Consider the following 55,925-nt stretch of genomic DNA (forward strand, 5'->3'; position numbering starts at 1 on the left):
CCGAACTCAGTAGTGAAACCGCTCAGCGCCGATGGTAGTGTGGGGTCTCCCCATGTGAGAGTAGGTCATCGTCAGGCATCTATACCCAACCCCGCACCTTACGGTGCGGGGTTTTTTATGCTCGCCATCTAGGATCTTGATCCTGCCCGCCCCCCGGCCCCGCCTGACGGCGTTGCCCGCCGCAGCCCGACTCCCGAACACGCCCACATAAAAAAAGCCTGCCACAGCGGCAGGCATGGGTGCAGTTATCCGCATGTAGCCTCAGCGCAGCTGGTAAAACTCGATCGGCGTGCCGTCCGGGTCGGCAAAGAAGGTGAAGCGCTGATGCGTCAGCTCATCGGTACGGATCACCTCGCATGTTACGCCGCGTGCTTCAAGTAGAATAAACACGGTCACGACCCTGTCCTTAACAAAGCTAATCTTCACTGATATCTCATTAATATTTTAATAGTTAAAAGCTGAAGAAAATATAAGCAGTATTTGATTTGTTCTTGGGCTAAGTCCAACTACTTTTACAATAGTTCATTATGAATTAACCCATTCGCAAGAAGGCACCACATGGTGACCATGCAAAACTGTACTAATAAAGTAGAGTCATCAAAGGGGAATGTTATATGAGTGATACTGCCCGGAACGGGCCCAAACTGCCTTCTCTTATTCTTGGTATCGTGTTGCTACTGCTAGGGCTTGCTCTGATAGTCGGGGGAGTGAAGTTGCTTACTGCCGGTGGTAGTTGGTACTACTTGATAGCGGGTATAGGCATTTTGCTGAGCGGGATTTTGCTGATTACTCTGCGTGGCGCGGCACTTTCGCTTTATGCCTTGGTATTATTTGGGACGACACTGTGGGCTCTTTGGGAGGTCGGGCTCGATTGGTGGCAGCTGGTACCGCGTGTCGCAGTGCTCTGCTTGATCGGTATTATCATGTTACTGCCTTGGTGGCGGCGCCCGCTGGATTCAAAGATTGGTAGCCTGGCGCTTAGTGGTGCTGTTGTGGTAGCCATCATCGTGGCGATTGCCAGCCAGTTTACGTCTCCTCACGCTATCCAAGGCCAGCTTGCTGATGAGAGTTCATCTGGTGCTAGCAATCCCGCCCAAGCTGCAGGCGATGATTGGCCCGCGTATGGCGGGACCAACGCAGGAACACACTATTCAACGCTTAAACAGATCACTCCGGGCAATGCTGATCAGTTGCAGGAAGTCTGGCGTTTTCGTACAGGCGATATGCCTGGACCTAATGATCCCCCCGAGTTGACCAATGAAAATACGCCGCTCAAGGTCAATGGCAAACTCTATGTCTGCACCCCGCATAGTCAGGTCATTGCCCTCGACCCGGACAGTGGCAAGGAACTTTGGCGCTTCGATCCCAAGCTAAGCACACAGAACGCCGATAGTTTCGAAGGTTGGGCTCACATGACTTGCCGCGGCGTGGCCTATCATGATGACTCTGCCTACGGTTCCGCATCCACTGCAAACAGCGGCTCGGATATGGCAAATATGTCTGCTGGCGAGATGGCTCCAGACGTCCAAGCACCACCTGTTGGCAATGCCTGTCAGCGTCGCATTTTCGTACCTACCGCTGATACCCGCTTGATCGCACTGAACGCCGATACCGGCGAAATGTGTGACGATTTCGGTGATCATGGCTCGGTCGATCTCAGCAATAATATTGGTTCTTTCGAAGCAGGGGGGTATTACTCCACTTCGCCACCTGCCGTAACTCGTGATTTAGTCATTATCGGTGGTCATGTCACTGATAATAGTTCCATCGATGAACCCTCTGGTGTGGTTCGCGCCTATGACGTCCATGACGGCCATCTAGTCTGGAACTGGGACAGTGGCAATCCTACCGAGACAGCGCCGATCGGCCCCGATGAAACCTATACCCGTAATTCACCGAACGTATGGGCACCAATCAGCGTCGATGAGTCGCTAGGCTTGGTCTACCTACCGATGGGCAATGCCACGCCTGATCAGTTTGGCGGCAACCGCAGCGAAAATGATGAGAAGTATAGTGCCGCACTAGTGGCACTGGATCTGGCTACGGGACAGGTCCGTTGGGATTATCAGTTTGTGCATCATGACTTGTGGGATATGGATACTCCCGCTCAGCCCGTATTGGTCGATCTGCAGACCGAGAACGGTACCGAGCCCGCAGTGATTCAGCCAACCAAGCAAGGCAGCCTCTATGTCCTTAACCGTGAAACTGGTGAGCCGATCGTTCCCATCAATGAAGTGCCGGCGCCTCAAGGCGCAGCTGAGGGAGATTGGGCAGCCGATACTCAGCCGCGCTCAGAACTGAACCTCCTACCGCTGCCGTTAACTGGCCGCGACATGTGGGGGGCAACGCCTGTCGATCAGATGATGTGTCGGATCAAATTCCATTCACTGCGCTATGAAGGACAATATACGCCCCCGTCTCAGCAAGGCTCTATTGTCTATCCCGGTAACGTCGGCGTTTTCAACTGGGGCGGCATTGCGGTCGATCCTGAACGCCAGGCTATCTTCACTGGTGCCAAGTATCTTGCTTTTGTCTCACGGCTAGTGCCGAGAGAAGAAGTACAAGAGGGTGAACAATCAGCGACTGAGCAAGGGTTGCAGCCTAACAAGGGGGCGCCTTACGCAGTGGAGCTTGGGCCATTGATGTCAGTGCTCAATGTGCCTTGTCAAGCACCTCCGTGGGGGGATGTTGCAGGCATCAACCTCAACGGTGCTGAAGTGGCATGGATGCATCGCAATGGCACGACGCGAGACAGCATGCCGCTATCGTTGCCGATTCCGCTAAAGGTTGGCGTACCAGCATTGGGCGGACCGCTGACAACGGGAGGCGGTGTTTCCTTTCTCAGTGGTACTCTGGATCAATATTTACGTGCTTATGATATCACCACGGGAGATGAACTCTGGAAAGGGCGATTACCCGCCGGTGGCCAATCTACACCGATGACCTATACCGGCAATGACGGACGTCAATATGTTCTGATCGTGGCCGGAGGGCACGGTACCTTTGGTGGTAAGATGGGCGATTATGTGATTGCCTACGCGCTGCCAGACTAGTCAGTCAGCAGGGGTTGCGTTTCATGATGAAGGTTACTGACGTTGTATATGTTTATTACCGCGTCAGTAACCTTTAATTGTTGGGCATTCTTTCATGTTTGGTAGTTTTTAGGAGTACAGTTCCAAGCTTGTCCCATGGCATGCATTTAGCTACCTAAATATAACTAGAAATGTTTTTCAAACATGTGTCACTCTTCTAGAATTTTTCCGGAAGGACTTGGGGCGGCAATAACAGAGAAGAAAGTTATTTTGATGATACGGGGCGACTCACCCAAAGCAGCAACTTGATTCTGTAATGTTCAGTTTTTGACTATTCTGTTCGCTTGCCTCGCGTAATATCCCCTCACCGCTACATCTGCATACTTATTGGCTCTCATTATCTCATTCTGATTATCAGTCATAGCGTATGGTGTTATGGGAACTATGTGCTGCTACAGAACATCTTTTTATGATACGAGAAGATGTGGGAAAGAGGTTAGAATATTGACGAACGCAGCGGTCCGAAGCTTTTAAGCTGATCTCGAAATGAACAGAAGCGGGATTTAAATAAAATGTAAGACAGTAGCTGTATGCTCGGTACTCTCCGAAGAGAAAACATATTTAGAGGTTCACATATGTCTTACTTAGAAGAAGTATTCTTGAGCTGGCTATGGAAGTTCTTTGATGAATCTCTAGATGAGGAAGATGAACTTTTACCATAGTGAAATTAGAATGCGCTAACTCCTGGCTGCGGTTAAATGCTTTGATAGTAGAATTCAAAGGCCAAAAATATTTTTAATAGAACTGTCCTCAGAACGGCCTGTACTTCATCTTGAAAAGATAAAGGATATATTACTATTACAATTCATCGGTAAAAAAGCGCTTATAGCCGACTCGATTGTCGTAAAAGGTTTTGACGTGGTTTTGACAAATTAAAAAAGCCGCTTGCGGTTGACCGTAAGCGGCTTTTTTAATTAATACTATCTGGTCGGGGCGACATGGTTCGAACCTGCGACCTCTATGCCCATTGCATTCATACGATATTTTTATAGAAGCTAGCAGGAACAAAAAACCTCATTAAATTCATGCTGTACAATAAGTTATATTCTTAAGGGCGGTGTTTCTTAACTCGATAGATAAAGAATATATAAGCTGTTGCGATTCATACAATAGATTCATATTTTTTAGAGTACCGCTACGCAAATGAAGCTAAGGATTAATTGAGATTAAAAGCCAAGTACCCTAGCGTGCAAAATAATTGCTTCAATGCTCTATAACTCTTTTTATCCTCGCCGAATTTTGGAGCTTGTTGATTAAGAAAGCCATAGCGATTTTATTTATATTTTGCCTATATACTGGCATACCATTTAATGGGTAGGCTTGAAAAGTTAGTAATGGGCAACCATGAATCGAGAAAAATATTATTTTATTGTAGACCTGAAACAGTGCTCAGCCGAGCAGAGAGCATTGTTAGTTGAGCCCGAGCAGCAGCTGCCCGCGTCTCCAAGGCCACAATCGTCGAACCGAAAAACTCTCTAAACAGATAGAAGATTCTCTACAGCTGCAAGCCGATGATCTCCCGCAGTGACACGAGGAGGTCGAAATCGATTGGATAATTCGTTTCGAATGTATGGAGTGCTCTGATAGCGAAGCTTGGATACATTCTGAACACCCGCTTTTCAATATATGCTGACATTTTCTATAGAAGAAGAGGTATGGTAAAAAGCTGGGCAGCCGCCGTGTGGGACTGCGCTGGCTAGTGAGAGATGCAAAAAGTCATGGCTGTATGCGATAACGCGTCGACTTTATTCCATAAGCTATCTTGCATACAGTCAATCAACCCATCTATGCGATAATGCGCCGGCTTCATTTCATGAGTTGTCTTGCATGAAGTGAACTGACCCCTTTACGTTTGATTTTTTGAAGGACTACAAGCTGCATGAAGCCAGCCATTGCTCCAGTCTCCTTTCGCCCAGATATACAAGGATTACGCGCCTGGGCGGTTATCGCCGTTTTACTCTTCCATTTCAACTTGCCTGGTGCCAGTTCTGGCTTCATTGGCGTAGATATATTTTTTGTTGTTTCCGGCTTTTTAATGGCCTCAATTATTGTGAAGGGCTTGGAAAAGAAAAACTTTTCCATTTGGCAATTCTATATATCGCGGATACGACGAATTGTTCCTGCGCTGATGGTGCTGTTGGTTGTATTGCTTGTACTTGGTTGGTTTTTGTTGCCGACGCCTGATTACAAAAGTTTGGGAGCTCAGTCGGCCTCTTCTTTAGGATTTTTATCCAACATCTACTACTGGCGTACGGCAAGTTATTTTGGTGCTACTGCTCATGAGAAGTGGCTTCTGCATACCTGGTCTTTAGGCATTGAATTTCAGTTTTATGTGCTTTTCCCTGTTTTTATGCTGCTGTTGTGGAAAATAAAACCAAAGATAAAAACACTTTTCTGGGGATTGGGTGGAGGCTTCGCTGTTTCCTTAGCGCTAAGTATTGTAGCGAGCAGCTGGCAGCCTACAGCAGCTTTTTATTTGTTACCCACTCGTGGCTGGGAATTGGCTGCTGGCGGATTAGCATTTTTAATTGGTCGCGAAGTACCTAGCTTGCAGCGTTTTGCTAAGCCGATGTTCTGGACTGGATTTACTTTATGGGTTGTCGCTGCTCTGTTTATCGACAACAGTCTTGCGTGGCCATCGGGCTGGGCGCTGTTTCCGGTAATGGGCACAGCTCTGATTATCATCGCGCAGCAAACCAACGTTAAACTCATGGTTAATCCCTTAGCTCAATGGCTGGGCAACCGTTCTTATTCTTTGTACTTATGGCACTGGCCACTGGTGGTCGCGCTGTATTTTACAGGTCTACACACTGATTGGCTGTGGATCACAGCTGCATTTGCATTGAGCTTGCTGTTTGGGGATTTGTCCTACCGCCTGATCGAAACTCCTACTCGAAAATACCTAACCGCTGCAAGTTTTGCCAAGCAGGGAAGTGTTTTCGCCGTAACGAGTTTAGTGATTGTTTTGAGTGCGGTAAGTGTAAATGTTTTTGATCTTAAATTCAGAGGTATGAATCAATCAGAAAAAGATCAATATTTAGTGCATTATTCGCGAGAAAAGTTTGTGCCATTAATTAGAGAAGATTATCTTGAACAGTGTAACTTTTTTGATGATATCTCTGGCACTGCAAAGAAGCATATTAATGCAAACTGCACGAGCAAAGAAGGTGATGGTGGTGTTTTCTTGTGGGGCGATAGCCACGCTCAAGCTCTATCATTTGGATTAAGGAAGTTACTTAAAGAAAACTATCAAAACACTCCATTTTATCAAGTTGCATCATCTGGTTGTCGCGCACATCTAACACCGGACACACAAACATCCGGTGAGTTTAAGATTTCATGTGACAGGTCAAATGCTTACGTCTTAGAAAAAATAAAAATGTTGCAACCGGACCTTGTTATTATTGCTCAACAAAATCGTCACGATAAAAATAATTTTGAAGATATTTCAAATAAACTCTTATCTTTTGGCGTGAAACAGGTCTTTGTAGTTGGACCAGTCCCAGAGTGGGAACCCACCCTACCTAAGATAATTGCCCGTAGGCATTGGCAGGACGATAATAAAATTGAGGATGTAAGTTTCGTAAAGTCATTGCGCGATATGGATCAGCAATTAGTTAAGAAATTTGATGACTCTAGAAATTTTAAATATTTTTCAGTAATGAGTGAGCTTTGTGATGGCTACAAATGCTTAGCTAAGCTCGATGAAGATCGAACCCCTCTGGTATTTGATTATGGACATTTAAGCCCTGCAGGTTCCAGCTATGTTGTTAAAAACGTTCTGGCCTTACCAATTGATCAGGTGCTTACAGATCAGGAGCATAAGCCAATAGCAGCGGCACATCTCGCACCTTAGCAGAAGCTCATGCCGGCAACTAGATGAACTACGTTGCCGGCCCCATCCCAGTATTGGTGGCCTCAAGACCGATATGAATGCTTGATTACCTTGTGTGGCGTCTCCCCTATGCCATATGGTGAACTCGGGATCGTGCTGCTTAAAACCTAATGGATAGAAATATCAGGGCCTACGTGTACAATCCTTTTGTTTGACAGCACAGACTAACCGGAAACAGGTGCTTGCAGCCTGAGGCTTTAGCAACTTCTAGCTCGCTATTTATAGGAAGATAGTTAGTGCCCAGTCACAGATAACATGGTCTCTGTACTTTAGTGTACCTATTACGTTATCGATCCGTTCGCGAGGCACTATTAGCGACTATCGATCATGATCTGTGACGTCTTTTGAAGCCCTTTTTTCAAACGTTGGACATACCGTGATGCGGAACAGTAGTGTGTCCCGCAGATGGATACCTGGTCAGAGGCAGTGGCTTAACGGAAGGAAGCTGATAAAAATGACCTGATTATTCCTATTTCGGTCGGATCATGTTGCAGCGATCGTGACTGACTGCGTGCTTTTTCGATGAAATCCGGTCTAAGTTTAATACGTCCGTTAGGTGATCGCAGATGGTGGGGTTCGCCTCAACGTCTGTATGATGCGAGACGGTAAATGTATTTGGTGCCGCCGTGTGTCATCTATATGTCGCCTGAAGTATAGAAAAACAAAAAACCGCCACTCGGCATGATCCATAAGTGGCGGTTTTTCTTAATCTTTCTGGTCGGAGCGACAGGATTCGAACCTGCGACCTCTGCAACCCCATTGCAGCGCGCTACCAAGCTGCGCCACGCTCCGTTATCAGGCTTGCCCTGAAGACGATGCGTATCCTACACAATTGTTCTTAAAAAAGAAAGCTTGTTCTTCTATTTTGCAGAAGACCATGCCAAGGCAAGGGTGTGTCTGGAACAAACTCACCCATTCGCGTTGAAAAATTCGAGTTCGATATCCTGCATCTCAAGATCCAAGCTGTCTGCTATCTGCTTTTTGAGGAGCGCATGACCACTTTGATCATCTCGGTAAGCAAAAGATATATCGAGATCATCTAATTGATGAGTCAAATCATTGCCGTGATCATCTTCGATGGCATTGATGCGAAAGGCAGTTGCGGTACTGCCCTTATTATTATTATAAGCGGAGGTAACATACTCTTGATAAACAATAAACAGAGGCATTTCACTTTCCTCTACCCGCTTGAATTCATTTGCTTCAATGGCCCACGCAAGACAGAATACTCTGGAGGTGCTAATAAGCTGTGCTGTCTCCGCTCCTCATCGAAACGCTATTGCTCTTGTGATGTTCAATACTTCGCCTTATTCAAGGCATGCTCATACTGGATCATTACTACTAATCGTTGAGAATCGGGTCACTCACCAGTAGTGACCCAAGCTACTAAATGCAAGCCATCAGCCTCATCTATTCTGCAGAGAAATTATGAACACCATGACGGTTGAGGCATTGGTTTACGAATGCTGGTGACGTGTCCAGCTTCTTGGCGATGTCATCGATGCTAAGTCCTTTCTTGACCATATCAGTACTGATCACAGCGCCTATTTCAGCCGCAGTGTCCTGAGAGGGATCTTCATCATGAGACTGTGTAGAAGAGGTCCCTTTATCAAAGACTTGCTGTGCTTTTTTAATCATTTCCGGCGTAATGTTATCGATGCTATCTAAGGACATGATATAGCCTCTCGCTGCTGGTTATACTCAACGTATGCCTTTTACCGTCAAATCACCAATTGATGTAATGAAATACCGCTATAGCGGTATTTAATGCCAAGTGTGAGGTATAGAGCACGATGAAACTATTGATAGGAATAGCCAAGGAACCGCCCTGACATTTTTGGCTGTTACAGAGATGAGGTTAGCAGTTATTCCGGTAGTCGGTAATCGATAGTCACTCAGGGTATTTCATTCGGTCTGGTTTGGAAAACCAACCATGTGCCACGTTATCTTATCGGGGTGCACGCTGGCTTGTGCAACGCAGAGGTTGCTTACTCTGACGGAAACCAATACAAACAAGACACTAACGAACGTCAAAAAAGTTCCAGCAGCGTAACTTGCCAAGCATTGCGATGGTATTCACCCAAAACAGCCAACGCTTGCGCGAACGAGTCTTGGCAAAAGGCTGTACATGACCGCTTGACGCACTGTCGTAGGATTCCCGTTTACAAGCGCTGAGCATCGAGCCGATGCTTGAAAATCTGGACTCGATTGGATTTATTGGCGGTTAAATCATTATTAAGGAGAGAATCGAATGCCATTGCTGGTGGGCATGTGTGTTCTGTTGACCTGTCAGCTCATAGGGGAGCTGATTGCCCGCGGCGCTTCATTGCCGATTCCGGGTCCTGTCATCGGTATGATGGTATTGCTTGTCGGACTGATGCTTCATGGACGCACCCCTGACGGTGTTCGCCTCACCTCAGAAGGCCTGCTGCGATATCTTGCCTTGCTATTTGTGCCTGCTGGGGTAGGCGTTATGACGCATTTCGAGCTGATTCGAGCCAATCTTTGGACTTTGATTATTACGCTTATTGTATCGACGGTCGTCACTCAGGCACTGACGGCATTATTACTGCGTCGGCTCAATCGTCACCGGCTTGAAGATCATGAGGCGGAATCGCAGCCATGACATTGCATGCGTTCGATCAGCTTTGGGTCTACCTTTCCGGTGCGCCATTACTCTATCTGCTGGTAACCCTATTAGCCTTCTGGCTGGCTACGGTGCTCAATAAACGGTTTGGTGGCACACCGTTTCTTCATCCCGTGTTAGTTGCCATCGTACTGATCATCTGCTTTTTGTTGATTACACATACCACATACGCAACCTATTTCGACGGTGCGCAGTTCATCCATTTTCTCTTGGGGCCGGCGACGGTAGCGTTGGCTGTCCCTCTCTACGATCATCTCGCCAGAGTGCGCTCTATGCTGATTCCACTTGGATTGGCGTGTGTCGGCGGTATTATCATTTCAGCGTTTATGACTTTAGGACTTGCCACGGCAATGGGTGCACCACATCAACTATTGGTGACGCTGGCGCCTAAGTCGGTAACGTCACCTATTGCAATGGGAATTGCTGACCAGCTCGGCGGCATACCGTCGCTGGCGGCAGGCTTAGTGCTGATTACTGGAGCCATTGGCGCAGCTACCGGTCCGGTAGTGTTCCGTCTTCTGAAGATCCGCGACCATACGGTGCAAGGCTTTACTATGGGGCTGTCGGCGCATGGCTTTGGTACGGCGCATTGTTTTAGCTCTATCAGTGCATTGGCAGGAGCTTTCGCTGGCCTTGCGATGGGATTGACCGGACTATTGACCGCCATTTTGCTGCCGCTGCTGGTCAAGCTGTTCGGTCTTTGACCGTCTGCCAGCTTGCCACGCTATAGAGAATCAGGCTTGCCCAGATAAAACAGAAGGTAACTAGTTCCACCGGCGTGAGCTTTTCATCAAATACCACGAGGGCAAAGATGAGCTGAAGCGTTGGGTTCAGATACATCAGAAAGCCGACCGTCATCAGCGTCAGGCGCCTGGTCGCGCCGGCAAAGGCTAGCAGCGGTAGAGCTGTAAGAATGCCGCTGGCAATCAACAATATGCTGGTAGGCCATTGCTGTCCGAAGTGTGATGAATCTTGAATGAAAAGCCAGCCAAAGCTGATAAGTGCCAATGGCATGAGCAACAGCGTCTCGACTAGTAACCCGGTCAAGCTATCGAGAGGAATTTGCTTACGAAACAGGCCATAGCAGCCAAAGCTACCTGCAAGGGCAAGTGATATCCAGGGTAACTCACCTAAGCGTATTAACTGAATCAATATGCCTGTAATGGCCAATAAAAGCGCAACACGCTGCAGACGGTTCATGCGCTCTTTAAGCACCAACATGCCCAGCGCCACGTTAACCAATGGCGTCATGAAATAGCCAAGGCTTGCTTGCAGTACTTCATGGTGTCCGACTGCCCAGATATAAAGCCACCAGTTAAACGCAATTAATAGCGCGCAGACGGCGGCCCTTGCCAACTGAGGGGGGCATGCCAGCGCTTTTATGACGGGTTGCCAGCGTCGTACTGCCGTCACAAGCAATAGCAGAAAGATGCAGGACCAGATAATACGGTGGGTCAGAATCTCGAAAGCAGGTGTAGTATCAAATAGCGAGAAGAAAAGGGGAAAACAACCCCACATACCATAGGCAAGCAGGCCAAAGCCTATCCCTTTAGTATGCTCTCGATCGGCAGGCAAACTAGATAATCGAGAGGATGGCATGATCTGATGTCGCTACTCGGTTAGTACAATTATCAATGATCAGCAAAGTGCTGTCCCCGTGCGTAATAGCTACGTTTATCGAGTGCTATAAAAAAGACTTCGACTTCGTTGAGTCCCGAATCTGAAAGCGCTTGTGTAATCGCTGCTGCGCAAGCATCCCGTACTGCATCGCCGCGCTCGAACCAAAGCACCTCAACAAAGGGAAAAGGCGGCGCTTCCTCTCCATCGAAGATGAAGGTCGAGGCGATGCATTCCAAGGTGAAATCATCTCGAGCGGTGGCTGTCACCTCGGCGAGACGATCCAGGAGTTGGCGTGAAACCGGAGCAAGACGGGCAGGGGTGACGCCATGAAAACGAAGCTGGGGCATGGACGGTCTCTTCTTCCAGGGGCGTTGTGATATGACAATGCCGATTACTTTAACATAATCGCTTTTCCAATCGGCATCGCCCATGGTCGATCCTGATGCTGCTGATGGCAGTTCAATTGAGATAATCTAACCAGCAAAGTCATGCCATCATGACAAAATAATATGAGGAACATTATGACAGAGCTCAGGACTACGCTGGTGCAGGCGGATCTGCGCTGGGAAGACCCCAAAGCCAACTGCCAGATGCTGGATGGTTTGCTCCACGAAACGCATGCCACCGATCTAATTGTTCTGCCGGAAATGTTCGCGACTGGATTTACAATGAATTCCCGAGCGATGGCTGAGCCAATGGCCGAAAGTTATACCGTGGAATGGATGCGTGAGCAGGCACAGCGTAGCCAGGCCGTGGTCACCGGTAGTGTAGCCATCCTTGACCAGGGCAGCTGTTTTAATCGTCTGATATGGGCCCAGCCTAATGGCGAACTCATCTGGTATGATAAGCGTCATTTGTTTCGCATGGGTGGCGAACACGAACGTTACGGTATAGGAAGTGAACGACGAATTGTCGAGCTTTGTGGTTTTCGTATTCTGCTTACGGTCTGCTATGACTTGCGCTTCCCGGTATGGCTACGCAACGTGGAGGATGAATACGACGTGATGCTTTGTGTCGCCAACTGGCCAGCAGCACGGCGCCATCCATGGCGAACGTTATTGCAGGCACGCGCAATAGAAAACCTCTGCTATGTCATCGGTGTCAACCGTGTCGGTGAGGACGCCAAGGGCCTCCATTACAGCGGCGATTCAATGTTGATCGATTATAAGGGAGAGGCACTGATCGATGAGCCTCGCGACATGCCCTTCATGAGAACCGGCACGCTCGGTCTTGAGTCTCTACGTGAATTTCGCAGCAAGTTTCCCGCTTGGATGGATGCTGATCGCTTCACGCTTGAGCCGTGAAATTGGGAAACATAGGGTCGATAACTAAAATCCCGCACCTTCGATCCAAGGTGCGGGATTTCTTCATGACGTCATCATTCTTTAAATGACAGCACAATAACAGCGGTCAGGCCGGCTGAGACTGCGCACGAATGACTTTTTCATAAGCTTCAAGCAGTCGGGCGTGGGCTTGGGTCGGCGCCAGCGGGTCGAGCTCATCGAGTCCGGGGAAAAGCAGGCGACCTTCGCTGAGCTCTTCGGCTTCCTCGACAAGGGTCTCGCCATGGTAAGCGTTCAATGCACGCCGATAATTGTCGAGTTCGGCACCGGCAAGCTGCAGTTCGAGCACATCTGAGAGCGCACGCAACTGCGCACGTTCATCATTATCAAGATGACCCGATGACAGCACCATGCCAAGCTGGTCGAAGGCCTCCTCCTGCTCGCCGAGGGCAAGCTGTAACCATAACTTAAGTTCACCAATGCGCAGGCGTGCCCAGGGTGTGCCCTTGTCGCCGACGATGCCTGCCCATTCGAGTACACGAAGTTGTTCGTTAACGGCATGCTGCTCCAACGCCTCGAGCAGAGTGCGCCATGACACTTCATCGGCAATAGCTAACTGGCACAGCAGGCTACGGTAGGGCAGCGCCTGATTGTTGTTCTGCCATTTGAGCTCATCAGCGGGATAGATTTCCGAGAAGCCCGGCACCAGAATGCGGCAGGCATAAGCACCCAATGCCGTATATTCGGCGATATAAACGTCATGGCCTTCTTCGTGCAGCAATTCAATCAAGGCTTCACGTGTCGCAGCGTTGTCACGGGAATCGTCCCAATCAGCGAACGCAATGTCCGCCTCATCACTGAGCAGTGCCCAGCTGACATAGCCACTGGAATCGATGAAGTGCAGCTCAAGATTATGCGGGTCGCTGACCATGTCCATGTCAGTGGTCGGCGCAGGAAAACCCTCAAGTTCATCAAGGGCTCGCCCTTGTAGCAGCTCAGTCAAGGCGCGCTCAAGCGCCACTTCGAAGCGAGGGTGCGCGCCGAACGAGGCGTAAACGCCGTAGTCATTGGGGTTCTGCAAAATGACGCACATGACTGGATAGCGCCCACCAAGCGAGGCATCAAGCGCCCGCAGTGTGAAACCGGCTTTGTTAAGCGCTTCAAGTCCTGCCTCAATCTTGGGGTAACGAGCAATCACTTCAGCGGGAACTTCCGGCAGGGTGATCGCTTCTGAAATAATGCGATTTTTGATGGCCCGTTCGAAGATTTCGGATAATCCCTGAACAATGGCTTCATCACGATTATTGCCAGCTGACATGCCGTTGGAGACAAACAGGTTACCGATCACGTTAATCGGGAAAAGCACCTTTGCCTGATCACGCTGGCGGATATACGGCACGGCGCAAACACCTTTGCCGCTATCACCGCCGTTCATGTCCTTGAGCTCCGCAAGTGTCAGCTGAGCTTCGGGGTCATAGCGTTCACGCGTCTTGTCATCGAGCAGATCAGCAGGCAGTTGTCCGTTTCCTGCGAACCACTGCTCGTCATGCTGATGAACGAAGCCATGCTGATCAAGCACAGGCGTCAGATAGAAATCTGCCCATAGATAGCGTGTTGACAGCCGCTCGATCAGTTCTCCATAAGCGCTGGCCAGAGCGGCTTCGCGGCTGGCACCCTTGCCGTTGGAAAATACTTGCGGGCAGTCGCGGTCACGGATATGAACAGACCAGATATACGGTGCCGGATTGAGCCAACGTGCCTCCTCGATATGGAAGCCGAGATTCGAGACAGCCGCATTCAATCGTTCGATTGAGGCTTCAAGGGCGGCATCCTTGCCGGGGATGTAGGTAAGGCTCATGAAAGCTCCGCATTAAGGCATTTAATCAAGAATAAAGCGCGCACTTTAACATGCGCTCATGTCACTGCATGTCTTTTTCATACGGTAACGGCTTACAGGCGTTTGTCTGTCAAAAATATAGCGATTTTTGTCTTATGCCGTATTGAGCATCGCCTAGCGGCAATGCCAATCCGCGAGCTTATTAGTCATAAAATGATAAACATACGTTATATAGGATAAAGACATTAATCCTCTTCACCTGTCAGGAGGTTCGCATGGCCAGCAAGAAACAAGTGGTCGCAGTGTTAATGAGTCGTCATGGCCGAACGTTTTCCAACGAGCTGGGTATTGATCTTCATAAGAATACACCGTCTCCTCTTTTCCGCTTGCTGTGCTTTGCATTACTAAGCAGTGCGCGAATCGATGCTCAACTGGCCATGAGTGCTTCTAAGTCACTTGCTCAAAAAGGCTGGACCACAGTCAGCAAGATGCATCAGAGCACTTGGGAGGAGCGCGTTCAGGTGCTTCACCAGGCAGGCTATACACGGCTACAGGAAAAAACAGCGACTCAGTTAGGAGAGCTGACCGATAAGTTATTAGATGACTACGATGGGGATTTGCGAAAGCTTCGTGAAGCGGCGCAGGGCAAACCCAAAAAAATCCGTAAGCATTTAAAAACATTCAAGGGAATTGGAGAAACGGGGGCGAACATCTTTCTGCGTGAAGTTCAGCTCGTATGGGAAGAGTGCTATCCCTTTGCAGACAAGCCGGCATTAAAGGCGGCGGAAGCGCTTAAACTAGGTAAGAACGCCGAAAAACTCGCCAGTCGGGTCGAGCAGAATCATTATCCTCGCTTGATTGCATCATTGGTACGTGCGCAACTTTCCAACAGTCTTGATGATGTGCGCGAGGCGGCGAAAAATAGTGAGAGCAAGAAAGTGTCTATAACGTAACATTAAAGCGCCGTTTCATACGGTCGAAATCTTCTTCGGGCACGTTATGCAGCGAGCTGTTGCCGTGGCGATTTTCAACAATGAGGGAAAAAACTCGGTAACTGTATTGTTCCGCTAGACGGTAGTAGGGCTTCATTTCCCGATTTCGTACAAAGGTGTTGGCAACGGCAATGTCCCGGCCTGTTGTCATTGCCTGTTTAACTGCGTTCTGGCACCAGCGATGAGCTGGCCAAAGCTTGTTAACGTCGAAGAGATAGTTGCCTTGCTCATCGTAAAAGAAATCATCGGCAGCAAAAACGCTGCCTTCTGGCACGATGCTGCGAGCAAACGTGGTCTTGCCCGCTCCGGGTAATCCTCTGACAAGATAGAGATTGGGCACGCGTTAACGTCTCCTGGGTGCGCTATGGACTGTTTGAATATTGCCTCTTCATGCTTACGGTAAACCGAAGCAGACAGTATTTTCCAAGCCGTCTGCTGCGGCTTATCCGTTAATCCCTATACCACGGCACGCTTCAAACAAGGTCAATCTTCTTGATACAAGGTCAAGCGCTGGCCGGGCTTCAGCTGTTGATCAGTATGCATGCCATTCCAGCGGGCAAGATCCTTGATAGCAACTTTGTGACGCTTGGCGAGCGTCCACAGGCTATCGCCGCGTTTGACACTTATATGATTCATCTTGCCTGAGGAAACTTCCTGGTTAGCTATCGTCAGCGTCGGTCCAGCAGGAACAAGCAGTGTCTGCCCAATACGAAGCGATGAGTGCTGGAGTGCATTCTTGCGACGAATAACGGTTATCGGTGTCTTCACCCGTGCCGCAATGCCAGAAAGCGTATCGCCACGGCGAACCACGTAGCGTTGCCAGGTACTGCGCTTGCTAGCGGGGAGAGCGGCGAGATTAGCCAGAAAAGTTTGTTTGTTGTCGACTGGAATCAATAATGGCGGATTGTTCTGCGGACGTGTTGCCCACCGATGATAGGCGGGGTTGAGCGCACGAATCTTTTTCTCGCTAGTACCGGCTAACGTTGCCGCAAGCTTGATATCAAGCTGACCGTGCGTACCGACCTGAGCGAACTTTGGGGTGTCAGAGATATGAGGCAACTCGATGCCATAGTGCCCAGGACGCGCAACGATGGCCGATAGGGCCAGCAGCTTTGGCACGTAATCCATCGTTTCTGCAGGCAAATGCAAGTGCCAGTAATCGACAGGCTTGCCCTGATGTGCGGCGACGTCACGGGCCTTGTTAACCGTACCGGCGCCGGCATTATAAGCCGCTAAAGCGAGAGGCCAGTCACCGTCATACCATTGGTCAGCCTGCATCTGGAGATAGGTCAATGCCGCCCTGGTCGCTGAGGGCACATCCTGGCGACCGTCGTACCACCAGGTACGCTCCAAGCCCATGGCATCACCTGTTCGAGGCATGAATTGCCATAAACCAACGGACCCGCCAGGGTTGCGTGCTGAGGGGTCATAAGCACTTTCTACAAAAGGCAGCAGGGCAATTTCAGTAGGTATACCGTTATCTTGAATTTGAAAAACCACAAAACGTAACCATAAACTAGTCTGTTCAGCAGAATGCATAAAAAATTGTGGATGCGCCTGATACCAGGCAATCCAATGTTGTACACGCGGATTATCGGTATCATGAGGAAGACGGAAACCGGCACGCAGGCGTTCCCATACATCCGCAAATGGCTTAACGCGTAGATTAAGCGCATCGTAAAAAGTGCTTGCTTGAGGCTGAGCATGTTGTGCAGTTGCTGCCTGAGCAGGAACTGCAAATGAAGAGACAGTGGTTAATAAGAGCACGCTTGCCAGGCCTGCTGCCTGGCGAAGCGGAGGCTTCAAACTCATTTTATTAATATCCTTACTGCGGGCGGCTCGTTACTTCGCCAATACAATCAAACAGACCGAGCATGTGTATTGCGTGAAGCTCAAAAATTGTCTTTCCAGGCACGAAGAGCCTTAAACGTGGACAAGGCATCTACCGTATCGCCTTGCTCAGCTGCTTGGTTCTGTAACGCAGGCTTATCTGCACGCAGAAAAGGATTAATGGCGCATTCGCGGCCAATCGTCGTAGGCAATGTTGGGCGACCCAGTGCGCGCGCCCGCTCGCACTCCTTCAACAGCGCATCACGTTCAGCATTGTCGGGTTCTGCAGCCTGGGCGAAAGCAAGGTTGGCAAGCGTATATTCGTGAGCGCCAAAGACCAGCGTATCATCGGAGAACTGCTTGAAGCGTTCGAGCGCCCCAAACATCTGTTCGGGAGTGCCTTCGAATAGTCGACCACAGCCGCCACAGAACAGGGTATCGCCACAGAGTAATAACGATGGCGTGCCAGGCAGCAGGAACGAGATATGATCAAGGGTATGTCCCGGAGTCTCCAGCACTTCGACACGACGGCCAAGTAGACGGAAGCTGTCGCCTTCACCGACGTTTTCTGTCAATTCCTTGATCTTGTCATTATGTGGGCCAATGATACGTGGCGAGTAACGCTCGGCCAGTTCTGCCAGGCCGCCAGTGTGATCATTATGATGATGGGTAATCAAGATAGTATCGAGTGCTAGGCCGTGACGTTCGATATAGTCGATAACGGGCGTAGCATCACCGGGATCCACCACAGCTAAATCGGAGGTGGTGTCCTGTTGAAGCAGCCAAATATAGTTGTCTTGAAACGCCGGGAGCGGTTTCACGGTCAACATGGCATCCTCAATATGTTTGGTTAAGTACGAATGGAGCGCTTAGAAAAAATGGCACAACCTTGCGGGGGCTAGCGCCGTATGTCAAATCCCGAGTGGTATGAAGACACGCAAAAGCATCTGGTAGGTGTTTTTGACGCGGGGCAGGATTATTGGAACAGTGCGTATGGGCAAGCACAATGGCACTGTGAGCGTGCTTGCTTGGGGCCGATACTTGAGCGATTGACGGGCCAACATGCCTTGGAACTTGGCATGGCGTCACCCTTGATTGAACTCGCGCCTGTTCGTCATCATATCCGTTGGACACCATCGCTTGGGCAGGCCATGCATCCTTCCACGTTGGTATGTGATCCGGCAGCCATGGCATTGCCCGATGAAAGCATGGATGTGGTGTTGGTTCATCATCTTCTTGAGGCTGCGCCGAAACCGCATCACATTCTGCGTGAGGCTGCACGGGTGACATCAGACCATGGCAGTCTGCTTATCGTAGGTTGGCATCCTTTTGGTCTTGGCATGCTTAACCGGTGCTTGCCGAGCCGCCGCAATGAATGGCCATGTCATGGGCAATGGCATAGCGTTCAACGCATGAAGGATTGGCTGACGTTTGTCGATTTTGAAATCGAGCGGGTAGACTATTGCGGTTTCGGTGTCTCTGGTTATGGTAATTTCGAGTCATGGGGGAGGCGCCATAATTTTCCGCTTGGCAGTGCATTTGTAATTAACGCCTGTCGCAAGATGACCCGTGTACGCCCCATTCGGCTACGTTTTCCAGTACGTGCTTTCGTGCCCGGCGGTATGGTCGGGCACGGCACGTCGCTGGCACATCAAAATGAATGGCATGAAAAAGGCAGAATCAAAGCGGATGAGTAATTCGGGTGTAGAAAGCGGCGATAAGCCGCATGTGACGGTCTATACCGACGGTGGTTGCCGCGGTAATCCTGGGCCCGGTGGCTGGGGCGCCGTGCTTCAGTCAGGCAAGTACAAGAAAACTCTTAAAGGTGGGGAGCCGGACACGACGAACAATCGTATGGAATTGACCGCAGCGATCCGCGCGCTGGAAGCATTGAATCGTCCCTGTCGTGTCGAACTATGGACTGACTCCGAGTATGTGCGCAACGGCATTACCAAGTGGATTCATAATTGGGTCAAGCGCAACTGGAAGACGGCAGCGCGTGAACCGGTAAAGAATGCTGAGCTATGGCGTGAGTTACTTACCCAATGCGAACGCCACGATATTGAGTGGCATTGGGTGAAGGGGCACAGCGGTCATCTAGGCAACGAGCTTGCTGATCAGTTGGCCAACAGCGCCATGGATGAAATGAAGCTACAGACGCGAGAAGCATGATGAGACAGATTGTCCTCGATACCGAAACTACGGGCATTGACCCCAATGAAGGCCACCGGCTGGTCGAGATTGGTGGTGTTGAAGTGATCAATCGCCGCTTAACAGGCCGTCACTATCATCAGTACATCAATCCTGAACGTAATATCGATGCTGAAGTCGTTGAAATACATGGCATTACCAATGAGCGGGTCGCCAACGAGCCCGTCTTTGCCCAGATTGCCGATGAGTTCTGGGAATTCATCAAAGGCGCAGAGCTCGTCATTCATAACGCAGCGTTCGATGTTGGCTTTCTCGATCACGAGTTCAATCGGCTTAACCAGATGCGTGGTGAGCCTCGGCTTGGCCCGGTAGCGTCAGCCTGTAAGATACTGGACACCTTGAAGCTGGCCCGTGACATGCACCCCGGGCAGCGTAATAATCTTGATGCGTTATGTAAGCGTTATGATATCGATAACGGTCATCGGGAATTGCACGGCGCCTTGCTTGACTCAGAGATTCTTGCCGACGTCTATCTAGCGATGACTGGCGGCCAAACGGCGCTTTTGTTAGGGGCTAACGAAACCGATAACGATACTGAAGGTGGTGTTGATGTTGGAACGCGGCGTTTAAGCGCTGATCGTCGGCCGTTACGTGTCATCCGCCCTCAGAATAGTGAACTGGACGCCCACAACGCCAAGCTGGAAACGTTGCGTAAGGCAACGGGCGAATGCGTTTGGGATCGGCTTGGACATTAATGTCCAGCAACAGGAGTCAAGGACATGCTAGAGCGTACATTGAATGGCCTAACCGATTGCCGTAAAGGTCATCTGGTGAGGATGGACCGCTCGGGCATCGCTCCCGGTGAAGATGATGGCATCTTGCAGGAGATGACTCGCTGGCCTCATGAAGCGTTGGCCATTGGCCGCTGGAATGGCACTCCGGTCGCTGTCGTCAGTGAAGAGGGTGCTCATGGTTGGCCTGCGGCGAGAGATTGGCTGGGACTATTGCCGCCCAGCCAGTTTCCATTGTTGTCTACGGCTTTGCAGGTCGTGACCTGGGCACATGACCATCGCTTCTGTAGTCGCTGTGCTACGCCAATGAAGCGTCGTTCTGAAGAGTTTGCGATGGAATGCCCCAACTGCCATTTTCGCAGCTACCCGCGAATATCGCCTTGTATCATCACGCTAGTAACGCATGGCCGACAGCTATTGCTAGCTCGCAGTCCACGTTTTCCTGCGGGGCGATTCAGTACGCTGGCGGGATTTATTGAAGCGGGGGAGTCGGCAGAAGAGGCAATGCGTCGTGAGGTTTTTGAAGAAGTAGGGCTTGAGATCGGTCGGATCAGCTACTTCAAGAGTCAATCATGGCCGTTTCCCCATTCCTTCATGATGGGATTTTACGCCGAAGCCGCCAGCCGTGACATCGTCATCGACGGCGTCGAGATCGAAGCCGCCGACTGGTTCACGGTTGATAATCTGCCGGGATTGCCGCCTCCGTATTCCATCTCACGAGCACTGATTGATAATTTCCTACGGGGCACAGCCAGCACTGATTGATGTTAAAAAGTCTGGCGGCGCTAGACGCAATCAACGTTTGAACAATTTGGAAAGCTGCGTCGCCAACATCACATTTCCAGTTGCCTTGAGTCGTCCTGACATGAACGCTCCCATGCCGCTGATATTGCCCTCCATAACGCCTTTGAGTGTCTGCTTGTCAGCGCTGAGCGTTATGGAGGGCTCGTGATGGTTACCTTCGTGAATTTCCATTGTTCCGTCATTGATAACAAGATAGTAATTATCGCCGTCGGTAATATCGAATTGGTAAATAGCCTGCATGCCTTTCGAGGCTTGAGGATCGAAATGGTCCTTGAGCTTTTCAAGCAGGTCTTCTCTGGAGGTCATCGGGCTTCCTTGCAGTACTTGCGATAGATGGCTGGTAATAAACGTGTGCCGAGCGTATTGAAAATCATACACTTGATGCAAGTTTTACGCTTGGCAGTTCTAGCCAAGCCATTGATCTGGTGGGCCTGATTCTTAAACAAGAGGTGATAATGTGAGCGACTGGTTTTATGAATATGGACTGTTTCTGGCCCAGGCCGTAACGATTGTAGTGGCAATAGCGATTGTCATTGGCCTTCTTGCCAAGCTCAAGAGCAGTGGCGATAGCGGCAACAAGGCAGGAAAACTGAGCATACGTGAGCGTAATACACATTTTCGCAAGCATCGTGAACAACTAGAGGAAGCCCGGCTAGATAAAGGCCAGCAGACCAAGCATGCAAAAGCGCGTCGTAAAGCAGAAAAAGCTGAGCAAAAAACACTGAAGAAGAAAAATGTCGATGAGAATGCTGCAAGACCTGTTGTTTGGGTGCTGGATTTTCATGGCGACATTCGCGCTTCGCGTACGTCACTTTTCAGCGAGGAAATCTCCGCATTACTGCTGACGGCAAAGCAAGGAGATGAAGTTGTTGTGCGCCTGGAGTCGGGTGGTGGGCTAGTTCATGCCTATGGCCTTGCCGCAGCACAGCTTGATCGGCTACGCGAAGCGGATATAAAACTTACCGTGTGTGTCGATAAAGTGGCGGCAAGTGGAGGTTACATGATGGCCTGCTGTGCCGATCGCTTGCTGGCGGCACCCTTTGCGGTAATAGGGTCAATTGGTGTAGTTGCCCAAGTACCCAACATCCATCGTCTTTTGAAGAAAAATGATGTTGATGTCGAAGTATTGACGGCGGGTAAGCATAAACGCACCTTGACAGTTGTCGGTGAGAATACAGAGGAGGGCAAGGCCAAGTTTCTTGAAGACTTGCAGAGCACGCATGATCTGTTCAAGACATTTGTCGCCCAGCGTCGACCGGGACTTGACATCGATGCGGTAGCTGATGGCGATATCTGGTATGGCACTCAAGCCATCGATGAAAAGCTTATTGATGAAGTCAATACCAGTGAATCCTATCTACAATCGAAGCTCGAAGAGGCGCGCGTTCTGGAAGTATCGCTCAAGCCAAAGCGTACTTTCATGGATCGTATGGGAAAACAAGCGGCGCTGACGATTGAATATAGTGCCGAACGCGTTATTGAGCGAATAGTCCGCTCACGTTGGGAAAAACATTGAAATAGCTTCTTATTTGAAATGAATAGATAAAATAAAGCGGTGCCGGCCCTTACGGGGTCGGCACCGCTTTATCTACAGGCAGACATGCTCTAAAGGGTGAGGCGTCATAATCAAGGCCGACCCACCAATCAGGATTGCCCATCTTTAACGATTTAAGTTGATCAAGGTATTGATGACGGCCTGCGCATGCTCGCCTTGCAGTGAGTAATAGATGGTCTGCGAGGCCCGTCTTGTGCTGACAAGTCCCTCACGACGCAGTACAGCAAGGTGTTGTGAGAGCGCCGATTGACTGAGCTCAAGTTTGGCATTGAGTTCAGAAACCGAGAGTTCCTTATTCTGCAGCAGACAGAGAATCCGTAGACGATTTTCGTTTGCCATCGCTTTCAACAGCGGCGCAGCATCACCGATGGTTACTTCGTAACCTAATGATGCGGCAGGAGCATCAACGTACAGGCTCATTTAAAAAATTCCTCTTAGCATGGCCCAAAGTGTTATTTAGCGAATGATCAATAATTTTGTAATGATTGTCTAAGCAAGCGCTTTAACGTTATTTCATCGCAACTTCTTAAACAACTATTAAGTTAAATAGCCTTTTCCTATGATTGCTCTTACTGAGTAAGCGCTTTAGACTGCGCGCCTTCATTTGGCCCTCATTCGTACAGGGGTTCCCTCACCCCCTTGATTAAAAAGGTAATGCCCATGATTTACCTTCCTGAACGGAAGCTTCATAACGCACTTGCTGCGCTGGTGTTCTTCCACATTGCGGTGATCGCCGCTAGTAATTATCTCGTTCAATTGCCTATTACCCTGTTTGGATTCCACACTACTTGGGGCGCTTTTAGTTTCCCTTTTATTTTCCTGGCAACCGATCTCACGGTCCGCCTGTTAGGTAAAGCTCCCGCCAGACAGCTTATTGGCTGGGTTATGTTGCCTGCCTTGCTGATTTCTTATCTGCTCTCAGTCCTTTTTCAGGAAGGAAGCTATCGAGGGCTCACGGCGTTAACCCAGTGGAACCTATTTGTCGGGCGTATTGCGCTAGCCAGTTTCATGGCTTACGTGTTGGGCCAGTTGCTCGATATCCATGTCTTTGACCGCCTGCGTCGGCTTGGAACCTGGTGGATAGCGCCTGCAGCCTCGACTGTATTGGGAAACTTTGTTGACACTTTCGCGTTTTTTTTCGTGGCGTTTTGGAACGGACCCAACCCCTTCATGGCAGAACACTGGATCGAAATTGCCACGGTTGATTACTGTGTAAAACTTGCTATAAGTCTGGTGCTATTTTTGCCGCTTTACGGCGTATTGCTGAGTTGGCTTTTACGTCGCCTGTTGACGTTTTCCGACACCTACACGGTAGACGAGAAGCGCTGACCCAGACGAAAGACAATACGAGCACTGGACTGTGGTTATCGGCGTACTGCAGCCAAAAATAAGCATAAATATCACAGCAACATTGCATCTATTGATCGATAGGGAAATCTTATCGTTCGATGCCCAAGCGATTATACGGTTAGTGAGATAATTCGCTTTGCTAATATGATGCTGCCAAATAATTAAGGAGCAAATATGGACGTTGAGCTGCATTTAGTTGATACGGCCAAGTCAAATGAGAATGGCAGCGATAAAGCACCGCCGTTGGTTATCCTGCATGGATTATTTGGCAGTGCAGATAACTGGCGCTCACATATCAAACACTGGCAAGTCACTCGGCGGGTTATTGCCGTTGATCTGCGTAATCATGGCCGTTCTACCCATGCCAAGGGCATGGGTTACGAGGCAATGGCTGATGATGTACTTGGCGCACTTGATCTGCTAGGCATCGAACGTTTTGACCTGCTTGGGCATTCAATGGGCGGGAAAGTAGCCATGACTATGGCAAGGCGGGTACCACAGCGCATTGAACATCTTATTGTTGCTGATATTGCCCCGATTGCTTACAAGCATGGCCATGAGACCATCTTTCAAGCCATGCGCCGTGTGGAGAGAGAACCACCTAAAAATCGCAAGGAGGCCGACAGTGCTATGGCCGAGTTCATTGAAAGCTCAGCAACACGCATGTTTCTGGCGACCAATCTTGTACGCAACGAGCAGGGTGAATTGAGCTGGCGTGTTGGCCTGGACAATATCGAACAGGATTATGATTCAATTGTGGCGGCGCCTGGTGGTACGGGGGCCTATGAGGGTAAAGCACTGGTACTGAGAGGGGGGCGTTCCGATTATGTCAGCGATGATACCTTGTCAGCGGTTAAGCAGGTTTTGCCGCAAGCCAAGATTGTTACGCTAAAAGAGGCGGGCCATTGGCTTCATGCCGAGCAGCCCGAGCGCTTTCAAGAAGAAGTCGAGGCTTTTCTCGACTGAAAACAGTGCGATTCTTGCCTTAAAGGCGTCAATCCAGGCAAACGATCTCGATGCTAGCATCATCATTTTTTAAAAAGCGCTGCAATATTTTATAAGTGTCTACATCAAAGGTGACGTTATCGCGCTGAGCGGCAATCTCGCCAAGTGATGCAAAGCTGCCTAGATAGCACCAGTGATCCACAAGATGATAGGCCTCGTCTCCTGCGGGGCCTGTCTCCTTGATCGCAACGCGTCCAGGCCACGGCCAGTGCGCGATACGTAATCTTTCCAGCGCCGTGCGGGCGCGCTGAGTATGTTCTTCTAGCGTCTCTACGCCACAACACGCCCCGTTGCATCGCTTGATCTGATAAGCAAAACAGCGTCCCTTGCTACGCTCGATACCAAGCACCTGAGGGCAAAGTTTATGCTCTTCAGCGATTCCCTTGAGCGCCTGGGTAGCTTCTTTGCGTGAGCGGAAGGTGCCGTAAGCTTCACCACCATGCTTGGCATGGCCCAGCATTTTTCCATCAGCTAGCTCTGGATTCATTGCCTGGGCAGGCCAATACCAACTGACCAGAGTACTACGTCTGCGCAGTTGTCGGTTATAAATCGGAGACAACTGCTTGACCAGTTGTGCTTCGAGCAGCTGCGCGCCGAGATCCCCTGCGGTTTCTCTCCACTCAATATGCTGAACCTGCTGGCTGATCTGCATTTCACGGTCATTACTATGATCACTACTGAAGTGGTTGAGTACGCGGGAACGCAGGTTAACGCTTTTACCTACATACAAAGGCAGATGGTTGTGCCCATAGAAAAGATAGACGCCAGGCCTGGCGGGCACTTCCTCGAGTAAATCTGCATCAAGGTTTGCAGGGAGGTTACGGTTGTTCTGCTGCTTGGAAGCATACTGCTCAATAACTTCTACCGGGTAATGTCGTGCCCAACAACGCCACAGATCAAGCAGAGCAGTAGTGTCACCTAGCGCACGATGGCGAGCGTGGGTTTCAATACCGTGTCGCTGCATCAGTGCATCCAGATTATGGTGACGATGCTCGGGAGAAAGACTGCGTGATAGGCGCAGTGTGCAGATGACACGTGTCGAGAATTCCATTCCTAACCGGCGAAATTCGTTACGCAGGAAACTGTAATCAAAGCGGGCGTTGTGGGCGACAAGCGATCCATCGCTGAGCCAAAGATGCAATTGTTCGGCGATATCCGAAAAGTGAGGTTGACCGGCAACCAGTTCATCATCAATGCCCGTCAGTCGGGCTATAGCAGGCGGGATCGCAACGCCGGGATCGATCAATGTCACAAATCGATCAATAATTTCATCATCAATAACCTTGAGAGCCGCTATTTCAGTCACGCGATCACGGGTTGCACGCGTCCCCGTGGTTTCAAGATCAATAAATATTAATGGTGTATCTGCAAATGGGGCATGAAGATTGATGAGCGGTTCTGTCATCGCTGTACAGGGGCTCCTTTGACAGGTTGCGGCGCATACTCACCGAAGCAAGCGCCGAGACAAGATAGGTAAATGATGGGATAGGTCAGATAATCGAGATATTAAATTTAGTTGATTCTAATGATGTGAAGTTCATTATTTGCCAAATACGGGCGTCAAACTTCATTCGAATGGTAGGAGTGTGTACTACAAATCAAACAAGGAACAAACGAGCGGAAATAACTATTTCCGTTCGTTTGCACTTCACGAGGGTGGCAGCGTAGCAGCTATCGCTTCTTTACGGGCATACTGTTGGGCAGACTGGCTAAAAAGCGCCGCATCGCTTCGACGGTATCATCGCTACAGTGATGTTCGATGCCTTCGGAATCAGCGCGTGCAACGGCATCTGGAACGCCAAGGGCTACCAGCGTTTCAAGAACGACTTGATGGCGCTTGGCGACTTTTTGCGCCAGGTCTTCGCCCTGATCGGTCAAAAATATTCCCCGATAAGGACGCGCATTGACTAAGCCATCACGTTTTAGACGTGTAATGACTTTGGATACCGCTGCTGGGCTGACACCAAAGCGCTCCGCCAGATCACTCGCTCTTGCCTCACCAAGATGATGGTGGAGGTGGGCGATTTCTTCCACATAGTCTTCGACAAGTTCTCGCTGATGATCCTGGCGAACCCGTTCAAAGTGCTCGTGGTGTGGCGTTAAGTTCATGAGGCTCTCTTGTCACTCGCCAAGGAGTGTAAAAAATAACACATAAAAGTTGAGCGCAATAATAAGCGCTGCGATCAACGCACCTATCACAGTGATGTAACGCTTGTTAGTGAGATTACCCATCAGGGATCGATTAGCGGTAAACACCAGAAGTGGAACAAGCGCGAAGGGAATACCAAAGCTTAACACGACTTGGCTGGCTACTAGTACCTGTTGCTCCGGAAGCCCCGCCATGATGATGACAAGTGCGGGTAGCATAGTGATCAGACGGCGTAGCCATAGCGGAATCGTAAATTTCATGAATCCTTGCATGACCACTTGACCTGCCATTGTCCCGACAATGGATGATGAAAGCCCGGCAAGCAGTAGAGTAAGACCAAAAATGATGCTTGCCAGTTCCTGATTCATCAGTGGTGTCAGCAATTTAAAGCTCTCACTGATAGTAGCAACTTCGGTATGGCCTTGGCCGAAGAATACGGATGCTGCGAGCGCGAGCATGGCAAGATTGATCAGGCCTGCCAGTGCCATGCCAATAATGACATCCATACGGTAATAACCCATGACCCGCTTACGATCAGCATCGCCGGTAACGCGAATACGATTTTGCGACAGCGCTGAGTGTAAATAGATCACGTGTGGCATTACCGTAGCCCCAAGTATACCTGCGGCGAGATAAAGTGAATATCCATCAGGGAAATGAGGAATCATGAGCCCCTTGATAAGCGGGGCAGCGTCAGGCTTACCGAGAATGATCTCAAGAAAGAAGCCACAAGCAACCGCTACGATCATGGCACCAATAATCATTTCCATCAGCCTGAAACCGAAACGCTGCATATAAAGCACGATAAACGTAATGGCGCCCGTCAGCAGTGCACCTTCTACCATACTTAGCCCAAAAAGCAGATTGAAGGCCAGCGCAGCGCCAAGAAATTCCGCCAGGTCAGTGGCGATGGCGACGAGCTCTGCCTGTATCCAATATAGCCAGACGACAGGGCGTGGAAAACGCTCACCAATGACTTCTGCCAAGTTTTTACCTGTGGCAAGTCCGAGGCGTGCCGAAAGCGTTTGAATCAGCATGGCCATCAGATTTGCCCAGAGTACGACCCAAAGCAGGGTATAACCATAGCGTGACCCTGCTTCGATATTGGTGGCAAAGTTGCCAGGATCGATATAAGCCACTGCAGCAATCATCGCAGGACCTAGAAACGGAAGCCAACGTGTAAGACGTCGTCCACCGCCAGCTAAGGTTTGCGTGGCGCGGGTGCGTAGGGCTTCGTCTGAAGCAGATTTGAACATAGTGGTAACTGATTAACTATAGTTAACTTAGTTTTTATAGGTTAACGTATGTCGGCTGTTTTGGCGATTAATTTCATGCTAATGGGCACCCTTAATTAGATAAGGATGCCCACGCATGGATACAAGTGTTTTGTTATGAGGAAGGGAGGGCGTTGATATCAACCGCCAACTTTTCCAGCGAGGCGCGTTTTTTAACGATACCGCGATCAAAGAGGAACGCCTCGAAATCCAGATAACGACGAGCATCCATGGCTGCCGGGCGTAAGGCAAACCGAGGAATACTGGCGTACCAGGCTTTCTTGTTGACCTCGTTGTCGAGCACAGGATCATAGGATTTGAACGTGTCCCAGCCTTCGTCAGGATGGTTGATAATCCACATCGTGGCATCTTCAATAGCATCAAGAAAACGAGCAATAAGCGCTTTCTTCTCAATCAGCGTTTTATTGTTGGCGACCAAAATCAGTTCATCGTAGTTAGGCACGCCTTCTTCCTCCACGAAGAAGGGGCGTCCCTTGACACCTTCCTGTTCCATTTGTGCCAGCTCGAAGTTGCGAAATGCGCCGGTAACCGCATCGACTTTTCGGCTGATCAATGCCGGGGTCAGCGAGAAATTCACATTGACGAGTTTTACATCATTCAAACTTAGGCCGCTGTGCTTGAGCATCGTGTCGAGAAGTACTTCTTCGACCCCGCCCACCGAATAGCCAACGGTCTTGCCTTTGAGATCCGCTATTGAGTGAATATTGCTGTCGTCCCTGACCATCAGCACATTCAATGGTGTGCCGATCAAAGTGCCAACACGCACCAGGGGAAGCCCTTGATCGACCTGTAGATGCAGCTGTGGTTGGTAACTGATAGCAAGGTCTTCACGGCCTGCCGCCACCAGCTTAGGCGGTGCACTCGGGTCCGCTGGGGTGGAAATTTTGATATTAAGTCCACGTTCACTGAAAAAGCCTTTCTGCTGAGCAACGATCAGTGGGCCATGGGTCGGATTGACGTACCAATCGAGCATAATACTCATCGATTGTAATGGAGGCGGTGCGAGCGGGTCAGGGTCCTGGACTTTATCTGTTGCAACAGTAGTGCCTGAGCCGGTGGCGGCCATGGAAGGCAGGGCAACTATCAAACTCAGCATCAAGAGACAGCTTCCAGCCAGACGGCGTAATAAATAAATCATCTGTTCATTCTCCAGCGGAAACGGATGCACGGATACGATCCGGATTCCAGGGCATCAATCGACGAATCAGCGCGTCGACAGCGAAGTAAAGGGCAATGGAAAACACTATCAATACCAGCAGGGCGGCAAACATCAGATCAGTCTGCATGCGTCCGTTAGCCTGTAGCATCAAATAACCTAGTCCGGCACTGGAGCCGACCCATTCCCCAATCACGGCGCCAATGGGAGCAGCGGTGGCGGCCATGCGAAGCCCTGAAGCAAGCGAGGGCAAGGCCGCAGGTAAGCGAATGTGCAGTAATATCATATATTTCGAGGCGCCCATTGTGTGTGCCAAGTCGAGCCACCCCTGCTGGGTCTGACGCAGGCCGTCATAGCAGGTCGAAGCCACAGGGAAATAAATGATCAAGGTGGCCATCACTACTTTGGAGAGAAGACCGTAGCCGAACCACAGCATTAAAATGGGTGCGAGAGCAAAGATAGGAATGGCTTGAGTGATCAACAGTACAGGCAATAGGGTGCGTCGCAAGGGGGGAAAGCTGGCCAGTGCCAGCGCTGTCAACATGCCCATGCCTATGCCAAATAGAAACCCGAGCATTATTTCCAGGATGGTGACTAAACCATGCTGGATCAGCATATCTCGATACTGATACAGGGCACCTAAAACGGTAAGCGGGCCGGGTAAAATGTAATGCGGCAAACCGGCAAGACTTACCAGCGCCTGCCAGACGAGCAAAAGAGAGCCTATGCCGGCGAGCGCGCTCACGCTCGTTACCATCCGAGGTTTCAGAGTTGTGCTAGAAAACTTCATCGCCAGCCTCCGCAACGGGTTCATGGCGTAGATAGTGTAAAAGCTGGGCTTGCCAGGCATTGAGTCTGGGATCGGCCGGATCGCGAGGACGCTCACCCGGTGGCGGGCCGAGGCGTTCAAGGTGGGCGGGGTGGCCCTGAAAGATCAACATCTGATCGGCAAGACGTAACGCCTCGAAAGGGTCATGCGTTACCAGTAGAACAGTACGCGAAGCCAGTAACCTGGCGGCCAATTCATGAAGCTCTAGCCGAGTGATGGCATCAAGTGCTGAGAAGGGCTCATCCATCATGATGAGAGGAGCAGATTCGAACAATGTGCGGGCAAGCGCAATACGCTGGCGTTGCCCACCTGATAAGGCAGCTGGCCATTGATGACGTTTATCAGCGAGACCAACGGACTCAAGTAGGGCTTCACCGCGTTCGATATCGGAACGACGAATTTTGCCACGCAGAGAAGGGCCTAGCACGACATTGTCGATAACACGCCGCCAAGGTAGCAGAAAATCCTGCTGTGCCATCCAGGCGACACGCCCGGCCAAGGGCTGCCCGTCATCAGTGGTGATAGCGATGTGCGATGTCTCAGGCAGCGGTAGCCCGGCAATCAAGCGTAGCAATGAACTCTTGCCACAGCCACTTCGTCCCAGCAGGCAGGTCCAACTGCCTGCTGGAAGCTCACAGGCAATATCCTTAAATAACCACTGATCGCGAAATTTGAGACGCGCAGCGTCGATACGCACGCCGAGTGCAGACATGAAAACTCCGTGACGAGGCAGGCGAAGGGCGTGCCACGGCACGTTCTGGCATTTCCTCCGCCGGTATTAGCCGGATCAGGTGCAAGGGGTTGTGTCGCCACTCTCAGCGTTCATGACATTCATGAACGCACCCCCATCCAGAAAGCGCTAGTGTATCTTGGGTTGAGCAGAAACGCCTAGGAGAATGCATGAGGCCAAGCAGTGAATTGACTCGACGAATGGAAATGTTTACAGGACTAGCGTTAACGCCATTGCCACTAGCGTGGGAGGACAGCGCCAACTGGCTGTGGAAGAGTGAAGGTGTCTCACCGGAGCTGATCAAGCTGGCGCGTATGCGTCCGGAGCAGGACGCCTTCTGGCATGGGCTCTCATCATTATTTGGTTTCGACCGTTGGCGCATAGCAGAGCGGATTCCTCATTTGGCGGGTGCCTTGCCACCCTTGTTGCCTCTCATGCCGCTACCCATGACCTATCTAGGGCAATTACAGCACTGTCCCGTTTGGAGCCTGCCTTGGCGGACGGCTTCAGTAGCCCATTGGACGACGACATTTGCTGAGCTGTTAGGCGATCATGTTGGGCGCCTTCATCGTGAAGCTGTATCGGGATGGGGGCATCCGCTGGAACGTACGTTTGCCCTTGATCAATGGCCGCTGCGTGTTAAGCGCTATCTGTCATGTTCTACACGGCGTACCGAGCTTGGTAGCCTGGCTGATCGCTTACCTGCCGTGCCGACAAGGGCGGTATGGAGCCTGCCTGATCTTCGAGTCGATCAATTCATGTGGAATGCCACGGGGTGGTTCTGGAACGACTGGGAGGCGCTATTGTGGGCACCGCTTGAATTCGACTGGAGCCTGTTTGAATTACTGCTAGATAATGAGATCCACCGTGCTGCGTTTTATGAGGCCTATCGTCTTCATGCCTCACCGCCAGACGTGCAACAACACCGCTTTCATTGCCGGGCGGTATTATGGTTAATGAATGTTTTTGGCCCTCTGAATTGGGAAACGTTAGCGAGCCGTCCTTGCTGGGTGGATAGCTTGAAAAGACATTAATAAAGCTTCTGTTTGTCGGGGCATCATTATTTTTGATGAGTTGTTTCTGATTTGCGGATTTATGCCATTGTGCAGGTGTGCAACAATGTTCTTATCACTCATCGTTATGAAAAAAGACATGTGAACGGTCCTGAAAGCTTATATCTCGTCGGTGGCTTGTTAGTCACTTTCAGCATCTTGGCGAGCCGTGTCTCGGCTAAGGTCGGTATGCCTTTGCTCCCTTTATTCCTTGGGATAGGCATGCTGGCTGGTGAAGATGGCTTGGGCATCGAGTTTCATAACTACGCATTGGCAAACGTTATCAGTCAGCTTGGCTTAGCCATCATCCTGTTTGATGGCGGCTTGCGCACGCGGATGAAAACCTTTCGTGTCGGTCTACGGCCAGCGTTATCACTGGCAACACTCGGTGTCTTTTTGACCAGTGGACTGACGGGACTGGTGGCCATGTGGATCTTTGGGCTTTCTCCCCTCGAAGGGCTGTTGGTAGGGGCCATCGTGGGCTCCACCGACGCAGCTGCTGTCTTTTCGATGGTGAGCGGTGCCGGTATCAAGTTGAATGAACGCGTTGGCGCGACGCTGGAAATAGAATCCGGTACCAACGACCCGATGGCTATCTTCCTGACGATCATGCTGTCCGAAATGTTGATTGGGTCGCTTGGAAGCCCCATCGCGACAATATTCATGTTTGTTCAGCAATTTGGTATCGGGCTGGCGTTCGGTATCGGTTTTGGCTGGTTGTTTGGCCGACTGCTTAAATGGCTTGAACTGGCTCCTGGCCTGTACTCATTGCTGGCAGTGGCTCTTGGGGTTGTACTCTTTTCGATCACCAATATGCTCGGCGGCAGTGGTTTTCTGGCGATTTATCTAGCGGGACTGCTGATCGGTAACATGCGAGGCCGACATCTTGAATTCATTTTACCTGTCAATGACGGGCTGGCATGGCTTAGTCAGATAGGACTCTTCATCACGCTGGGTCTATTAGTCACCCCAAGCGCCATGTTCGATTACGCCGTGCCTGCAGCGGTGGTTGCCTTGGCGTTGATCTTCGTTGCCAGGCCATTGGCCGTCGTGCTGTGCTTGCGGCCTTTTTTTGGCTTCCGCTGGAAGGAGCTAACATTCATTTCATGGGTGGGACTACGCGGTGCAGTACCTATCGTGTTGGCGATAGTACCTGTCATTACCGGTGTCGAAAATTCAGCGCTTTATTTCAATGTGGCGTTCTTCGTAGTGCTTATCTCGCTGTTACTGCAGGGAACGACATTGGCACCGCTGGCAAGATGGTTGAAAATCGTAGTGCCAGAAGGCGTTACGCCACTACGCAGGCGCTTACTCGATGTACTGCCTGACGATAATTATGAAATGTTCATTTACCGTATCGATAGCAAACGCGTCGAGGACATTCCGCTGCGCATGCTGCGTTTTCCTTCAGGTTCGACTATTGCAGCGCTGTTTCGCGATCGCCAGATGATCCACCCCAAGGGCAGTACACGACTACGGCATGATGATCTGGCATGTGTCATCGGCATCAGTGATGACCTGCCAGCCCTTAATAAATTATTTGATGGCGAGGCACGTCTTAGACAGGAGCGTGAGTTTTATGGTGCCTTTACGCTGGAAGGCGATGCGCCCATGCGCGATGTTGCCGATGCGTATGGTTTAACGCTATCAGAGAGTGAGCGCGATCGTACACTTGGCGAGTTCATTGCGCATCGAGTCGGCGGATATCCCGTGGTTGGGGATGACATCGATTGGCATGGCATTCATTGGGTAGTTAACGAAGTGGATGGAAACCGTGTTATTCGCGTCGGGTTGCGTCTGCATTGAACAGTTTGCTGTGGTTAGCTAGAGGCGGGCAGCGAAACTACCCGCTTATATGTCAGCAGTTACTGCTGAGTTTGCATAAGAATATTGTTGCTGCCTTGAGATACGGTGAGCTCATTATCGGGGTCCTGATAATTGAGTACTTTCATAACGCCATTATCAAGTGCCAACAAGGTCATTACGGGATGGTTAAGCGGCGCTACTAACTGATAGATAGTCTGATTGGGGTAACGCAGGTTGCCCATGGTTTCAAATACCGTGCCCGATTGATCCTTTTCTCCAGGAATACGCAGCAGGTATTCCATCGGATCAGCAACGGTCGACTCGCTCAATGTCAGGCTTATCGGCTTATCCGGACAATGCGCGCATTGAAGTTGACCTTGATAAGTCGTCGTCTGTCGATTCTGATCGAATTGAGGGTAGCGAGTAGAACTAGTGTCCTGCGCAGCACATCCCGTCATGCCGGCAATTAATATGCCACCTAAAATGCTTAGTTTCATGGGAATCCCTTCCATTCAATGAGTGGCAATAGCCATGACCCTTTCAACATGAAAAGCCCCGCAAACTAGGCGGGGCTTTGCTGTATAACATGATGCAACATGGTGTTTGCTTAATTCATCATGCGCCATTTGTAGCCTTTCTCATGCGTTGGCGGCAATGGCTCATCATCATAATCAAGCTGGATACGGTAATCCTCACTCAAAAGCTGGCCATGCTGATCGCACTCTTGGAACTCACCCGCATGACCTGGACGATCTCCCGGTTCAAAAAGCGGGTCGGCATGATTACCGTGACGATCAACACCGCCTTCACGATTCATTTGGCCCTTGGTGAACCCTCGTGTAGAGCCATGGCTCGGAGATTCTCCTCCAATCATCTGACACCTCCTTTTGACATGATGAAGCAGCATGTAAACATGTCTTTCTTTCTCTCAAGACTAGAAAGCATGCCCGCGAGGTGCAAGTTGAAAAGCTAATAATTCCTAGATTGTTTTTTGTGTCAAAACACCTTCGCGTGAAAGCTGGTAGATATCGAAATCATTGGCGAGGAATAAATTGCCCCGATAATGATCTTTAGCCTCTTTGCGGACAGTGTCGATGGATATTGATGCTCCACTTGCGTATTGGTAGCGTGGGCTGAAGTGTGTCAGAACAAGATTTTTTAAATGGTGTTGGCGTGCAAAGCTCGCCACGTCAAAGGCAGTACTATGGTGATTGTTAGTCCCCAGTCGCTCAACAACCTCCCGGGTATAGGTTGCTTCATGAACCAGAACGTCGGCGCTAATACACATATCAGTGAGTAATTGAGGCATATCATTGTCGCCAGCGATAACAATTTTACGTGCGCGCCTTGTCGGCAATAGATAATCCTCGCTTCTTAATATCGAACCATCCTCTAGTCGAACATCATTACCTCTGATGAGTTGTCCCCACACAGGGCCAGGCTCTACGCCAACAACTTGAAGCCGTGCACTATCAATTTTTTGTTCGACGTTATTTTCAGTAAAGGCATACCCATACGAAGGGATACCGTGAGAAAGCTCGGCAGCCTCAATGTTAAAATCCGCGCCCTTGATAGGCGGTGCAACATCGATAATGTCAATGAATTCAATAGGGAAGGTGAGATGCAAGGCTGTTGCGGCCTGGATAGCATCAACAAAGTGCTTGATCGAGGCTGGGCCGATAAGACGTAACGGCGTTTTCCGTCCTGCCATTGAGGCGCTGGATAGAAGACCGGGTAGCCCATAGCAGTGGTCACCATGAAGATGCGTAATCAGGACGGCTTCGAGCCAGATTAAAGATAACTTTGTATGTAATAACTGCTGCTGTGTTGCCTCACCGCAGTCAACTAGGTACCAACGCTTGGAATTTTGTCTCTTGACCGCGACGGCTGACACATTACGTACTTTGGTTGGCACCCCAGCAGAGGTCCCTAGAAAGATGATTTCCATATAACCTGCCTTGCTTATTAGTGTTCCTGCCTATTGCCAGCTAGTTATCAATTCTTCCTTAACTACCTACAACTTTTGTGAAAGTGGCGGAGGGGCAGGGCTTCGAACCCTAAAAGAGCTATAAACCCTCGCCGGTTTTTAAGTTATATCCATCCAACACAAAAATCGTCATAAGTATTCAAGGCCCCTTTGCAATGTCATATTGCTGAGCGGCTTTGGCCTAACCTAACTATATGTACCCTGCACCTTATAAAAATGCATTTACCTAGCATTATGGAGGAGACACAGCATGAACGTATCACCCAGCCTCGAAGTAGGCGACCAGCTATCGATAGCGCGAGACAAGCTCGGCAATCTTGATCCCCAGCCAGGAGACAAGATGTACGTACTTGAGTCAGGGAACCTAGTAGCAGGTGACAGAGCAAACGAGAGCTTTGCTAAATACCAAGTACACATAGACGAATTAAGAAGGGATGTTTGCGTCTGCACTGTGGTGGTACGCATGCGCTAGTAAAACAGCCCGAGGCGGCAGGTGCTGGGTGACGAATAAAAGCGATCTATGACGGATTTAGGTTTCTCCCACTATGACTGCCTGGCCGCTGCTCATGGGCGTTGCTGTCATGATCAGGATCAACGGCATCGATAAGTTCGAACCCGCGTCCATTGCGATAATGAAAAGCAGCAGGCGGGGGCAGCCAAACAGTGCGCTTCCCCGCTGCCTGATAGAGATTGGATCGAGTATCACGCTTGTACTGAGGCCGCTAGTACTCGGGCCTCTGTCGACTTGATGATTACGCTTGGAGTGACTGGGACATACCTGGCTCGCACATCTGTCTGCTCAGTCGCCTACCTGGTCGCGCTACTGTTGCCGCTTGCCATGCTGGGCTGCTCGGCCTTGAATTCCTGCTGCGTAACGATGCCATTGAGCGTTATATGAGCTGATAATATATGGAGTGAGGGGAAATGCGGAGGCGAACGGCGGGCTTATTGATTGTGCTCATGATTGGTGGGTTTATTGGCAGCATATGGCTCTATGCTACATGGGCAGGATGTGAATATGAGGAGAGCGATGCGCTGTATTGTCCTCTGCTAACTGAGAAGTGGACCGACTGACCTAACAGATCGATCGCTTACGATAGAAAGCAACTACAAGCCGCCATGTGCGGCTTTAATTTTGCCTGCTGGTTGGGATGAGGATCCACAAAACACGGCATTATTGAGGGGGCGAGTGATGAGCTTGCCGTATATGGAGGTGCTTTAATTGCTTGTTATGCCACAAACAAGCCAGACATAAGGCGCATTTTTTATAAGAATGACCACAGTTATCTGTGAGGAGGACGATATTCTCCATATAGCGAGGCACGCTCCTTCATGCGTTATAAATACCCGAAGGTGAATGATGATCTACTTACTTTTCCTTATCCTCTCATGGCTTTTTATTTGGGCTTTCATGGTAGGCGCTCGTGAATAAGATCGACTGCTATAATCCTCGTAAGTGCAGCTTAAGAGCGGCTCAAGAAGGTTAATAACTTGAGCAACACCAGTGCACACCGGCGCCGCTACTAATCAGCATAGGCACCGTTGCAGAGAGGCTTGACTGTGACCGTTCAACCGGCAGCCCTTTTAGGTCTCTATTACACTGCCACATGATTGTGCATCTTGACTGGCAATTACCCAATCCGGTTAAGAGCCGAATGCTGCAAGAGCGCAAAGGCCGAGTGCGCTGGATCAAGAAAGCAGAAGCGGTACGATTGAACTAGGGCGCCAGCCAGCCTCAATCAAAATCGAGTCACACTGAAAGACCGGCAGGCAATATTGAATCACTGATAAGGAGGAAAAGAAGGATCAGTTGATAGTAGCTGAGAACGAAAAAAGCCTCGCAGCACATAGGCTTACGAGGCTTTTTAATGTTCGAGTGGCGGAGGGACAGGGATTCGAACCCTGGAAGGGCTATAAACCCTTGCCGGTTTTCAAGTTATATAATCTAAGCGAAAAAACAAAGTAACCTGTTGTTTTAATTATACTAATCGCCGGACGCAACCACGATTATCTAGTTGATATGGGTGCATATTGTGCACGCAGTCACATTTTAAGACAGCATTCACACACAATATAATCACACCATCAAAAGGCCCCTTTGCAATGTCACATTGCTGAGCGGCTTTAGCTTTGCGCGTGCCGGTCGATAGGAAAAGAAAGAGGAGGGAGCGCCATGCAAATCGACCCGGTACAGTTTCGTGAAGTAAACGGCGGCCATGAAATGTATTGCCCCAAGTGCAAGACACGTGAGCTACGGCCTGACGACTCCAAGAAGTGGGAAAATTTCGATGTATGGATGGAGTATAAGGGCTGTAATGAGATTCATACGCTATGCAAAATGTGCGGCAACACGTATGTAGTGCGTACGGTCTCGACTGGATGGTGACCGGCTTACGCGGCTTCATTGCACTTGCCTTACTCATCCCATCTTTGGCGCTTGCCGACTACAGCAGCGCTAGATCATTTAAGGCCACACTTCGTCGCTATCAGTATCATCAAAGAAATTCCACATAAGCTTGAGAACTAGCACTTGTAGCGCTTGGGTAGAGAACATGATGGCTCCTATGGAATGTATGGCTTCCCTGCAGAGGGCTCACCTACACTGGCAGCTTAATGTTACGTTCTCTTGAAAATTTCACGGGCTCGCTACTAATGCGTCGTTTCATCACTTTCTTGCCATTCCTATTGGCATTTCCCGTTTTTGCTGACGCCCCAGCCTCATTTGATGCTGCCAAGCGTGTTGCCTGGGAGATCTTCGCGGATCACAAGACAACGTTCTACTGCGGCTGTAGCTACTCGGGTCCAGATAATACGCCTGATCTCGCTAGCTGCGGGTACCAGGTGCGTAAACAGGAAGCACGTGCAAACAGAATTGAGTGGGAGCACATCATGCCGGCCTACGATTTTGGCCGAGCGTTGCAGTGCTGGCAGGACGGTGGACGCTCAAACTGCGAAGCAACCAACCCAGAGTTCAACAGGGCAGAAGGGGACTTGGTTAATCTCGTGCCGGCGATAGGTGAGGTGAATGGTGATCGCTCGAACCTCGGCTATGGCATGGCAACCAGCGCGGATGCTTACCAATACGGCCAGTGCCAATCCAAGGTAGATTTCACCGTCGATGTTTTCGAACCCCGCCCCGAAGTGCGCGGCGACGTAGCACGGACCTACTGGTATATGCGCGATACGTACGGCATCAATGTCAGTGATCAGCAGCAGCGGCTGTTTGAAGTGTGGGCCCAGCAGGACCCCGTCGACAACTGGGAGAAGCTACGCAACCAGCGCATTGTCGCAATCCAGGGGCATGGCAATCCGTACGTCGAGAAAGATGCCCAGCCGGCACCATTGCCTACTGCAGCGGCTAACGATCCGGTATTCGAGCAGTCCACTACCCAACAGTACGAATGTGGCACGAAGACCACATGCGGAGCGATGAGCAGCTGCGAAGAAGCTACGTACTTCTTACAGCAATGTGGTGTGACGCGACTCGATGCCGACAAAGATGGCGTGCCGTGCGAGTCAATTTGTAAGTAATTGCTAAAACACCTCGAATGCCAGCCGATAGTACAGTGCTATGGAAATTTTTATGCCGGCCCCTCAGCGCCGGCTTTTTTTATGCTCTAATTTTGCTTATGCCTCCTCAATCTAGCCTGGTCCTTGCCGATTACTGTATATATAGACAGTAAATCAAAACAGGGAGGGCCCATCATGGATAATCTCAGCACCACCTCTGCGGCCGAAGAGCCGCAACGCAGCCACATAACCCTACAACACGAGCCTGACGTCGAGACGCTCGACAAGTGGAAAGTCACGATTAGGGCGTGGCAACAGTCGCCTAACGTCAACGTGCACATGCTCAGCCCGCTGAAAGCCGCACTAACGTTTCGGAACTGAGGTGTGCCATGGCCACTGTATCTAACCTTATTCCCGCCCGGATTGACCCTCGCCACCTGGCGCTGCCCTATGCTATCTCGTTTACCCGGGCAGGGCTGTCAGGATTCCCTAGTCCGGCACAAGACTATGACGGTGGATCACTCGACCTTCACGAGCGCTTCATTCGTCACCCCAGCGCGACGTTCTATGTCACGGTCGATGGTGACAGCATGCTAGAAGCAGGTATCCATCCTGGCGACACGCTTATCATTGACCGATCGCTTGAGACACTCCCCGGCCGCATTGTCATTGCTGTGGTCGACGGCGAGATGACCGTCAAGCGTTTTGAGATCCGCCACGGTCGGCCTTACCTTGTCTCCGCCAATCCGAAGTATGCCCCGATCCCGTTTAACGATGACGGGTATCAGATCTGGGGTGTTGTGCGCTGCGTAATTCACGAAACGATTTAAGGGGCGGTGTCATGCGTGGACCGTTTGCCTTGGTCGACTGCAATAACTTCTATGTGAGCTGTGAACGCGTATTCCGACCACACCTTGAGGGCGTGCCTGTGGGCGTGCTTAGTAATAATGACGGCTGCATCATTGCGCGTTCGAATGAGCTCAAGCAGTTGGGCGTCGAGATGGGCACACCGGCGCACATGCTTGATAAACGCTTGTGGCGCTACGGTCTGGTGCTGTGCTCAAGCAATTACGAATTGTTCGGCGATATGAGCGCGAGGGTGCTCAACGTGCTGCGAGAGTGGTCACCGGACGTCGAACCGTACAGTGTCGACGAAAGCTGGTTGGGCTTTGCCGGCTTCGATCCGGCTGCGCTGCCCAATCATTGCCAGCGCATGCGCCAGACCGTGCGGCAATGGACCGGCATACCGGTATCGGTCGGCGTGGCGCCGACGCGTACTCTGGCCAAGCTGGCAAACCGGTACGCGAAGAAGAACCCTGCGACCCAGGGCGTTCATATCTTCGAATCGGCGCATAGCCCAGATGTCCGCGCTCTTCTTGAGCGCACACCAGTCAGTGACCTTTGGGGGGTTGGCGGACGCATAACGGTTCGATTAAAGGATCTCGGCATTCATACGGCATGGGATCTTGCTCAAGCCGAGCCTAAACGGATTCGAAAGCATTTTAGCGTCGTGCTGGAGCGTACCGCGCTTGAGTTGCGGGGCATTCCCGCGATCGACATGAACGATTTCAACGAGCCGAAGAAGAACATCATGACCAGCCGGTCATTTGGCAGACTGACAGGCGACGCAGGCGAGCTACGCGAGGCCGTGCGCCAGCATGCTCAGCGTGGTGCCGAGAAGCTGCGCGATCAGCGCTCACTTGCGCGTGCGGTGATGGTGTTCGTGCAGACCAACCAGCACCGGCTGGATTTGGCGCAGTACAGCAACAGCGTTGTCGTTGCCTTGTCCCGCCCGTCGTCGGACAGCCGAGATATTATTGCTGCGGCACAGTTTGGCTTGGAGAGGATTTATCGTAAGGGGTATCTGTTTATCAAGGCAGGAGTAATGCTGCTGGACCTGATCGACGCTGACCAGCAACAGTTGGGGATATTCGAGACGCCGATAACCGAGGCCAAGCGGGCACGTTCCGAAAAGCTCATGGCTGTTATGGATCAGATCAACAAGCTTCAGGGGCGCGGGACAGTGCGGTGGGGTATGACGGGCGATAGCGCCGCCTGGCATCTGCGCAGCGAGCACCTCTCTCCGCGTTGGACGACACGGTGGGAAGAACTGCCGAGGGTTAAGTTGTGGTAATTACATTATTGAACGGCTTGAGCTCATCTGTAGCTACCAGGCTTATAGGGAAAGTCAGCCGCCAAATTTAATGCAGAAACAACGGAGAAGTGCGAGCAAGGAGGTAGCGGGGCGGGTAGTGCGTGGCATTCCCCTCATTACAGAATAAGCGTATCGGCATAGTCCGATTCTTATGGCATTATGTCGCCTTTTTTTAGCGGATGCTGATACATGCTCGATCGGCTTATAAGAGGTGCGCATGGAAGAATCAAAGCAATTACCTTTACTATCGCTCATCGTTCCGGTGCTGAACGAAGAAGAGTCAATCGGGCCGTTTCTTGATGCAATTCAATTGAAGCTTGCTGGCTTGCCTGCTGATCTCGAAATACTGTTCATCGATGATGGCTCTACTGATGGCACCATCACCGAGATCGAGCGCGCCGCCGCATACGACAACAGCATTCGCTATCTGAAGCTCTCTCGTAACTTCGGCAAGGAGGCCGCAATGACCGCCGGTCTCGATCATGCCAAGGGCGATGCCGTGGTACCGATCGACGTCGACCTACAGGACCCGCCAGAGTTGATCCATGAATTCGTGCGGTTGTGGCAAGAGGGTTACGACACCGTCTATGGCATGCGAGCTAGTCGAGAGGAAGACGGCCGCCGCAAGCGGGCTTCTGCCGGTCTATTCTATCGGGTCTTCAATCACCTCTCGCATACCTACATCCCGCCGAACGCGGGTGACTATCGCCTGATCAGCCGTCGAGTGGTTGATGTGATCAGGCAGATGCCGGAGCGCAACCGATTCATGAAGGGCATGTTCGCGTGGCCAGGTTACCCATCTACAGGCGTCGAGTATGATCGTCCGGCGCGTTTTGCTGGTGAAACGAAGTGGAACTATTGGAAACTTTGGAACTTCGCCCTTGATGGCCTGACGAGTTTTTCGACGTGGCCGCTGCGGATCTGGTCGTATATCGGTGGTGTTATCGCTCTCCTAAGTTTGATCTATATGGTCGGGATTATTATCCATACAGTCATTGCGGGCGTTGAATGGCCTGGCTATGCGTCGATCATGTCAGCAGTGCTGTTCTTCGGATCGATTCAGCTTATCTCAATAGGCGTACTGGGTGAGTACATCGGGCGGCTTTACGTAGAATCCAAGCAAAGGCCTATCTATATGGTTGATAAGGATTAAAGAAGAATGTTTGGTACGCATAATAAAATGCTGGTCGGTTGGAGCTTTTTATTCTTGGCGCTATTCGCTGTGATAGTATCAAGGCGCGCTGATATTATATTTAATGCTCAGCCATGGGCCGAAGATGGAAATATATGGCTTGCTCAAATATATAACAATGGATTCTGGAATAGCGTTATACATCCGCAAAATGGTTATTACCAAACAGTATCAAGACTGGCTTACGGTATTGGTATATTATTTGGAGTGGGTAACGCGCCGCTTGTTGCCAATATTATAGCAATATCTCTGCGATGCGCCTTCGTGATGTTCATCCTCTCAAGCCGGATGAACAATATACCTCTAAAGTACCGGTTAGTAGCCGCATTTTATTTTTTGGTTATGCCTAACCTTGGTGAAGCATACGTTAATATTACCAACGCGCATTGGTATCTGGCCGTATACTTGCTAGCAGTAATACTTTGCGAGGATGCCGCAAACAAATATTGGAAAACTCACGACTTTGCTGTCCTATTTTTAAGTGGAACAAGCGGGCCGTTCGTAATTTTTTTAGCTCCTTGCCTCATAATAAAGAGGATAGCTCAAAGGGGCGGGTTCGTTAATGCTATAAAAAGAATCAATTTGTTTGATCTGGTTATGGCGGCGTTGTGCTTTGTGCAACTTATTGCAGTGTTGAGCATATCTGATAGCGATAGGGTATCAGCACCTTTAGGCGCGTCAGTTGGACTGTTGGTAGAAATATTCTCAGCAAAAATATTCGCAAGTACATTTGCTGAGGCCCATGATGCGGTTGGTATACTCCGAACCCCATTATTTGCATGGCTCCTATTCTTGCTTGTTACAGGAGGCGTTATATATTTCACCTTTAAATCTGAGTGGAGATTTAAAGCTGCCGTTATTTTCCCAATAGTGATGATTGGTTTTGCATTGTCGAAGCCTATGGTTACGCCATCGGAGCCGTTAACATTATGGGAAATAATGTTAATACCTCTTGCTGGTCAGAGATACTTCTTCATCACTAACTTTGCCTTTTTCTGCTTCCTTTTATATGCAGTCCACAAGATAGGTGTGAAAACAAATTTGATGCTTGCTGTCCTTGTTCTTGGATTAATACCAACATTACATAAAGACTTTTTTATTCCTCCTTTACCGTATATTAGCTTTTATGAGGACATCGAAAGGTTTAATAAGGCTGAAACAGGCGAAGTGGTTAGAATTGCAATAACACCTCCAAGATGGTTTATGGTGCTGGAAAAGAAATAATCTGCAAGGCCTCCAGGTAGGAGGCCTTTTTATATCCTATGGCAGTGATACTAATATCCATACGCTACGTAGTTTATACGGTAAGACTCACCTACCGTCAGGCCTGTAACCCTAATTCCGAATGAGTTGGTGTATGCGGTGTTGTCACGAGGAGCTGTTACTCTCGCTGTGTCTGAGGATGGGTTAGACCCGAAACACACTATAGCGGTAGCCACGCCTGTTCTCATTTGTTTATTCAATTCAACTCTACGAGTTTCCGTTGTAGATGCAGCTGTAAATACAGCAGTGCCTACTCGTAGCTGCTGATTTGAAATATCAAAGTCATACCGGCTATCTGTAGAGTTCTCGTATTGAACAGACAAATCCAGATTTTTGAATGACCCTGAATCACGCCGATATTCTCCTGTTCCAGTAACACCTGACACAAAAGTGCGGCAAGCATAAAGGCGAGTTGTTGGAGAAATAACAACACCAGTATCAGTGGCGGCATTGATACCAGTGGTCAAATTCTCCGCTGAAATATCAATAGATACGTGGCGTTGGTTGACTGCGATCTGAACGCCCTCACTAGCGCTTGATGTTGTGTTCTGGTTGACACCAATGATGGTGGTATTCTTGATTTGACTAAGATCATCGCCACCTTGATCTGCATCCGCTCCCAATACGACGCCGCGAGTCTGCTTCCCATCTATATTGGCAACATATAACAGGCATGAGCTCACGATTACCTGAGCAACGTTAATGGCTCGGATACAGATCCCTGTGCTGTTAATGTGAGTGTTATCCACAGACAGGTATGGGTTGCGTTCTCCAGTATAGTTTTCCCAGTTAATACCGTACTCAAGACCAGACCCGGATAGCATTGTGGTATTTGAGACATGAACGCCTTCCCATCCACCATTGACTTGTACGCCACGAGTGCCGTCATGCACACGAAGATTATCAATGATCACATCAGAAGCATCGGTCTTCTGTCCATCTAGGAAGATAGCTGTCCCACCGCCTACAGTGGTCTTACCTTGGTAAAGAATGTCTCGAAAATTAGCAAAGGTACAGGACTCTGCATAAATGCCATTACTCCAATAGAGGTCATTAGTCACACCGGATAAGCGTAAATCTGAGAATGAGGTGTCAAGACTATAGGCATTACCACCATCGGAGTTGATGAGAGAGATTGCGGAGGCCGTGCCCTGGCCTCGGGTTTCCAGACCTAGTTTCTCGAATCGGCAAGTGGCCTTATCACCAGCACTAAAGGACTCTGTGCCTTCAGTAATACGGATACCAGCACCATCTGCGAACACCAAACGAGATGACTCAGGACCTGTCCCTACAAGACCTGTGTCTTGGGTTGGGCTAAGAGTGACCGCAATGGTCGACGCAATGAAATAGTTCCCAGCAGGAACATAAGCGACGCCTTTAGTCATAGCTGCTAGAAAAGCAGCGGTATCATCGGTACTACCGTCTCCTTTCGCGCCAAAGTCTTTGACATTAACAATGTCGGCAAAGCGGTCAGACAAAGCGCGACCTGCCGTGGAACCCGTAGCCAGAATCGGAGTGGATGCAGTAGCTATTTCGGCTACCGGAATTTCAGTTTCGCCGGTAGGTGTGCTGAGAGTGTCGAGACGAAGAATAGCAGGCATTAGTTTTGCTCCTGGCCAGAAAGAATGACCCAGTCGGTGTTTTCAGGGATGGTTACGGTGATGCCATCGGCGATGGTGAGTGGGCCGATTGATGCATAGTTGCTGTTAGGTTCGAATAGCGGCGCCTCAGTCATGATCTTGCTGTGACCGAAGTAGGGCAGACCGAAACTTCCAAGCTCGTTGGGATGCGTTTTGAATACCAACTCGCCGTTCTCAAGGCGATAGCGTGACTGACGGTTCCGGCGCGTTTCATCCATGAACACATGGACGACTTGGCCTTCTGTTAACGTCGCTGCGCTCGCGTCAGCGTAAGTGTCATAGAAGAGGATGTTGCCGCTGGCTTCAGATGCCGTCCGCGAATTTTCCGCCGATTGAGCTGAAGATTGCGCAGAATTGGCAGATGAGGTAGCCGCCGTCTCAGCTTGATCAGCCGCGGTTTCCGCACGCTCACTTGCTGCCAAGGCCTGCTGATAAGAACCATCGAAGTCTTCGATAAGCTGATAGCGGAGATCGCTGAAAAGCTTTGTGAAGCCGGCATATGTGGTGAGGTCTTTACCCAGGCGGCTGGAGGCCGTGTAGGTGTCCGAACTCAGCAAAATGTCGAATAGCTCCGCGTTAAACAAAGCGTCCCGCAATTCGCGGGACGGGACAGGGTTGCTGGTCGGGGTGATAGCGTGCGCTTCGGCCATTAGTAATCCCTAGCGAACATGCGTTCGTCATAGTTTTGGAGGGTAAGTTCGACTAAGCCGTTGTCTTTGGGCTTGCGCCCAGTCACTACATAGTCATGGGCGGCAGGATCGGATGACAGCGCGATGAGGTATCGGCTACCGGCCTGCCTTGAGTTGAAGTCGGAAATAAAGGGCGAGAAGTCACCCATGTAGGCACTAAATGACAAGCTATCGATAGGTGTTACAGGCACGGCATCACTGACGTTGCCTTGCTGATCGGTCATGTAGACAACGTAATCAACGCCAGCTTGCCAATCCACGCGTTCACTCATCGTGTAGCGATAACCGTCGATACTTAAGATCTCGCCTTCTGCTTCGGCGGTATCGTAGATGTCCACGTATTTGACCCGATCACCGAAATCAACGAGATAACCGTCCGACAGCACCTTATCGACGATCTTGCGCCTCTGATAAACCAGGCGTAGCGCCTCCATCCATGCTCTGTCCTGCGCCTGAATCTTGTTCCGGCAACCGGCCAGATCTAACTCATTAGGACGGCTGGCAAGGCCCTCGGTGATATTGCCGTCGCTATCAATAACAAGACGGATCTCGGCAGAACTGTCATCACTGGGATCGGTGTACGCCAGTGTGACGCCGTTGTAGTCGCTCGGTCGCTGTAGACTGTAGGTTTGCTGCTGATTGTCCCCGGAGGCGATATTGCGGCGATTAAACATGGCAACGACTGGCTTATCACCTTCTTCGCGAAAGCAGCGCCACACGCCGCCGTCGCGATAAACACCGACCCGGGCAGCGTTACAGATCGTCTTGACGCGCTCACCTAGACTGATCGCCGAGTCATCCATCGAGAAGTCGAAGTAACTGAGTTCAGGTTGCCGTGCCTGCAATTCATCCTGGATGGCATAGGCACTTTCAAGGTCAACTTCATCCAGATCGCGCCCAGCTGCTTCTACCATCGTGTAGCGGAACGCATCAGCGAAGCCGCGCCGGCCTGTGAATTCACTGTCGCGGTAGCTGTAAAGCTTGCGTGTACACTCAAGGTTGATCTTGCGCTCTGACGAGGACAGCGCGTATTCGGTCGCCTTGGTAGTAACATCTACCGTAGTGACGTTGCCGAATCCCGAGCCGCTATAGGCGCGAATGGCGACGGCGGTTTCCCACTTGACCTGCCGACTATCGCCCGCGTTTTTGCTGGGTGCGCTGGAAATGCCTGCACGAACGCGGTAATAGCCTGGAGCGACTATAACCTTCTCTGTATAGAAGCGCGGGTCTAGCGTGCGATCTTCCTTGTAATACGTGTACTCAACGACTTCGCCGATCACGTTGCCATCAATGTCGGTCTGCTGAATTTGCACCTTCCACTCGACGAACAAGCTGGAGCCATCTTCAGCACGCAAACCTTGAGGAAGCTGGAAGTGATTCCAGACCTGCTCAGCGTAATCTGCCAGCTGGAACCAGCCAATCCATGTAATGTCGCCGGGATCGTCTGCTGTTCCGCTACGGTCAGTCAGCTCCTGACCGTTGATCTCGTTGGATTCACGCGCAATCAAAAGGTTTTCGGGCACGCTGCCCGGGCCATGGATGGTGTAGCTCGCCCCTGGCACGTTATCGAGCGGTGACTGATCGGTCCTGACCTGATGAATCTCGTACTCACCGACACCCAGACAGAACACCTCGCGCACGTACTTGAGGTTGTCTCGGTATTCATAAATCGATGGCTGAATAAGGTCGGGATAAGCCACTACGCGCCCGAATATCTCAGGGATAGCCTGATAAGGCCGGGCAATGTTGGTCTGTCCTTTGAGCGAATTGTTGGGCGACTCGGTATAGGACTGGTCGGCGCTCTGCGGGATCGTTGGACGTGGGATCAACGACTGCAGCGCCACCAGCGCCACTACGGCAATAATCGTGATCGTGATCGGATCCAAGCCGCTCGGATTGTGAACGATGGTCAATACATCTCCATCACAAGCAACGCTGTCCCATGCGGGCAAGTCACTCGTGATATTGACTCCGTTATAGATGACATCTGTCTCGATACCACCGAATCCCGGCGCGTACATCTCTTGGATATACTCGATCAGGCGACGCCCGGCAGGTACCTCGGCCAAGTCACGATTGCGCGAGACCGGATCTCGATGAATAACAATGGTCAGCATCCGGTATATCTCCAAAACTCAAGGCGCGAATACATGCGCCTAATGGCGCGCAGCGGATGGTTAAAAACCTGGCCGCCTTTCTCTTCGTCGCCGTAGGCGTGGACGCAGCGGTCATCGATCACCAAGCCGATATGGCAAGGCACATCATTCTGGAAAGCCATAAAGACAACGCCCTGATCGTCACGCTGCCAGTAACTACCCGCGACCTGCTCGAAGTAGCCGTCTGCGATGCCTAGGGAGCGATCTTCAAAGGCTGGAATGGGCGCCACTTCGACGCCCTCGACCTCGCGGTAATAAGCGATCACCAGCCCCATGCAGTCATAAGCGTCCGGCCCTTGGGCACGATTAACCCAGGGCGCGCCGACGACGCGTCCGATGAAGGTTTGTTTGTCCATGGGAACTCGCTAGATGTTTTTCAGGCCGGGGAAGTCGACGGGGGAATATTCCCGCGATACGTCACGCGTGCTGGGATTGTCGTCTTCTGCCTTGATCGACACAGTGTCGGCTTTAAAAGCGATGTCGCTGATATAGAGCGCAATTACCTTGGTCGGGCCGGTAGTGACGCTCGACAGGTACTGCCGATAGGTCAGCAAGGCAGGCTTGAAGAAGTCGGCTCCGTCGAGCTTGCGCAACTGCATCTTTACCTGACTGCCGACGCGCCCCAGATCGACTGAAATCGAAGCGTCTGGCGTATCGGTCTGGTCCGGTGTCGAAACCGCGAAATTAGCGGCGCGGAAGGTGACTGTCTCGCCGGTTTCTATTAACAGGTCGCGATCATCGAAGCCTTGAATGAAGCGCAGACTGCCGATCTTCTGGTGATAAATCTCGAAGGTCAGGTACTGCATAACCTTGGCCGGCTTGACCGAATGAAACTGGCGCACTTCAAGAGAGGCTTCAGGCATCTGGCCACTCCTTGTTAACGGTACGATCAAGGTATTCGAACTGCAGCGGGTAGGCCGCGCCGTATTGTTCTGACCACTCCAGGATCACGTCATCATCGAACTCGCGCACGAGGCGTTTAGCGAAGCACTCACAGCCATACGTCAGAATGTTGCCAGTTTCGCTCTTGAGCTGCGGATAGCCATCGACGGTAAAGCGAAGCTCATGCTCGACGAGTCCTTCCTCGGTCTTGACCGGCATGATGAAGCTGGAAAGACCTTTGTCGCAGTAGTTGGGTGATTCCAGCCATATCCTGAAGATGTTGGCCTGCTCCCGCGTCATCGTTAGCGAGAACGACCAGAAAACAGGCGTGTTCTCGGTCAGCCGCTCGACATAGCCGGGGCCAACGGCAGGATCGGACATGCGGTAAGTCGCCGCCTGCGACCGCGACTTACCGCTCACCATCATGAGCGGCAGCCCTTTAGGATAATTGACTGCCATTAGCTCGATTTCCCTTTGACGTTGTACCCGGACGTGAGACCGCTAGCGACGGCACCGCTGCGCCGGCTCAACTGACTGGCAACTTCATTGACTGCTAAATTGATGATGCGACGATCATTGGCATCTGTGCCGCCGTCAGAAGCCGTCACCTCAGCGCTCGTGTTGTTTTGAACATTCACGACGATGCCGCCACTGTTCCCGCTGGTCATGTCGTTGTTGCTGGTGACTTTGCCATTGCGTCCCGGCAACAAATAAGACTGTGTGCCCTGTGTGTACAGTTCGGGCTTACCGTCTTCGGTGACCCGGTACGCATTGCCTGCCGAGACACTACCGCCGTACTGTCGGCCACCTGCCATGGCTAGCGTTGATGAAAGGGCGGTCGTACCAATCAGAGCGGCAGCTGCGGGGGCTGCGTTCCCACCAAATGACGCTAGTGAGGCGAGTGCCGCCGCAGGAGCGTAAGCGGACGCCATCGAAGCGCCGGTAGCGGAAGCAGTAGCGGACGCAGCGGTCTGTGCTGCTTGCCCGATCGCGGCGTTGAGCGCCATTTGCACGCCCAGCTTGACGAATGATTGCAGCAAGGAGGCGAGTACGGTCTGCCCGATCGAACGCAACGTATCGTTGAGCGATTCACCCTGGCTTACGGCATTAGCAAAGGCATTGGATATAGTGTCATCGAGCGAAGTGAAGGCATTGCCTAACGACTCGTTGAGGAACGTCAACGGGTCAGCCGAATTCTCTTGGAACTCGACGATCTTGGCTGCGGCCTGCTCAGTGAAACCGGTAAGCTCTTGGATTCGAGCGATGTTGGAATCGCGCTGAGCTTGCAGCATGGCAGCTTGATGCTGCTTTTCCGCCTCTAGTTCAGCCTGATTCATTTCCGCAACTTTTGCGGCATACTCGGCGTTGTTGCGTTCAAGTAGTTGCTGCTGCTGTGCACTACCTTCTTCATAGAGCGTCTGGATCTCAAGGTTACGCTCTTGATATTCGCGATATGCCGCCTCGCTCTCGGTTGCAAGTGCTTCCTCGACCATACGTCGACGGCTTTCCAATTCTTGCTGCAGCCGCTCGGCCTCTTTTGCTGCCTTCTTGGCCACTGAGTCATCAACATCTGTTGTGGCCGGAGGTGTGACCGTATTGCGTGATCGTTCATTTCGGCTGGACTTGAGCGCTTCAAGCTGCTTGATCGCTTCTTTCTGCGCCTCGATCTCGCTGGTTACGCCGGAAAGCTCCTGCTGTGCCTGGGTGTAGCCGGTGATATTGACGCCCGATACACCCAGCACGCCGCTATTCTTGAGGCTGTTATCATTAAGCGCTGCCTGCGCCTGCTGCACTTTCTGGCGCGCCTGATCGGCTTTGGTCGCTAGATCAGCGAGCGTGCCACCGAAGTCAGCGATCTTGTTGTCGATCTGCGCGTCGGTCAGGTTGTCGATGTCTCCGGTCAGCTCCTGGACACGCGCTGAGAGCTTGGCCGCACGACTCTCGGCGCCGAATAGAGAATCACGGAACTGATAGATAGCTGTGGCTGCGAGAATGGCCACGCCAACAGGGCCACCCAGTGTCGCCATGGCCGCAGAGAGACCACGCACCGCAATGGCTGACGTAGCCGCTCTAGCACCCATGGTGCTATAGGCGGTAGTGAGGGAAGCGGCACCCAAAGCGGCCGCAGCTTGCCTTGCCACTGCTGCAGTCAACGCCTGAACAAGACGCACGCCAATTGCTGTGGCGGCTAGGGATGCAACACTCGCTACATCGTCAATGTTCTCTGACAGATAAACCAGTGTATCGCCAGCAGATGTGACGACCGTGCGCACCGCCTGACTGTTGCCGATGAACTCCATCAGGTTGTTGTTAGCCACGGTAGTCTGTTGGCCGAACGTCGCCACAGCTCGAGTAAAATCGTTCTCAACTGTGTCGGCATAGCCTTCAAGCGACTTGACGAGTAGATCCGCCGTAATACCGCCTTCGGCTGCAAATTCACGAAGCTGCCCGATGGTCTTGCCAGTTTGGGCCGCCACGGCGCGAAGGATAACGGGTGCTTGTTCAGCAACTGCGTTGAATTCATCCCCTCGAAGCGCACCAGCAGCCAAGCCTTGCCCGAGCTGGACTATGGCATTAGAGGCCTCTTGGGCTGTTGCGCCCGACGCTGCAAAACTCTTGTTGATCGTTTCCGTCAGGGCAATAACACGATCTTGTGAGACGCCAAGCCCTTGCGTTGATCGTGTCAGGCGTGAATAGAGATCAGCGGTCGCCCCGAAGCTGGAGCGTGAATCATTAGCGACTTGCATCAATCGATCTGTAACGTCCGTCAGCTCTTGCTGGCTGTCCGTCACTTGCCTGATTGAATTCTGCGCACTGGTCCAAGCGTCGGCGTAGGCAATGACCTTTTGCGCAGCCATCGCGGAGCCAACCGCAGCGACCAATGTTTTCAGGTTACCCAGTGGGCCGAGCGCATCACTTACAGACCCATTGAAACTCCGAGTTGCTTTCTCTGCCCGGCCAAGGCTTGATTCCATGCGCCGGGATGACTGATTGACTTGACGCTCGGCGCTAAGCAGTCCGTCAGTTTTCGCGTCTACGGAATAGAACAGAGTGCCGGCATCGAACGCCATATCTTTCTCCAGGCATAAAAAAGCCCGGCGCTATGGCCGGGCTGTCTTCTCTTTTTCAGGTTATATGCCGCATTGCGACAATCCTGAACTTAATGTTTCGTCTAGCGCATACGTGCCATCTGTCGAAGCAGTGGAGTTATTTACACCCAGCCCGATAACTCTCACCATTAAAATCTTGCCACTTTTCATTTCATTAATGATGGTGGCCGACTTTTCTTTTGATGCGGTTGTATATGGGCTGCTCATCTTCATGGCGTTATCTACAGCCTGTTGAACCGCTGGATTATCAGAAGATGCAGGAGCCTTATATGAAGCACCTTGCTTAACTTGCGTTTCGGATTGGCTGATTCGGATAGGCTCATTACTATCAATCTTGATTAATACATCACCAACCGGAAGATTGTAGTTATTACCAATCCCGAATAGATCATTACCATCAGCATCTTTGGCCACGAAAGGGTAATAACGTACCCCGTATGCCAGCGGCATGTTTTGCATTGCGTCGTTAAATTTTACGGTGCATGCGCTAGTTCCGTAAAAAGAATCAGTTGTTTCTTCTGCTACCCATTTGCTTTGTGGTGCGATTGAAGAGCAACCGGCGAGTAGGGCGCATGTGGTCGCCGCTATGATCAATTTATTCATCTCATCCCCGTCCCATTGGCTTATCAGCAGAGCCTACCACGCAGCCAGCGGTCAAAAACTGAGAATTAGGCAGCGCGGGGCGTCTTTATTGGGACATGAAAAAGCCGCCCAAAGACGGCTCTGTGAGTCACACGCTAATCATTATCTACGTCTATATGATCATCGCCATATTGGCTTTTCAGCTCTTCGAGTCTCTTCTTATCATATTCACTGAAATCTCTTACGGAGTAGAGAGGTTCATTATTTGCTCCGTCAAGCTGCTCTACGGTAACAGTGAATACCGCTCCCGAGGGAATATCCATTTTTCCCCAGTCAGAAAACCTGTTTGGTGCAAGAGACCAGGTAGCCTGTTCGCCGGGCTCAAGTCCTCCGGCTATTTGGTAATTGAAAGACTCCTTTAGCCATGGAACGCTACGCTCCGGACTCGCTAGCGTCCCCTCAAAGTAAGCCCTTGCTATCGCATTATCCGTACCATTTTCTACAGTTAGCTCAATGATAGGCTGTCCGTTACCGTAATGCCTTTCTTGCTTATAAAATCTAGACTTTTTTATTTTAAAAAGTGCCAACTTATCTTTGGCAACTTCTGCTTCAGCTTTTTTGTTCTCAAGTTCTTGGATTTCTTTTTTAGCTTGGTCTAACTCTCTCTTTTTCCTTTCGGCTAGGATTTGGTCAGCCTCATCGATAATTTGCTGACCTGTTTTACCATCGACAGAGTTTCTAACGCGCGCCTCAAGTTCGCTTTTCCCTAGCTCGCTATTTAATTTCCCAGAGAATATATCTTCTGTCTTAACATTTTTAAAAGCCAATATCTGAAGAGCTTTATCAAATTCATCGTACTGATCCGCTGGCAGGGAATTCCTTACTTGGCTGATTGAATTTTTCATCGAGTCAGCGGTAGAGGTGTCAACTTTAGGATCTCCACACCCGGATAGGGCCAACATACCAATAGTTCCTGCGACTACTAGGGGATAATACATTGGATTCATCTCGGCTCTTCCTAATATATTGCTTACTTATGATAGAAGAGGCTACCACGCTCAGAAGGGTTGTAACTTACGAATTGGTTACATATAGGCATCTTTATTGGGACATGGACACTAGTCGCGATTACGCAGTGCTATTTCTTATCTGTGGCCAACTTTCTCTTCCTGAATTGCTCGATATACGCGACGGTTGCCTCGGCCTCTTCGCGTGTCGGCGCTTCCACTTCCTTCTTCTCTGCCTCTGAAGGCGGATATTTTGCCTCTATTGCCCGCTGAAACTCGATCATTGTCATTTGCCAGGCATCAGCTGTTGAAAGGCCTAGGTGCGCCTGTGCAGCCGCTACAAACTCGGCAGGATCGAAGCGATTGGACGGCTTGCCGCCGCTCTTTGTCTTGCGTGGCGCACCCACCATGCCATTAACCGCCAGCCGGGCGCCCAGTACGTGAATATCGCGAAAGGGAAGGGAGCCGGCCACATAGCGCAGCCGACCTTTCACTTCACGATAGCAACCGATCAGCCTATCGAGGCCTCGGTCATCCTCGCCAACATGGCAAACATGCAGCAGGCTAAGTGCCAAGTCATAGGCACGATGAGCAGAGTAGGGGAAGGTGGCATAACTGCCTTCGAACTGCACATCACGCAGGATGCCGATTAGCTCTTCAGGCGTCCCCAGTTTTGACATGGCCAGCAGCGAGGGCCGGAACACATAGTCCCGGTCACCTGTTGTTATCCCTAGCTCACCTGCATACACGTTTGCCATTATGCACCTAGATAAATCAGCGCGGCCTTGAGCTCTTGGCCGTTGGTGATCGTGATGTCGCCCTTCATGTAGGCATCAATTGTCGTCAGCCGCATGAGTTTGGTTTTTCCAGCAGGCACCTCGATCGGGTAGCCGGAAGAGAGATCCAGTTCGCCCATGTCGGTCGTAGTCTGGACGCCAGCATCAGAGCCTTTGATGCGTACAGTGCGCTGCGATTCTGTCTCGTTGCTGATGATCAGCAGCGGGGCATAGGCGCTGTCATAGTTGAGCGCATCGTCGCCCTCAAGCGTTTCGAATGACAAGGACAGGGGGCCAGCCCCTGCCTTTTGCGCAGTAAGTGTCGTCATTACGCAGCCGCCGTTTCAGTTGCGATGGTGTAGGCGAAGCTGTTGCCTTCCATTGTCCAGCTGGCCACGTCATCGTGTGGCGCGTTGTTGCGGAAGGATGTCAGCAGCGCCGTGCCTGTGTAGGTGCGCAGGCTGTCAGTACGCGGCGCAGTGATGCGCAGGTAGATGGTTGGGTAGCCAGTCTCGCTGCCGTTGGCTGCAGGTGCATTGACGTACTCTTCGAGTAGGTCAACGTTCTTGGTCGTGTCCTTGGTCGCCAGGCCATCGAAGCTGATGTCAGAGGTCTTGTACGTGACAAGGTTCTCTTGCGTCAGTTCGGGGCTATCATCGGTCGTAGCATCAGTGGTTTGCCATTCAGCGCCCCATTCCTTGCCACGGGCCGCGCCCAGCGTCAGCCATTCACCCGGATTGGTTGCGGCGTTCGGGTCGGTCAGGGCGAATTCGACAACGACTTCGCGGCCAAGGTACTTACGGATTGGTTCAAGTGCCATGTGATCGGCTCCTTAGTAGTTCTCCGCCCAGCAGCGGACATTGAGTTGGAACATTGGTCGCCCGTTATCGAGGGCAGAGGGGCCGATTACATCGGCGAGAATTTCAAAGTTGACGATGCGATCTGCTGTGTTGTGTTCGATCAGGTAGAGCTTGATGGCCTGGGCAAGGTTGCCGGCTTCAACGTCGCCGTATTGGCTGCCGACGATGGCAAACGACACGTCAGGCTGCTGGCCGTATTCATTGGCTGTGCCGCCGCCATCGGTGCGCATCATGACGACTGGTACTG

Annotated in this window: 55 protein-coding genes, 1 tRNA gene, 1 rRNA gene and 1 riboswitch (1 of these 58 running past the window's edge); of the genes, 23 read left to right on the forward strand and 34 right to left on the reverse strand. The window is 50.9% G+C overall.

What is annotated here, in order from left to right:
• A 5S ribosomal RNA gene (gene rrf, locus C3Z11_RS17365) occupies nt 1-77 on the forward strand; the annotation flags it as partial.
• A 184-nt stretch (nt 78-261) separates the two neighbouring features.
• Here rrf and C3Z11_RS11255 read toward each other — a convergent pair.
• Nucleotides 262-396 carry a VOC family protein gene (locus C3Z11_RS11255; protein WP_262927413.1) on the reverse strand — a complete coding sequence of 45 codons (135 nt, stop codon included), beginning with the start codon at nt 394-396 and terminating at the stop codon, nt 262-264.
• A 218-nt stretch (nt 397-614) separates the two neighbouring features.
• Between C3Z11_RS11255 and C3Z11_RS11260 the strand changes: the two genes are divergently transcribed.
• Both C3Z11_RS11260 and C3Z11_RS11265 read left to right on the forward strand, forming a co-directional pair.
• A complete protein-coding gene (locus C3Z11_RS11260) occupies nt 615-3,053 on the forward strand; it encodes a glucose/quinate/shikimate family membrane-bound PQQ-dependent dehydrogenase (RefSeq protein WP_106478057.1) in 2,439 nt (812 codons plus the stop codon).
• Between the two features lie 1,918 nt (nt 3,054-4,971).
• Nucleotides 4,972-6,948 (forward strand): acyltransferase family protein, encoded by a 1,977-nt coding sequence (locus C3Z11_RS11265; RefSeq protein WP_106478058.1) that lies wholly within the window; start codon nt 4,972-4,974, stop codon nt 6,946-6,948.
• A 754-nt stretch (nt 6,949-7,702) separates the two neighbouring features.
• On the opposite strand, the gene C3Z11_RS11270 is transcribed toward C3Z11_RS11265, so the two are convergent.
• The 3 genes from C3Z11_RS11270 to C3Z11_RS11280 form a co-directional block, all read right to left on the reverse strand.
• Nucleotides 7,703-7,779: transfer RNA gene (locus C3Z11_RS11270), tRNA-Pro, on the reverse strand.
• A 116-nt stretch (nt 7,780-7,895) separates the two neighbouring features.
• Complete coding sequence (locus C3Z11_RS11275; RefSeq protein ID WP_106478059.1) at nt 7,896-8,156, reverse strand: hypothetical protein; 261 nt, start codon at nt 8,154-8,156, stop codon at nt 7,896-7,898.
• Between the two features lie 241 nt (nt 8,157-8,397).
• Nucleotides 8,398-8,661, reverse strand: coding sequence for a hypothetical protein (locus C3Z11_RS11280; protein WP_106478060.1), 264 nt, complete (start codon nt 8,659-8,661; stop codon nt 8,398-8,400).
• A 577-nt stretch (nt 8,662-9,238) separates the two neighbouring features.
• Here C3Z11_RS11280 and C3Z11_RS11285 point away from each other — a divergent pair.
• Together C3Z11_RS11285 and C3Z11_RS11290 are read left to right on the forward strand one after the other, a co-directional pair.
• Nucleotides 9,239-9,613, forward strand: a complete 375-nt coding sequence (locus tag C3Z11_RS11285) for a CidA/LrgA family protein (protein ID WP_106478061.1) — start codon at nt 9,239-9,241, stop codon at nt 9,611-9,613.
• Nucleotides 9,610-10,338 (forward strand): LrgB family protein, encoded by a 729-nt coding sequence (locus tag C3Z11_RS11290; protein ID WP_106478062.1) that lies wholly within the window; start codon nt 9,610-9,612, stop codon nt 10,336-10,338. Before C3Z11_RS11285 ends, C3Z11_RS11290 begins: the two co-directional genes overlap by 4 nt.
• Here C3Z11_RS11290 and rarD read toward each other — a convergent pair.
• Both rarD and C3Z11_RS11300 read right to left on the reverse strand, forming a co-directional pair.
• Nucleotides 10,319-11,233 (reverse strand): EamA family transporter RarD, encoded by a 915-nt coding sequence (gene rarD, locus C3Z11_RS11295; RefSeq protein ID WP_106478063.1) that lies wholly within the window; start codon nt 11,231-11,233, stop codon nt 10,319-10,321. The genes C3Z11_RS11290 and rarD overlap by 20 nt on opposite strands.
• A 32-nt stretch (nt 11,234-11,265) precedes the next feature.
• Entirely contained in the window at nt 11,266-11,601 is a 336-nt protein-coding gene (locus C3Z11_RS11300; protein WP_106478520.1) for a DUF1904 family protein, read from the reverse strand.
• 174 nt (nt 11,602-11,775) lie between these two features.
• Here C3Z11_RS11300 and C3Z11_RS11305 point away from each other — a divergent pair, with 174 nt between their 5' ends.
• The gene (locus C3Z11_RS11305; protein WP_106478064.1) at nt 11,776-12,558 is read left to right on the forward strand and encodes an amidohydrolase; all 783 of its coding nucleotides are present in this window, start codon (nt 11,776-11,778) and stop codon (nt 12,556-12,558) included.
• A gap of 106 nt (nt 12,559-12,664) precedes the next feature.
• Here C3Z11_RS11305 and ycaO read toward each other — a convergent pair whose 3' ends face one another.
• Nucleotides 12,665-14,395: a 30S ribosomal protein S12 methylthiotransferase accessory factor YcaO gene (gene ycaO / locus C3Z11_RS11310; protein ID WP_106478065.1), complete on the reverse strand. Its 1,731-nt coding sequence runs from the start codon at nt 14,393-14,395 to the stop codon at nt 12,665-12,667.
• A 254-nt stretch (nt 14,396-14,649) separates the two neighbouring features.
• On the opposite strand from ycaO, the gene C3Z11_RS11315 reads away from it, so the two are divergent.
• The gene (locus C3Z11_RS11315; protein WP_106478066.1) at nt 14,650-15,327 is read left to right on the forward strand and encodes a hypothetical protein; all 678 of its coding nucleotides are present in this window, start codon (nt 14,650-14,652) and stop codon (nt 15,325-15,327) included.
• On the opposite strand, the gene C3Z11_RS11320 is transcribed toward C3Z11_RS11315, so the two are convergent.
• From C3Z11_RS11320 to gloB, 3 genes are all read right to left on the reverse strand, one after another.
• On the reverse strand, nt 15,317-15,706 hold the full coding sequence (locus tag C3Z11_RS11320; RefSeq protein WP_106478067.1) for an AAA family ATPase: 390 nt from the start codon (nt 15,704-15,706) through the stop codon (nt 15,317-15,319). The two genes, C3Z11_RS11315 and C3Z11_RS11320, sit on opposite strands and share 11 nt — an antisense overlap.
• A 143-nt stretch (nt 15,707-15,849) precedes the next feature.
• Nucleotides 15,850-17,178: a LysM peptidoglycan-binding domain-containing protein gene (locus tag C3Z11_RS11325; RefSeq protein WP_106478068.1), complete on the reverse strand. Its 1,329-nt coding sequence runs from the start codon at nt 17,176-17,178 to the stop codon at nt 15,850-15,852.
• An 80-nt stretch (nt 17,179-17,258) separates the two neighbouring features.
• Nucleotides 17,259-18,026, reverse strand: coding sequence for a hydroxyacylglutathione hydrolase (gene gloB, locus C3Z11_RS11330; RefSeq protein WP_106478069.1), 768 nt, complete (start codon nt 18,024-18,026; stop codon nt 17,259-17,261).
• A 78-nt stretch (nt 18,027-18,104) separates the two neighbouring features.
• Between gloB and C3Z11_RS11335 the strand changes: the two genes are divergently transcribed.
• Genes C3Z11_RS11335 through nudC form a run of 4 tightly spaced genes read left to right on the forward strand, consistent with a single transcriptional unit; the run spans nt 18,105 to nt 20,903 of the window.
• The gene (locus C3Z11_RS11335) at nt 18,105-18,893 is read left to right on the forward strand and encodes a class I SAM-dependent methyltransferase (RefSeq protein WP_106478070.1); all 789 of its coding nucleotides are present in this window, start codon (nt 18,105-18,107) and stop codon (nt 18,891-18,893) included.
• A complete protein-coding gene (gene rnhA, locus C3Z11_RS11340; RefSeq protein WP_106478071.1) occupies nt 18,886-19,368 on the forward strand; it encodes a ribonuclease HI in 483 nt (160 codons plus the stop codon). Before C3Z11_RS11335 ends, rnhA begins: the two co-directional genes overlap by 8 nt.
• Nucleotides 19,368-20,102 carry a DNA polymerase III subunit epsilon gene (gene dnaQ, locus C3Z11_RS11345; RefSeq protein ID WP_106478072.1) on the forward strand — a complete coding sequence of 245 codons (735 nt, stop codon included), beginning with the start codon at nt 19,368-19,370 and terminating at the stop codon, nt 20,100-20,102. Before rnhA ends, dnaQ begins: the two co-directional genes overlap by 1 nt.
• A gap of 24 nt (nt 20,103-20,126) precedes the next feature.
• A complete protein-coding gene (gene nudC, locus C3Z11_RS11350; RefSeq protein ID WP_106478073.1) occupies nt 20,127-20,903 on the forward strand; it encodes an NAD(+) diphosphatase in 777 nt (258 codons plus the stop codon).
• Nucleotides 20,904-20,933: 30 nt separating this feature from the next.
• Here the strand turns inward: nudC and C3Z11_RS11355 are convergent, their stop codons facing one another.
• Nucleotides 20,934-21,248, reverse strand: coding sequence for an SCP2 sterol-binding domain-containing protein (locus tag C3Z11_RS11355; protein ID WP_106478074.1), 315 nt, complete (start codon nt 21,246-21,248; stop codon nt 20,934-20,936).
• A 151-nt stretch (nt 21,249-21,399) separates the two neighbouring features.
• Between C3Z11_RS11355 and sohB the strand changes: the two genes are divergently transcribed.
• Complete coding sequence (sohB, locus tag C3Z11_RS11360) at nt 21,400-22,458, forward strand: protease SohB (RefSeq protein WP_106478075.1); 1,059 nt, start codon at nt 21,400-21,402, stop codon at nt 22,456-22,458.
• A gap of 144 nt (nt 22,459-22,602) precedes the next feature.
• Here the strand turns inward: sohB and C3Z11_RS11365 are convergent, their stop codons facing one another.
• Entirely contained in the window at nt 22,603-22,917 is a 315-nt protein-coding gene (locus C3Z11_RS11365) for an ArsR/SmtB family transcription factor (RefSeq protein WP_106478076.1), read from the reverse strand.
• Nucleotides 22,918-23,157: 240 nt separating this feature from the next.
• Here C3Z11_RS11365 and C3Z11_RS11370 point away from each other — a divergent pair, with 240 nt between their 5' ends.
• Together C3Z11_RS11370 and C3Z11_RS11375 are read left to right on the forward strand one after the other, a co-directional pair.
• The gene (locus C3Z11_RS11370; RefSeq protein ID WP_106478077.1) at nt 23,158-23,826 is read left to right on the forward strand and encodes a 7-cyano-7-deazaguanine/7-aminomethyl-7-deazaguanine transporter; all 669 of its coding nucleotides are present in this window, start codon (nt 23,158-23,160) and stop codon (nt 23,824-23,826) included.
• Between the two features lie 195 nt (nt 23,827-24,021).
• The gene (locus C3Z11_RS11375) at nt 24,022-24,813 is read left to right on the forward strand and encodes an alpha/beta fold hydrolase (protein WP_106478078.1); all 792 of its coding nucleotides are present in this window, start codon (nt 24,022-24,024) and stop codon (nt 24,811-24,813) included.
• Nucleotides 24,814-24,841: 28 nt separating this feature from the next.
• Here the strand turns inward: C3Z11_RS11375 and C3Z11_RS11380 are convergent, their stop codons facing one another.
• The 6 genes from C3Z11_RS11380 to C3Z11_RS11405 all read right to left on the reverse strand — a co-directional run bounded on the left by C3Z11_RS11380 (nt 24,842) and on the right by C3Z11_RS11405 (nt 30,993).
• Complete coding sequence (locus C3Z11_RS11380; protein WP_106478079.1) at nt 24,842-26,257, reverse strand: exonuclease domain-containing protein; 1,416 nt, start codon at nt 26,255-26,257, stop codon at nt 24,842-24,844.
• 266 nt (nt 26,258-26,523) lie between these two features.
• Complete coding sequence (mntR, locus tag C3Z11_RS11385) at nt 26,524-26,961, reverse strand: manganese-binding transcriptional regulator MntR (protein ID WP_106478080.1); 438 nt, start codon at nt 26,959-26,961, stop codon at nt 26,524-26,526.
• Between the two features lie 12 nt (nt 26,962-26,973).
• Nucleotides 26,974-28,257 (reverse strand): Nramp family divalent metal transporter, encoded by a 1,284-nt coding sequence (locus C3Z11_RS11390; protein ID WP_106478081.1) that lies wholly within the window; start codon nt 28,255-28,257, stop codon nt 26,974-26,976.
• Between the two features lie 133 nt (nt 28,258-28,390).
• The gene (locus C3Z11_RS11395; RefSeq protein ID WP_106478521.1) at nt 28,391-29,392 is read right to left on the reverse strand and encodes an ABC transporter substrate-binding protein; all 1,002 of its coding nucleotides are present in this window, start codon (nt 29,390-29,392) and stop codon (nt 28,391-28,393) included.
• A gap of 46 nt (nt 29,393-29,438) precedes the next feature.
• Complete coding sequence (locus C3Z11_RS11400) at nt 29,439-30,197, reverse strand: ABC transporter permease (protein WP_317450672.1); 759 nt, start codon at nt 30,195-30,197, stop codon at nt 29,439-29,441.
• 31 nt (nt 30,198-30,228) lie between these two features.
• On the reverse strand, nt 30,229-30,993 hold the full coding sequence (locus tag C3Z11_RS11405; protein WP_106478083.1) for an ABC transporter ATP-binding protein: 765 nt from the start codon (nt 30,991-30,993) through the stop codon (nt 30,229-30,231).
• Nucleotides 30,994-31,028: 35 nt separating this feature from the next.
• Nucleotides 31,029-31,138, reverse strand: a riboswitch (TPP riboswitch).
• A gap of 73 nt (nt 31,139-31,211) precedes the next feature.
• Here C3Z11_RS11405 and C3Z11_RS11410 point away from each other — a divergent pair.
• Both C3Z11_RS11410 and C3Z11_RS11415 read left to right on the forward strand, forming a co-directional pair.
• Nucleotides 31,212-32,045 (forward strand): hypothetical protein, encoded by an 834-nt coding sequence (locus tag C3Z11_RS11410; protein WP_106478084.1) that lies wholly within the window; start codon nt 31,212-31,214, stop codon nt 32,043-32,045.
• A 120-nt stretch (nt 32,046-32,165) separates the two neighbouring features.
• On the forward strand, nt 32,166-33,869 hold the full coding sequence (locus tag C3Z11_RS11415; RefSeq protein ID WP_106478522.1) for a potassium/proton antiporter: 1,704 nt from the start codon (nt 32,166-32,168) through the stop codon (nt 33,867-33,869).
• 59 nt (nt 33,870-33,928) lie between these two features.
• On the opposite strand, the gene C3Z11_RS11420 is transcribed toward C3Z11_RS11415, so the two are convergent.
• The 3 genes from C3Z11_RS11420 to C3Z11_RS11430 form a co-directional block, all read right to left on the reverse strand.
• Nucleotides 33,929-34,366 (reverse strand): hypothetical protein, encoded by a 438-nt coding sequence (locus tag C3Z11_RS11420; RefSeq protein ID WP_106478085.1) that lies wholly within the window; start codon nt 34,364-34,366, stop codon nt 33,929-33,931.
• A 110-nt stretch (nt 34,367-34,476) separates the two neighbouring features.
• Entirely contained in the window at nt 34,477-34,743 is a 267-nt protein-coding gene (locus C3Z11_RS11425; RefSeq protein ID WP_106478086.1) for a hypothetical protein, read from the reverse strand.
• Between the two features lie 105 nt (nt 34,744-34,848).
• A complete protein-coding gene (locus C3Z11_RS11430) occupies nt 34,849-35,817 on the reverse strand; it encodes a ribonuclease Z (protein ID WP_106478087.1) in 969 nt (322 codons plus the stop codon).
• Nucleotides 35,818-38,029: 2,212 nt separating this feature from the next.
• Here C3Z11_RS11430 and C3Z11_RS11445 point away from each other — a divergent pair.
• The 7 genes from C3Z11_RS11445 to C3Z11_RS11475 all read left to right on the forward strand — a co-directional run bounded on the left by C3Z11_RS11445 (nt 38,030) and on the right by C3Z11_RS11475 (nt 43,937).
• Entirely contained in the window at nt 38,030-38,242 is a 213-nt protein-coding gene (locus tag C3Z11_RS11445) for a hypothetical protein (RefSeq protein WP_106478090.1), read from the forward strand.
• A gap of 227 nt (nt 38,243-38,469) precedes the next feature.
• The gene (locus tag C3Z11_RS11450) at nt 38,470-39,387 is read left to right on the forward strand and encodes an endonuclease (RefSeq protein ID WP_106478091.1); all 918 of its coding nucleotides are present in this window, start codon (nt 38,470-38,472) and stop codon (nt 39,385-39,387) included.
• Between the two features lie 174 nt (nt 39,388-39,561).
• Complete coding sequence (locus C3Z11_RS11455; RefSeq protein WP_106478092.1) at nt 39,562-39,747, forward strand: hypothetical protein; 186 nt, start codon at nt 39,562-39,564, stop codon at nt 39,745-39,747.
• An 8-nt stretch (nt 39,748-39,755) separates the two neighbouring features.
• Entirely contained in the window at nt 39,756-40,196 is a 441-nt protein-coding gene (locus C3Z11_RS11460) for a LexA family protein (protein WP_106478093.1), read from the forward strand.
• Nucleotides 40,197-40,207: 11 nt separating this feature from the next.
• The gene (locus tag C3Z11_RS11465; RefSeq protein WP_106478094.1) at nt 40,208-41,500 is read left to right on the forward strand and encodes a Y-family DNA polymerase; all 1,293 of its coding nucleotides are present in this window, start codon (nt 40,208-40,210) and stop codon (nt 41,498-41,500) included.
• A gap of 238 nt (nt 41,501-41,738) precedes the next feature.
• Nucleotides 41,739-42,674, forward strand: coding sequence for a glycosyltransferase family 2 protein (locus C3Z11_RS11470; RefSeq protein WP_106478095.1), 936 nt, complete (start codon nt 41,739-41,741; stop codon nt 42,672-42,674).
• A 6-nt stretch (nt 42,675-42,680) separates the two neighbouring features.
• Nucleotides 42,681-43,937 (forward strand): glucosyl transferase, encoded by a 1,257-nt coding sequence (locus C3Z11_RS11475; protein WP_106478096.1) that lies wholly within the window; start codon nt 42,681-42,683, stop codon nt 43,935-43,937.
• Nucleotides 43,938-43,987: 50 nt separating this feature from the next.
• On the opposite strand, the gene C3Z11_RS11480 is transcribed toward C3Z11_RS11475, so the two are convergent.
• The 13 genes from C3Z11_RS11480 to C3Z11_RS11540 form a co-directional block, all read right to left on the reverse strand.
• A complete protein-coding gene (locus C3Z11_RS11480; RefSeq protein WP_106478097.1) occupies nt 43,988-45,577 on the reverse strand; it encodes a glycosyl hydrolase family 28-related protein in 1,590 nt (529 codons plus the stop codon).
• Nucleotides 45,577-46,266 carry a hypothetical protein gene (locus C3Z11_RS11485; RefSeq protein WP_106478098.1) on the reverse strand — a complete coding sequence of 230 codons (690 nt, stop codon included), beginning with the start codon at nt 46,264-46,266 and terminating at the stop codon, nt 45,577-45,579. The genes C3Z11_RS11480 and C3Z11_RS11485 overlap by 1 nt, the downstream gene beginning before the upstream one ends.
• On the reverse strand, nt 46,266-48,422 hold the full coding sequence (locus C3Z11_RS11490) for a host specificity factor TipJ family phage tail protein (protein WP_106478099.1): 2,157 nt from the start codon (nt 48,420-48,422) through the stop codon (nt 46,266-46,268). Before C3Z11_RS11490 ends, C3Z11_RS11485 begins: the two co-directional genes overlap by 1 nt.
• Nucleotides 48,416-48,817: an NlpC/P60 family protein gene (locus C3Z11_RS11495; protein WP_106478100.1), complete on the reverse strand. Its 402-nt coding sequence runs from the start codon at nt 48,815-48,817 to the stop codon at nt 48,416-48,418. The genes C3Z11_RS11490 and C3Z11_RS11495 overlap by 7 nt, the downstream gene beginning before the upstream one ends.
• Before the next feature lie 9 nt (nt 48,818-48,826).
• Nucleotides 48,827-49,324: a DUF1833 family protein gene (locus C3Z11_RS11500; protein ID WP_106478101.1), complete on the reverse strand. Its 498-nt coding sequence runs from the start codon at nt 49,322-49,324 to the stop codon at nt 48,827-48,829.
• Nucleotides 49,317-49,802 (reverse strand): hypothetical protein, encoded by a 486-nt coding sequence (locus C3Z11_RS11505; RefSeq protein ID WP_106478102.1) that lies wholly within the window; start codon nt 49,800-49,802, stop codon nt 49,317-49,319. Before C3Z11_RS11505 ends, C3Z11_RS11500 begins: the two co-directional genes overlap by 8 nt.
• On the reverse strand, nt 49,802-52,414 hold the full coding sequence (locus C3Z11_RS11510; RefSeq protein ID WP_106478103.1) for a tape measure protein: 2,613 nt from the start codon (nt 52,412-52,414) through the stop codon (nt 49,802-49,804). The genes C3Z11_RS11505 and C3Z11_RS11510 overlap by 1 nt, the downstream gene beginning before the upstream one ends.
• 60 nt (nt 52,415-52,474) lie before the next feature.
• Nucleotides 52,475-53,056: a hypothetical protein gene (locus C3Z11_RS11515; RefSeq protein ID WP_106478104.1), complete on the reverse strand. Its 582-nt coding sequence runs from the start codon at nt 53,054-53,056 to the stop codon at nt 52,475-52,477.
• A gap of 134 nt (nt 53,057-53,190) precedes the next feature.
• On the reverse strand, nt 53,191-54,042 hold the full coding sequence (locus tag C3Z11_RS11520) for a DUF6694 family lipoprotein (RefSeq protein ID WP_262927373.1): 852 nt from the start codon (nt 54,040-54,042) through the stop codon (nt 53,191-53,193).
• A 131-nt stretch (nt 54,043-54,173) separates the two neighbouring features.
• A complete protein-coding gene (locus C3Z11_RS11525) occupies nt 54,174-54,800 on the reverse strand; it encodes a DUF6246 family protein (protein WP_106478105.1) in 627 nt (208 codons plus the stop codon).
• The gene (locus tag C3Z11_RS11530; RefSeq protein WP_106478106.1) at nt 54,800-55,147 is read right to left on the reverse strand and encodes a hypothetical protein; all 348 of its coding nucleotides are present in this window, start codon (nt 55,145-55,147) and stop codon (nt 54,800-54,802) included. Before C3Z11_RS11530 ends, C3Z11_RS11525 begins: the two co-directional genes overlap by 1 nt.
• Nucleotides 55,147-55,638, reverse strand: a complete 492-nt coding sequence (locus C3Z11_RS11535; protein WP_106478107.1) for a phage tail tube protein — start codon at nt 55,636-55,638, stop codon at nt 55,147-55,149. The genes C3Z11_RS11530 and C3Z11_RS11535 overlap by 1 nt, the downstream gene beginning before the upstream one ends.
• Before the next feature lie 12 nt (nt 55,639-55,650).
• Nucleotides 55,651-55,925, reverse strand: the 3' portion of a protein-coding gene (locus C3Z11_RS11540) for a phage tail termination protein (protein ID WP_106478108.1). 109 nt of this gene lie beyond the right edge of the window; only the last 275 of its 384 coding nucleotides appear in the window; the start codon falls outside the window, past its right edge; its stop codon occupies nt 55,651-55,653.

Source organism: Phytohalomonas tamaricis (assembly GCF_003012345.1).
In the GTDB taxonomy this organism is placed as follows: Bacteria; Pseudomonadota; Gammaproteobacteria; order Pseudomonadales; family Halomonadaceae; genus Phytohalomonas; species Phytohalomonas tamaricis.

What these genes read in the sequence shown, in the direction of transcription:
- C3Z11_RS11445 (WP_106478090.1), top strand. Translation starts at nt 38,030, where the DNA reads ATGCAAATCGACCCGGTACAGTTTCGTGAAGTAAACGGCGGCCATGAA.
- C3Z11_RS11500 (WP_106478101.1), bottom strand. Translation starts at nt 49,324, where the DNA reads ATGCCTGAAGCCTCTCTTGAAGTGCGCCAGTTTCATTCGGTCAAGCCG.
- gloB (WP_106478069.1), bottom strand. Translation starts at nt 18,026, where the DNA reads ATGTTGACCGTGAAACCGCTCCCGGCGTTTCAAGACAACTATATTTGG.
- mntR (WP_106478080.1), bottom strand. Translation starts at nt 26,961, where the DNA reads ATGAACTTAACGCCACACCACGAGCACTTTGAACGGGTTCGCCAGGAT.
- C3Z11_RS11370 (WP_106478077.1), top strand. Translation starts at nt 23,158, where the DNA reads ATGATTTACCTTCCTGAACGGAAGCTTCATAACGCACTTGCTGCGCTG.
- C3Z11_RS11305 (WP_106478064.1), top strand. Translation starts at nt 11,776, where the DNA reads ATGACAGAGCTCAGGACTACGCTGGTGCAGGCGGATCTGCGCTGGGAA.
- C3Z11_RS11520 (WP_262927373.1), bottom strand. Translation starts at nt 54,042, where the DNA reads ATGAATCCAATGTATTATCCCCTAGTAGTCGCAGGAACTATTGGTATG.
- C3Z11_RS11355 (WP_106478074.1), bottom strand. Translation starts at nt 21,248, where the DNA reads ATGACCTCCAGAGAAGACCTGCTTGAAAAGCTCAAGGACCATTTCGAT.
- C3Z11_RS11505 (WP_106478102.1), bottom strand. Translation starts at nt 49,802, where the DNA reads ATGGCAGTCAATTATCCTAAAGGGCTGCCGCTCATGATGGTGAGCGGT.
- C3Z11_RS11405 (WP_106478083.1), bottom strand. Translation starts at nt 30,993, where the DNA reads ATGTCTGCACTCGGCGTGCGTATCGACGCTGCGCGTCTCAAATTTCGC.
- C3Z11_RS11420 (WP_106478085.1), bottom strand. Translation starts at nt 34,366, where the DNA reads ATGAAACTAAGCATTTTAGGTGGCATATTAATTGCCGGCATGACGGGA.
- dnaQ (WP_106478072.1), top strand. Translation starts at nt 19,368, where the DNA reads ATGAGACAGATTGTCCTCGATACCGAAACTACGGGCATTGACCCCAAT.
- C3Z11_RS11530 (WP_106478106.1), bottom strand. Translation starts at nt 55,147, where the DNA reads ATGACGACACTTACTGCGCAAAAGGCAGGGGCTGGCCCCCTGTCCTTG.
- C3Z11_RS11450 (WP_106478091.1), top strand. Translation starts at nt 38,470, where the DNA reads ATGTTACGTTCTCTTGAAAATTTCACGGGCTCGCTACTAATGCGTCGT.
- C3Z11_RS11455 (WP_106478092.1), top strand. Translation starts at nt 39,562, where the DNA reads ATGGATAATCTCAGCACCACCTCTGCGGCCGAAGAGCCGCAACGCAGC.
- C3Z11_RS11265 (WP_106478058.1), top strand. Translation starts at nt 4,972, where the DNA reads ATGAAGCCAGCCATTGCTCCAGTCTCCTTTCGCCCAGATATACAAGGA.
- rarD (WP_106478063.1), bottom strand. Translation starts at nt 11,233, where the DNA reads ATGCCATCCTCTCGATTATCTAGTTTGCCTGCCGATCGAGAGCATACT.
- C3Z11_RS11335 (WP_106478070.1), top strand. Translation starts at nt 18,105, where the DNA reads ATGTCAAATCCCGAGTGGTATGAAGACACGCAAAAGCATCTGGTAGGT.
- C3Z11_RS11425 (WP_106478086.1), bottom strand. Translation starts at nt 34,743, where the DNA reads ATGATTGGAGGAGAATCTCCGAGCCATGGCTCTACACGAGGGTTCACC.
- C3Z11_RS11410 (WP_106478084.1), top strand. Translation starts at nt 31,212, where the DNA reads ATGGAAATGTTTACAGGACTAGCGTTAACGCCATTGCCACTAGCGTGG.
- C3Z11_RS11285 (WP_106478061.1), top strand. Translation starts at nt 9,239, where the DNA reads ATGCCATTGCTGGTGGGCATGTGTGTTCTGTTGACCTGTCAGCTCATA.
- C3Z11_RS11460 (WP_106478093.1), top strand. Translation starts at nt 39,756, where the DNA reads ATGGCCACTGTATCTAACCTTATTCCCGCCCGGATTGACCCTCGCCAC.
- C3Z11_RS11395 (WP_106478521.1), bottom strand. Translation starts at nt 29,392, where the DNA reads ATGCTGAGTTTGATAGTTGCCCTGCCTTCCATGGCCGCCACCGGCTCA.
- C3Z11_RS11485 (WP_106478098.1), bottom strand. Translation starts at nt 46,266, where the DNA reads ATGGCCGAAGCGCACGCTATCACCCCGACCAGCAACCCTGTCCCGTCC.
- C3Z11_RS11515 (WP_106478104.1), bottom strand. Translation starts at nt 53,056, where the DNA reads ATGAATAAATTGATCATAGCGGCGACCACATGCGCCCTACTCGCCGGT.
- nudC (WP_106478073.1), top strand. Translation starts at nt 20,127, where the DNA reads ATGCTAGAGCGTACATTGAATGGCCTAACCGATTGCCGTAAAGGTCAT.
- C3Z11_RS11510 (WP_106478103.1), bottom strand. Translation starts at nt 52,414, where the DNA reads ATGGCGTTCGATGCCGGCACTCTGTTCTATTCCGTAGACGCGAAAACT.
- C3Z11_RS11470 (WP_106478095.1), top strand. Translation starts at nt 41,739, where the DNA reads ATGGAAGAATCAAAGCAATTACCTTTACTATCGCTCATCGTTCCGGTG.
- C3Z11_RS11390 (WP_106478081.1), bottom strand. Translation starts at nt 28,257, where the DNA reads ATGTTCAAATCTGCTTCAGACGAAGCCCTACGCACCCGCGCCACGCAA.
- C3Z11_RS11495 (WP_106478100.1), bottom strand. Translation starts at nt 48,817, where the DNA reads ATGGACAAACAAACCTTCATCGGACGCGTCGTCGGCGCGCCCTGGGTT.
- C3Z11_RS11290 (WP_106478062.1), top strand. Translation starts at nt 9,610, where the DNA reads ATGACATTGCATGCGTTCGATCAGCTTTGGGTCTACCTTTCCGGTGCG.
- C3Z11_RS11375 (WP_106478078.1), top strand. Translation starts at nt 24,022, where the DNA reads ATGGACGTTGAGCTGCATTTAGTTGATACGGCCAAGTCAAATGAGAAT.
- C3Z11_RS11365 (WP_106478076.1), bottom strand. Translation starts at nt 22,917, where the DNA reads ATGAGCCTGTACGTTGATGCTCCTGCCGCATCATTAGGTTACGAAGTA.
- rnhA (WP_106478071.1), top strand. Translation starts at nt 18,886, where the DNA reads ATGAGTAATTCGGGTGTAGAAAGCGGCGATAAGCCGCATGTGACGGTC.
- C3Z11_RS11280 (WP_106478060.1), bottom strand. Translation starts at nt 8,661, where the DNA reads ATGTCCTTAGATAGCATCGATAACATTACGCCGGAAATGATTAAAAAA.
- C3Z11_RS11380 (WP_106478079.1), bottom strand. Translation starts at nt 26,257, where the DNA reads ATGACAGAACCGCTCATCAATCTTCATGCCCCATTTGCAGATACACCA.
- C3Z11_RS11525 (WP_106478105.1), bottom strand. Translation starts at nt 54,800, where the DNA reads ATGGCAAACGTGTATGCAGGTGAGCTAGGGATAACAACAGGTGACCGG.
- C3Z11_RS11475 (WP_106478096.1), top strand. Translation starts at nt 42,681, where the DNA reads ATGTTTGGTACGCATAATAAAATGCTGGTCGGTTGGAGCTTTTTATTC.
- C3Z11_RS11300 (WP_106478520.1), bottom strand. Translation starts at nt 11,601, where the DNA reads ATGCCCCAGCTTCGTTTTCATGGCGTCACCCCTGCCCGTCTTGCTCCG.
- C3Z11_RS11275 (WP_106478059.1), bottom strand. Translation starts at nt 8,156, where the DNA reads ATGCCTCTGTTTATTGTTTATCAAGAGTATGTTACCTCCGCTTATAAT.
- C3Z11_RS11465 (WP_106478094.1), top strand. Translation starts at nt 40,208, where the DNA reads ATGCGTGGACCGTTTGCCTTGGTCGACTGCAATAACTTCTATGTGAGC.
- C3Z11_RS11260 (WP_106478057.1), top strand. Translation starts at nt 615, where the DNA reads ATGAGTGATACTGCCCGGAACGGGCCCAAACTGCCTTCTCTTATTCTT.
- C3Z11_RS11315 (WP_106478066.1), top strand. Translation starts at nt 14,650, where the DNA reads ATGGCCAGCAAGAAACAAGTGGTCGCAGTGTTAATGAGTCGTCATGGC.
- ycaO (WP_106478065.1), bottom strand. Translation starts at nt 14,395, where the DNA reads ATGAGCCTTACCTACATCCCCGGCAAGGATGCCGCCCTTGAAGCCTCA.
- C3Z11_RS11535 (WP_106478107.1), bottom strand. Translation starts at nt 55,638, where the DNA reads ATGGCACTTGAACCAATCCGTAAGTACCTTGGCCGCGAAGTCGTTGTC.
- C3Z11_RS11325 (WP_106478068.1), bottom strand. Translation starts at nt 17,178, where the DNA reads ATGAGTTTGAAGCCTCCGCTTCGCCAGGCAGCAGGCCTGGCAAGCGTG.
- C3Z11_RS11480 (WP_106478097.1), bottom strand. Translation starts at nt 45,577, where the DNA reads ATGCCTGCTATTCTTCGTCTCGACACTCTCAGCACACCTACCGGCGAA.
- C3Z11_RS11430 (WP_106478087.1), bottom strand. Translation starts at nt 35,817, where the DNA reads ATGGAAATCATCTTTCTAGGGACCTCTGCTGGGGTGCCAACCAAAGTA.
- C3Z11_RS11490 (WP_106478099.1), bottom strand. Translation starts at nt 48,422, where the DNA reads ATGCTGACCATTGTTATTCATCGAGATCCGGTCTCGCGCAATCGTGAC.